The 57,671-nt window shown below is 34.5% G+C and carries 53 protein-coding genes (1 of these 53 running past the window's edge); 25 read left to right on the top strand and 28 right to left on the bottom strand.

Annotation, left to right across the window (positions count from 1 at the left end; genetic code table 11):
- Nucleotides 1-77: 77 nt before the first annotated feature.
- Both DZ60_RS0106275 and DZ60_RS0106280 read right to left on the bottom strand, forming a co-directional pair.
- Complete coding sequence (locus DZ60_RS0106275; RefSeq protein WP_025741240.1) at nt 78-1,616, bottom strand: Rne/Rng family ribonuclease; 1,539 nt, start codon at nt 1,614-1,616, stop codon at nt 78-80.
- Between the two features lie 286 nt (nt 1,617-1,902).
- Nucleotides 1,903-2,193 carry an HU family DNA-binding protein gene (locus DZ60_RS0106280; protein WP_025741241.1) on the bottom strand — a complete coding sequence of 97 codons (291 nt, stop codon included), beginning with the start codon at nt 2,191-2,193 and terminating at the stop codon, nt 1,903-1,905.
- Nucleotides 2,194-2,324: 131 nt separating this feature from the next.
- On the opposite strand from DZ60_RS0106280, the gene mutY reads away from it, so the two are divergent.
- From mutY to DZ60_RS0106375, 19 genes are all read left to right on the top strand, one after another.
- Entirely contained in the window at nt 2,325-3,407 is a 1,083-nt protein-coding gene (mutY, locus tag DZ60_RS0106285) for an A/G-specific adenine glycosylase (protein ID WP_025741242.1), read from the top strand.
- Nucleotides 3,408-3,782: 375 nt separating this feature from the next.
- Nucleotides 3,783-4,247: a single-stranded DNA-binding protein gene (locus DZ60_RS0106290; protein WP_025741243.1), complete on the top strand. Its 465-nt coding sequence runs from the start codon at nt 3,783-3,785 to the stop codon at nt 4,245-4,247.
- Nucleotides 4,248-4,273: 26 nt separating this feature from the next.
- Nucleotides 4,274-5,605, top strand: a complete 1,332-nt coding sequence (locus DZ60_RS0106295; RefSeq protein WP_025741244.1) for a gliding motility-associated protein GldE — start codon at nt 4,274-4,276, stop codon at nt 5,603-5,605.
- Nucleotides 5,586-6,158, top strand: a complete 573-nt coding sequence (gene gldD / locus DZ60_RS0106300; protein WP_025741245.1) for a gliding motility lipoprotein GldD — start codon at nt 5,586-5,588, stop codon at nt 6,156-6,158. Before DZ60_RS0106295 ends, gldD begins: the two co-directional genes overlap by 20 nt.
- Before the next feature lie 88 nt (nt 6,159-6,246).
- Complete coding sequence (locus DZ60_RS0106305; protein ID WP_025741246.1) at nt 6,247-7,143, top strand: DMT family transporter; 897 nt, start codon at nt 6,247-6,249, stop codon at nt 7,141-7,143.
- Nucleotides 7,144-8,087: 944 nt separating this feature from the next.
- Nucleotides 8,088-8,498, top strand: a complete 411-nt coding sequence (locus DZ60_RS0106310) for a prepilin-type N-terminal cleavage/methylation domain-containing protein (protein WP_025741247.1) — start codon at nt 8,088-8,090, stop codon at nt 8,496-8,498.
- Between the two features lie 8 nt (nt 8,499-8,506).
- Nucleotides 8,507-8,980, top strand: a complete 474-nt coding sequence (locus DZ60_RS0106315) for a hypothetical protein (RefSeq protein ID WP_152537375.1) — start codon at nt 8,507-8,509, stop codon at nt 8,978-8,980.
- A complete protein-coding gene (locus DZ60_RS0106320; protein WP_025741249.1) occupies nt 8,977-10,395 on the top strand; it encodes a GspE/PulE family protein in 1,419 nt (472 codons plus the stop codon). Before DZ60_RS0106315 ends, DZ60_RS0106320 begins: the two co-directional genes overlap by 4 nt.
- A gap of 69 nt (nt 10,396-10,464) precedes the next feature.
- Nucleotides 10,465-12,696, top strand: coding sequence for a type II secretion system protein GspD (locus DZ60_RS0106325; protein ID WP_025741250.1), 2,232 nt, complete (start codon nt 10,465-10,467; stop codon nt 12,694-12,696).
- 47 nt (nt 12,697-12,743) lie between these two features.
- Nucleotides 12,744-13,910, top strand: a complete 1,167-nt coding sequence (locus tag DZ60_RS0106330) for a hypothetical protein (protein WP_152537376.1) — start codon at nt 12,744-12,746, stop codon at nt 13,908-13,910.
- Nucleotides 13,894-14,415 carry a hypothetical protein gene (locus tag DZ60_RS0106335; protein WP_025741252.1) on the top strand — a complete coding sequence of 174 codons (522 nt, stop codon included), beginning with the start codon at nt 13,894-13,896 and terminating at the stop codon, nt 14,413-14,415. Before DZ60_RS0106330 ends, DZ60_RS0106335 begins: the two co-directional genes overlap by 17 nt.
- A 40-nt stretch (nt 14,416-14,455) precedes the next feature.
- Nucleotides 14,456-15,193, top strand: coding sequence for a hypothetical protein (locus tag DZ60_RS0106340; RefSeq protein ID WP_025741253.1), 738 nt, complete (start codon nt 14,456-14,458; stop codon nt 15,191-15,193).
- Nucleotides 15,194-15,196: 3 nt separating this feature from the next.
- Entirely contained in the window at nt 15,197-16,126 is a 930-nt protein-coding gene (locus DZ60_RS0106345) for a fibronectin type III domain-containing protein (RefSeq protein ID WP_034228969.1), read from the top strand.
- 6 nt (nt 16,127-16,132) lie between these two features.
- On the top strand, nt 16,133-16,609 hold the full coding sequence (locus DZ60_RS0106350) for a hypothetical protein (RefSeq protein ID WP_025741255.1): 477 nt from the start codon (nt 16,133-16,135) through the stop codon (nt 16,607-16,609).
- 29 nt (nt 16,610-16,638) lie between these two features.
- Nucleotides 16,639-17,874: a bactofilin family protein gene (locus tag DZ60_RS0106355; RefSeq protein ID WP_152537377.1), complete on the top strand. Its 1,236-nt coding sequence runs from the start codon at nt 16,639-16,641 to the stop codon at nt 17,872-17,874.
- On the top strand, nt 17,862-18,179 hold the full coding sequence (locus DZ60_RS22630) for a hypothetical protein (protein WP_025741257.1): 318 nt from the start codon (nt 17,862-17,864) through the stop codon (nt 18,177-18,179). Before DZ60_RS0106355 ends, DZ60_RS22630 begins: the two co-directional genes overlap by 13 nt.
- Entirely contained in the window at nt 18,176-18,637 is a 462-nt protein-coding gene (locus tag DZ60_RS0106365; protein WP_025741258.1) for a PulJ/GspJ family protein, read from the top strand. The genes DZ60_RS22630 and DZ60_RS0106365 overlap by 4 nt, the downstream gene beginning before the upstream one ends.
- 3 nt (nt 18,638-18,640) lie before the next feature.
- Nucleotides 18,641-19,771 carry a type II secretion system F family protein gene (locus tag DZ60_RS0106370; protein WP_025741259.1) on the top strand — a complete coding sequence of 377 codons (1,131 nt, stop codon included), beginning with the start codon at nt 18,641-18,643 and terminating at the stop codon, nt 19,769-19,771.
- Between the two features lie 107 nt (nt 19,772-19,878).
- Nucleotides 19,879-20,310 carry a tellurite resistance TerB family protein gene (locus DZ60_RS0106375; protein WP_025741260.1) on the top strand — a complete coding sequence of 144 codons (432 nt, stop codon included), beginning with the start codon at nt 19,879-19,881 and terminating at the stop codon, nt 20,308-20,310.
- A gap of 81 nt (nt 20,311-20,391) precedes the next feature.
- Here the strand turns inward: DZ60_RS0106375 and DZ60_RS0106380 are convergent, their stop codons facing one another.
- The 5 genes from DZ60_RS0106380 to fbp form a co-directional block, all read right to left on the bottom strand.
- Nucleotides 20,392-21,933, bottom strand: coding sequence for an ATP-binding response regulator (locus DZ60_RS0106380; protein ID WP_025741261.1), 1,542 nt, complete (start codon nt 21,931-21,933; stop codon nt 20,392-20,394).
- Nucleotides 21,934-21,937: 4 nt separating this feature from the next.
- A complete protein-coding gene (locus DZ60_RS0106385) occupies nt 21,938-22,429 on the bottom strand; it encodes a Rab family GTPase (protein ID WP_025741262.1) in 492 nt (163 codons plus the stop codon).
- Nucleotides 22,416-23,240: a hypothetical protein gene (locus DZ60_RS0106390; protein ID WP_025741263.1), complete on the bottom strand. Its 825-nt coding sequence runs from the start codon at nt 23,238-23,240 to the stop codon at nt 22,416-22,418. The genes DZ60_RS0106385 and DZ60_RS0106390 overlap by 14 nt, the downstream gene beginning before the upstream one ends.
- Nucleotides 23,241-23,258: 18 nt before the next feature.
- Nucleotides 23,259-23,612, bottom strand: a complete 354-nt coding sequence (locus tag DZ60_RS0106395) for a hypothetical protein (RefSeq protein WP_025741264.1) — start codon at nt 23,610-23,612, stop codon at nt 23,259-23,261.
- 367 nt (nt 23,613-23,979) lie between these two features.
- Nucleotides 23,980-24,978: a class 1 fructose-bisphosphatase gene (gene fbp, locus DZ60_RS0106400; RefSeq protein WP_025741265.1), complete on the bottom strand. Its 999-nt coding sequence runs from the start codon at nt 24,976-24,978 to the stop codon at nt 23,980-23,982.
- Between the two features lie 168 nt (nt 24,979-25,146).
- Here fbp and DZ60_RS0106405 point away from each other — a divergent pair, with 168 nt between their 5' ends.
- Genes DZ60_RS0106405 through DZ60_RS0106415 form a run of 3 tightly spaced genes read left to right on the top strand, consistent with a single transcriptional unit; the run spans nt 25,147 to nt 28,790 of the window.
- Nucleotides 25,147-25,626 (top strand): GNAT family N-acetyltransferase, encoded by a 480-nt coding sequence (locus DZ60_RS0106405; RefSeq protein ID WP_025741266.1) that lies wholly within the window; start codon nt 25,147-25,149, stop codon nt 25,624-25,626.
- A gap of 53 nt (nt 25,627-25,679) precedes the next feature.
- Nucleotides 25,680-26,930 (top strand): aspartate kinase, encoded by a 1,251-nt coding sequence (locus DZ60_RS0106410; protein WP_025741267.1) that lies wholly within the window; start codon nt 25,680-25,682, stop codon nt 26,928-26,930.
- 54 nt (nt 26,931-26,984) lie between these two features.
- Nucleotides 26,985-28,790, top strand: coding sequence for a GNAT family N-acyltransferase (locus tag DZ60_RS0106415; protein ID WP_025741268.1), 1,806 nt, complete (start codon nt 26,985-26,987; stop codon nt 28,788-28,790).
- A 125-nt stretch (nt 28,791-28,915) separates the two neighbouring features.
- Here DZ60_RS0106415 and DZ60_RS0106420 read toward each other — a convergent pair whose 3' ends face one another.
- The 12 genes from DZ60_RS0106420 to DZ60_RS0106475 form a co-directional block, all read right to left on the bottom strand.
- A complete protein-coding gene (locus DZ60_RS0106420; protein WP_025741269.1) occupies nt 28,916-29,338 on the bottom strand; it encodes an arsenate reductase ArsC in 423 nt (140 codons plus the stop codon).
- 49 nt (nt 29,339-29,387) lie between these two features.
- Entirely contained in the window at nt 29,388-29,885 is a 498-nt protein-coding gene (locus tag DZ60_RS0106425) for a GNAT family N-acetyltransferase (protein ID WP_025741270.1), read from the bottom strand.
- Between the two features lie 44 nt (nt 29,886-29,929).
- Nucleotides 29,930-30,415 carry a DUF6428 family protein gene (locus DZ60_RS0106430; protein ID WP_025741271.1) on the bottom strand — a complete coding sequence of 162 codons (486 nt, stop codon included), beginning with the start codon at nt 30,413-30,415 and terminating at the stop codon, nt 29,930-29,932.
- 30 nt (nt 30,416-30,445) lie between these two features.
- The gene (locus tag DZ60_RS0106435; RefSeq protein ID WP_025741272.1) at nt 30,446-30,769 is read right to left on the bottom strand and encodes an ArsR/SmtB family transcription factor; all 324 of its coding nucleotides are present in this window, start codon (nt 30,767-30,769) and stop codon (nt 30,446-30,448) included.
- A gap of 403 nt (nt 30,770-31,172) precedes the next feature.
- Nucleotides 31,173-31,529: a TM2 domain-containing protein gene (locus tag DZ60_RS0106440; protein ID WP_025741273.1), complete on the bottom strand. Its 357-nt coding sequence runs from the start codon at nt 31,527-31,529 to the stop codon at nt 31,173-31,175.
- Nucleotides 31,530-31,593: 64 nt separating this feature from the next.
- Nucleotides 31,594-31,980, bottom strand: coding sequence for a VOC family protein (locus DZ60_RS0106445; protein WP_025741274.1), 387 nt, complete (start codon nt 31,978-31,980; stop codon nt 31,594-31,596).
- A gap of 2 nt (nt 31,981-31,982) precedes the next feature.
- Nucleotides 31,983-32,441, bottom strand: a complete 459-nt coding sequence (locus DZ60_RS0106450) for a DUF1801 domain-containing protein (RefSeq protein WP_025741275.1) — start codon at nt 32,439-32,441, stop codon at nt 31,983-31,985.
- A gap of 37 nt (nt 32,442-32,478) precedes the next feature.
- Nucleotides 32,479-32,985, bottom strand: a complete 507-nt coding sequence (locus DZ60_RS0106455; RefSeq protein WP_025741276.1) for a DUF4199 domain-containing protein — start codon at nt 32,983-32,985, stop codon at nt 32,479-32,481.
- A gap of 92 nt (nt 32,986-33,077) precedes the next feature.
- Complete coding sequence (locus DZ60_RS0106460; protein WP_025741277.1) at nt 33,078-33,491, bottom strand: response regulator transcription factor; 414 nt, start codon at nt 33,489-33,491, stop codon at nt 33,078-33,080.
- A gap of 18 nt (nt 33,492-33,509) precedes the next feature.
- The gene (locus DZ60_RS0106465; protein WP_051477593.1) at nt 33,510-34,130 is read right to left on the bottom strand and encodes an HD domain-containing protein; all 621 of its coding nucleotides are present in this window, start codon (nt 34,128-34,130) and stop codon (nt 33,510-33,512) included.
- The gene (locus DZ60_RS0106470; RefSeq protein ID WP_025741279.1) at nt 34,124-35,065 is read right to left on the bottom strand and encodes a 2-hydroxyacid dehydrogenase; all 942 of its coding nucleotides are present in this window, start codon (nt 35,063-35,065) and stop codon (nt 34,124-34,126) included. The genes DZ60_RS0106465 and DZ60_RS0106470 overlap by 7 nt, the downstream gene beginning before the upstream one ends.
- Before the next feature lie 173 nt (nt 35,066-35,238).
- Nucleotides 35,239-36,297 carry an alpha/beta fold hydrolase gene (locus tag DZ60_RS0106475; RefSeq protein ID WP_081740411.1) on the bottom strand — a complete coding sequence of 353 codons (1,059 nt, stop codon included), beginning with the start codon at nt 36,295-36,297 and terminating at the stop codon, nt 35,239-35,241.
- 918 nt (nt 36,298-37,215) lie between these two features.
- Here DZ60_RS0106475 and DZ60_RS0106485 point away from each other — a divergent pair.
- From DZ60_RS0106485 to DZ60_RS0106495, 3 genes are all read left to right on the top strand, one after another.
- Nucleotides 37,216-37,461 carry a hypothetical protein gene (locus tag DZ60_RS0106485; RefSeq protein WP_152537378.1) on the top strand — a complete coding sequence of 82 codons (246 nt, stop codon included), beginning with the start codon at nt 37,216-37,218 and terminating at the stop codon, nt 37,459-37,461.
- 299 nt (nt 37,462-37,760) lie between these two features.
- The gene (locus tag DZ60_RS0106490) at nt 37,761-44,408 is read left to right on the top strand and encodes an HYR domain-containing protein (protein WP_025741282.1); all 6,648 of its coding nucleotides are present in this window, start codon (nt 37,761-37,763) and stop codon (nt 44,406-44,408) included.
- 84 nt (nt 44,409-44,492) lie between these two features.
- Nucleotides 44,493-44,849 carry a hypothetical protein gene (locus DZ60_RS0106495; RefSeq protein WP_025741283.1) on the top strand — a complete coding sequence of 119 codons (357 nt, stop codon included), beginning with the start codon at nt 44,493-44,495 and terminating at the stop codon, nt 44,847-44,849.
- Between the two features lie 22 nt (nt 44,850-44,871).
- On the opposite strand, the gene DZ60_RS0106500 is transcribed toward DZ60_RS0106495, so the two are convergent.
- From DZ60_RS0106500 to DZ60_RS0106540, 9 genes are all read right to left on the bottom strand, one after another.
- On the bottom strand, nt 44,872-45,957 hold the full coding sequence (locus DZ60_RS0106500; protein WP_025741284.1) for a Gfo/Idh/MocA family protein: 1,086 nt from the start codon (nt 45,955-45,957) through the stop codon (nt 44,872-44,874).
- Nucleotides 45,958-46,081: 124 nt separating this feature from the next.
- On the bottom strand, nt 46,082-46,477 hold the full coding sequence (locus DZ60_RS0106505) for an acyl-CoA thioesterase (protein ID WP_025741285.1): 396 nt from the start codon (nt 46,475-46,477) through the stop codon (nt 46,082-46,084).
- A 43-nt stretch (nt 46,478-46,520) separates the two neighbouring features.
- The gene (gene mgtE / locus DZ60_RS0106510; protein ID WP_025741286.1) at nt 46,521-47,870 is read right to left on the bottom strand and encodes a magnesium transporter; all 1,350 of its coding nucleotides are present in this window, start codon (nt 47,868-47,870) and stop codon (nt 46,521-46,523) included.
- Nucleotides 47,871-48,008: 138 nt separating this feature from the next.
- Complete coding sequence (rsmA, locus tag DZ60_RS0106515) at nt 48,009-48,875, bottom strand: 16S rRNA (adenine(1518)-N(6)/adenine(1519)-N(6))-dimethyltransferase RsmA (protein WP_025741287.1); 867 nt, start codon at nt 48,873-48,875, stop codon at nt 48,009-48,011.
- Between the two features lie 40 nt (nt 48,876-48,915).
- On the bottom strand, nt 48,916-49,224 hold the full coding sequence (locus DZ60_RS0106520) for a DUF4286 family protein (RefSeq protein ID WP_025741288.1): 309 nt from the start codon (nt 49,222-49,224) through the stop codon (nt 48,916-48,918).
- Nucleotides 49,225-49,404: 180 nt separating this feature from the next.
- Nucleotides 49,405-51,192 carry a tetratricopeptide repeat protein gene (locus tag DZ60_RS0106525; RefSeq protein WP_025741289.1) on the bottom strand — a complete coding sequence of 596 codons (1,788 nt, stop codon included), beginning with the start codon at nt 51,190-51,192 and terminating at the stop codon, nt 49,405-49,407.
- Nucleotides 51,193-51,479: 287 nt separating this feature from the next.
- Nucleotides 51,480-52,751, bottom strand: coding sequence for a serine--tRNA ligase (serS, locus tag DZ60_RS0106530; protein ID WP_025741290.1), 1,272 nt, complete (start codon nt 52,749-52,751; stop codon nt 51,480-51,482).
- Between the two features lie 138 nt (nt 52,752-52,889).
- On the bottom strand, nt 52,890-53,873 hold the full coding sequence (locus DZ60_RS0106535) for a PorP/SprF family type IX secretion system membrane protein (protein ID WP_025741291.1): 984 nt from the start codon (nt 53,871-53,873) through the stop codon (nt 52,890-52,892).
- On the bottom strand, nt 53,874-57,671 hold the 3' portion of the coding sequence (locus DZ60_RS0106540) for a T9SS type B sorting domain-containing protein (RefSeq protein WP_025741292.1). Its footprint extends 6,327 nt past the window's final position; 3,798 of the gene's 10,125 nt are visible here — the last part of the coding sequence; its start codon lies beyond the right edge, outside the window — the gene reads right to left on this strand; the stop codon is at nt 53,874-53,876.

Genomic DNA, 57,671 nt, shown 5'->3' on the forward strand with positions numbered 1-57,671 from the left:
ATTGTAACGCTATTTCAGGACAAGACATAGCAATAAACAAAAAAACCCGACTTTATTTATAAAGTCGGGTTTTATTTTTATTTTATCAAGTCACCATTTTTGTCGTGAAAATGATATTCTAAATACGTGTAAGCGTCTCTAGGTACAATCTTAACCCATCGTTTATGGTTTAAAAACCATTTTGATCGGGTGGATGGAAATCCTTTTGTTAAAAAAGCTGCAATAAAAGGATGCGCACTAAGCGTAATCTTCTTATGATCTTTTTTAATTAATTTTTCTAATTCAACCTGTATTTTTTCTAACAAAACAATTGGTGCCTCAACTTCACCACTATTTCCGTTCGGATTGTCCTCACGGGTTTTGATATTCATTTCTGGTCGCACACGTTGGCGTGTGATCTGAATCAAGCCAAATTTACTTGGCGGTAAAATCTTATGCTTCGCCCTGTCGTCTTTCATCTCTTCTCTTAAATGGTTAAAGAGTGTTCTACGGTTATCCGCATTATTCATATCGATAAAATCGACTACAATAATGCCTCCCATATCTCTTAGACGTAGTTGGCGGGCTACTTCAGCTGCACTGATTAAGTTGACTTCGAGTGCAGTATCTTCTTGGTTTTTGGCTTTATTAGATCGGTTGCCACTATTGACATCGATAACATGCATTGCTTCTGTATGTTCGATAACCAAATAGGCTCCTTTACTCATAGAAACCGTCTTGCCAAAACTCGTTTTGATTTGCCGTTCAATACCATGCTTTTCAAAGATTGGTATTTTAGGATTATGAAGTTTTACGATTGATTCTTTTTTTGGCGCAATTTCTTGCAGATATTCTTTTATTCTTGTGCAGAGCTCTTCATCGTCTGCAATAATAGAAGTAAAGGTGTCATTAAAAACATCTCGTAATATAGAGGATGCTCTATTCATTTCACCCAGTACTTTTGATGGATGGTGAGCTTTGTACATTTTTTTGCACATACCTTGCCATCGTTCGATAAGATTTTGTAAATCTTTGTCTAGTTCTGCTACTTTTTTGCCTTCTGCTACTGTACGAACAATAATTCCAAAACCTTTGGGCTTTATACTTTTTACAAGCCTTTTGAGTCGTTCTTTCTCTTCATTAGATTCTATTTTTTGAGAAATAGAAATTCTATTAGAAAAAGGAACTAATACAATATATCTACCGGCAATCGAAAGCTCTGAGCTAATTCTAGGGCCTTTGGTTGATATAGGTTCCTTAACTATTTGTACTAATAGCGATTGATTTGATTTTAACACATTGGTAATAGTACCGTGTTTATCAATATCGTTCTCTAAAGGAAAATCCTTAAGAGAATAATTCTTTAATTTACCTGTGCTTACACGTTTTATGAATTTTAATAAAGAAGCTACTTGAGGACCAAGATCATGATAATGCAAAAATGCATCTTTTTCGTACCCTACATTAACAAATGCAGCGTTTAGACCTGGGACAGATTTTCTGATTTTGGCAATAAAAATATCGCCCACAGAAAAGTCACTGTCGTCTTCTTCTTTATGTAATTCAATTAGTTTTCCACCCTTTAATAAGGCAAAATCTGTAGAGGAACCTGATCTAATGATCAATTCATTATTCACGTTGTTCACTCTAAATTAGATTTTTATCCCGATCACAATCGGAATGGATTAAACAATTTTTTCACAGGAATTTTTAAATTCCGTTGAAATAAAACATACGTATCGGTAGTAGATAGTGTTTTACTTCGATTTCAAAGAACATAGTTTTTAAATAGAAAAAGTAGTTAGAAACTACTTTTTCTTGTGGCGGTTGGCTCTTCTTCTTTTTTTACGCTTGTGCGTAGCTACCTTGTGTCTTTTTCGTTTTTTACCACTTGGCATAGTGTAATTTTTATTTGTTATTGATCTATTTTACTTCTACGTTTGTTTTTACACCTTCTACAAATATCTTTGCAGGTTTAAACGCTGGTATATTGTGCGCTGGAATTTTAATCGTTGTGTTTTTAGAAATGTTACGACCCGTTTTTTCGGCTCTGGTTTTGATAATAAAACTACCAAATCCTCTAAGGTATACGTTGTCACCACTTTCTAAAGAACTTTTTACTTCTTCCATAAATGTCTCAACGGTTGCTTGAACATCACCTTTTTCTATTCCAAGCTTTTCTGAAATTTTTGCTACAATATCTGCTTTAGTCATTATAATACCTATTTAGGGGGTTTTTAAATTTTCAAGGGGGCAAATATATGAATTTAAAATCCAAAAAATCAATACTTAAGATGATATTTTCATCTTTAAACGTTTAATTTTGTAAAACTTATAATTTCTTTATGATTTTTTCTAAAAAACTCATTACGTGGTACTTACATAATAAAAGAGACATGCCATGGAGACAAACAACAAATCCGTACCATATTTGGTTGAGCGAAATTATTCTTCAACAAACCAGAGTAGCACAAGGATTACCCTATTATAATGCTTTTATAGAAGCATTTCCTGAAGTATCTGATTTGGCAAATGCCAGTGAAGAAGAAGTGCTTAAATTATGGCAAGGATTAGGATATTATTCTAGAGCAAGAAACTTACATTTCTCAGCAAAATATATAGTAAATGATCTAGAAGGGGTTTTTCCTGATACATATAAAGAGCTTATAAAATTAAAAGGAGTAGGGGATTATACGGCAAGTGCAATTGCATCAATATGCTATAATGAACCAACTCCCGTAGTAGATGGAAACGTGTATCGGGTACTGTCAAGATATTTTGGTGTTGATACTCCTATTAATAGTACCAAAGGGATACGTGAATTCAAAGAACTTGCTATTACCTTAATGGACCATGATCAACCTGCAGAATATAATCAGGCAATTATGGAATTTGGCGCCCTACAATGCAAACCACAGAATCCATATTGTATTGTATGTCCTTTACAGGACAGTTGCCAAGCTTTGAAAAATAGTAGTATCAATAGACTACCGGTAAAATTAAAGAAGCAAAAAATAAAAAAGAGGTATTTTAACTATTTGGTTTTTTATGTCAAAGGAGAATATACGGTTATACAACAAAGAGTGCATAGTGGTATTTGGCAAGGATTATACGAATTCCCATTAATCGAAAGTGAAAAAATAAAAGTAGATGATATAAGATCTCATGCAATTCTTAAGGAGCTTATAAATGAGGAAGATGATCATTTTGATATTACACTGTATCAAGAAGAGCCTATCGTTCATAAATTATCCCATCAACATCTATATACCAAATTTTATATCATTACAGCTAAGGTACTACCATATATTAAGGAGACGCAAAAACTGATTTCAGATAAAAATATAAAAAAGTACCCTGTGCCTATTCTTTTAGGGAATTTTATAGATTCTTTTTTTGATAAGAAATTGGTTTCAAAAAGAACATAGAGTGTCTCGGATATCTATGTATTTTGATTGGTAAATAACCGTATACTATTTGTTTTTGTGGTGAGCATGTAGAATCAAAATAGAATATATTTAGATCATTATTAGTTAATTATTGAGAAATTAAGTGATAATTGCAAGTGGTATACGGTTGTTTAAGAATTAAAATGGACAAATTATTTATGAAAAACCTAAAATACTAAAAGCGATTAATAGCTCATATAGAGGTTATTAGTTTGTCAATTTTTTATTACATTTACTATAAATCATAGGTGTTTGGTTGTGTGCTAGAAAATAAGACCAATTGCGGTAGCGTTATTTAGAAAGGTTTATCATTTCTTTGTAGCTATAAAACCAAACCATAAATTAAACTTTTGAATGTCAGGAACACTTAATAAAGTAATGCTTATAGGGCATACAGGAGATGCGGTAAAGATGCATTATTTTGAAGGAGGCAGCTGTATAGGTAGGTTTCCTTTGGCTACTAATGACTCTTATGTTAATAAAAGTACAGGAGAGCGTGTTAATACTACCGAATGGCATAATGTAGTGGTTCGAAATAAGGCTGCCGAAATATGTGAAAAGTACCTTGCCAAAGGAGATAAGGTATACATAGAGGGCCGTCTTAAAACTAGAAAATGGCAAGATGAACAAGGAAAAGATAGGTATAGTACAGAAATTCAATGTACGGATTTTACCTTTCTAACGCCTAAAAATGAGAGCCAGCCATCTGAGCCAAAGCCTGCAAATGCAACTCAAATGACGCCTAATTCTGCTGCAAATAGCTCATCGGCCATTTCATCAGAAATAAATGCTAGCGAAGAAGACGATTTACCGTTCTAATTATGTTTAACTAAAGACCACTAAATTTGGACCCTGATCCCGAATTACTATTCACTTTATTATTTGCTTTTGACCTAATGCCAACCATAAATATGGTTTTCCTTATTGTGCTATTGATTTTTTCGGCACTTATATCAGGAAGTGAAGTGGCTTTATTTTCGCTGACGCCAGCAGATCTCAAAGAAGAAGATAAGCCTGTGTCAAAAAATCTTACCATCATATCAAAGTTGCTAGATAGTCCCAAGAAACTATTGGCAACTATATTGGTTGCAAATAATTTTATCAATATTGCTATTGTACTACTTTTTGATGCATTGGGAGAGGTTTATTTAAGTAATTTAGACTATGTATGGATGCGGATCAATGTGCGATTTGTTGTTGAAGTAGGAGTAGTAACCTTTTTAATTTTATTGTTTGGCGAAATTTTACCTAAAATATATGCCAGTAGAAATAAAGTTAAATTTGCTAAGTTGATGGCACGACCTCTTCAATTTTTAGATTTGATAATTACCCCGGTAAGTATACCTATGCGTAGTGTGACTGTATGGATTCATAATCGATTAGGGAAACAAAAATCTAATTTGAGTGTAAATCAATTGTCACAGGCATTAGAACTTACCTCTGATACAGATACAACTGACGAAGAAAAGAAAATATTAGAAGGTATTGTGTCTTTTGGTAATACAGATACAAAACAGGTGATGCGTCCTAGAATGGATGTTTTTGCATTAAGCAATGCAGCTTCGTTCAAAGAAATTCTACCAGAATTAATAGAAAAAGGATTTTCGCGGATTCCTGTTTATGAGGATAGCATTGACAAAGTGATTGGTATTCTTTATGTAAAAGATCTCCTGCCTTATATAAATAAGTCAGATCTTCAATGGGTAACTTTACTAAGAGAACCGTTTTTTGTGCCAGAAAATAAGAAACTAGATGATTTACTAAATGATTTTAAGAATAAAAAAAATCATTTAGCTATTGTTGTAGATGAGTATGGAGGTACCAGTGGTTTAATTTCGTTAGAAGATATCATTGAAGAGATAGTGGGTGATATAAGTGATGAGTTTGATGATGAAGACTTGGTGTTTTCTAAATTAGATGATCAGAATTACGTTTTTGAGGGAAGAACAGCATTAAAAGACTTTTATAGAGTTCTTAAACTTGAAGACACTATTGTTTTCGAAGAAAAGAAAGGGGATGCAGAAACTCTGGCTGGTCTATTGCTTGAGGTGTCAGGAAGTTTTCCGAAACGAGGAGAAGTGATTAGTTTTGACAACTTTTCTTTTACTGTAGAATCATTAGATAATAAGCGAATCAAACAAGTCAAATTAACGATTAATGAAAAAAGGAGTAGTTAGATTTTTTTTAGTATTTGTGGCCTCATTATTTCTTTCGTGTAAGGGAGAAGTGTTGCCGAAGCCTAAAGCTATGTTGCGATTAAGTTATCCTGATCCAGAGTATAAAGAATTATCGTTGCCTTGTCCATATACTTTTGAGAAAAATGAGTCTTCTGATTTTAAGGAGGCAAGGCAAAACAAAAATTGTTGGTTTAATTTGGAGTATAGAAAGCAAAAGGCAACTATGTATATTTCTTATTTTGAGATTAATAATAATTTAGACTCATTGTTGAGGGATGCTCAAAACCTAACTCAAGAACATGTGGTTAAAGCTGATGGTATTTTGCAGGAACCATATGCTGATCAAGAAAATCAGGTATATGGAATGTTTTATGAGGTGTCTGGCGACGCTGCCTCTCAGTCGCAATTTTATGTTACAGACAGCATCCATCATTTTATAGTAGGTTCTATTTATTTTAAAGTAAAGCCTAACTATGACTCAATACTACCGGCAGCAAATTATTTGCGAAACGATATGAAGCACTTGATGGAAACTATTCGGTGGAAAAAATAAATGCTGGTAAACTAACACTTGTTAATTTTTTACAAAATATAGGAGGTCTCTTTATAATTTTATCACTTTTGCAGCTTAGTTTAAAGCAATGCAGAAAACAAGTTTAAAATGGGTATACCTTGCGGTATTGTCTCTGGTTTGGGGAAGTTCATTTATTCTGATTAAAAAATCTCTAGTAGGACTTACCCCATTGCAGTTAGGTGCATTAAGGACATTATTTGCGGCCATATTTTTATTTTTGATTGGTTATAAAAGCATTAAAACAATTAAAAAATCAGATTGGAAATGGGTGATAATTTCAGGGTTTTTAGGAACATTTATCCCAGCTTTTCTATTTGCATTTGCCGAAACCGAAATTGATAGTGGTGTTGCGTCTGTGCTCAATTCTACAACACCTTTGATTACCTTAATCCTAGGAGTTTTAGTCTTTTCTATACAGTTTAATAAAAATCAGTTTATAGGAGTGCTTATAGGATTGATCGGTTGTATCGCATTAATCATCGAAGGAGCAACGGTTAATCCTGATCAGAATTATTGGTATGCTTTTCTTGTGATTCTAGCATCAATATGCTATGCAATTAATGTAAACATAATTAAGCGATATATGCAAAATATCTCGCCAATGGCAATTGCTAACGGAAATTTTATCGTTTTGGTAATTCCTGCATTGTTTGTTCTTTGGTCTTCTGATTTTTTTAAGGAAGAAGTGTTAGTTGATTCAAAAGTACATGTAAGTCTGCTCTATATCTCTGTCCTTGCGGTTGTGGGAACAGGAATTGCCAAGGTATTATTTAATAAATTAGTTCAAATCAGTACTGCAGTCTTTGCAACTTCGGTAACATATACAATTCCTATAGTAGCTCTATTATGGGGATTGATGGATAATGAGCGCTTTACATTTTATCAATTAGCAGCTTCTTGTATTATTATCCTTGGAGTTTATATCTCGAATATGAACCCTATAAAAAAAGTAAAAGCGAGATAAAATTACCTCGCTTGTTTATGTTCTACACCTGTATCCACTTTGGGATAAATTAATATGAATCTGTATCATGATCTACCTGTGAATTGCATAACTACATGCAGAAGGAAGTTGCTTGATAAATTTCATAAATGGTGTAAAGTTTAATCCGAATATTGAATACAATGTTTTCATGTTTATTAGTTTTAAAAATTAATATTAGGTATTTGTATATAGTGTAAACAATTCTCGTGCCAAAAAATCAAAAAGCTTTGTTAACGCTTTGATAGCAAGGTGTTCGAGAGATTGGTTTTTCGGTTTTTTTGTAAGTCAAGAACTTGATTAGTATTTTTTGATTGTATTTCGATACGTTTTAATCGGTGTTTGATTAAGAAAAAAGAAGGACAGTTACGAAAAACGAAACTAGGATGCTTTATTATTGCAAATAACAAGTAGGTGGTAAGCATAATTGGGGCTGATATATGAAGAGTTTTTGTTGTTTGTTATGATACTATGTGCCTGATAGAAGCTTTATTGTAAAATAATGTAAGGGGTAAATAAGCTATCCCCTGAAAACAAGGTGATATGATAAGGATGATTTTTTTTACATTCGAAAAAATAAAACCAAAAATTGCTGTTATAATTTGATGAAACTGAATCATAAAGTTATAGAATGGATAAAATGTTGAAAAAAAAATGAGTTTGGTGCGTAACATTTTTGATGTTGATGACATTAACATGTAAGAGTCCTAATATCAATAATAATCAATGGGTTAATGTGATAATTGACTGATTTCGATTATATTTGCAGGCTTATTTTTAAGGTCTTTAAGGATGTCCTAAAGGAGATTTTAGAGAAGTAAATGTAATACGCGCCATATGTTTTTGTTACATAAAAAGCGTTTGCCGATAATAAATAAGAAATGTAAATTTTTAGTGTATAACAAGAAAACATGAGTATAAAGTAAATGAAAAGGATAATTCGTAAAAAAGTAAAGGCTTTTAACTTACAAGAGATGCTTCTTGTTTTGGCAATTATTGGAATATTGTTATTAATTGCCTTGCCCAATTTTTTGCCTTTGATTGCGCAAACAAAGGCTCAGGAAGCTAAAATACAGTTAAAAACTATTAGTAATATGCAGACGCAATATAGATATCTCAACTCCAAATATTCTCTGGATTTTAATGAACTTAATTATGAAGCGCCAAGAACTGTTAAAAGTGACGGTACAGCGAATTATGCATATGAGATTTTGCAAGCAACAGAATCTAATTTTAAAGCCAGAGCAACAGCAGTTGTTGATTTTGATGGAGACGGAGTTTTTAATGTTTGGGAAATCGATGAGAACGGAAGCCCAAAGCAAATCATAAAAGACTAATGTTTCTTATGAAAACAGCCCTAGTTCTTATCTTAGGGATCATTACCTATCAAGATCTTAAAGATCGAGAAGTATATGGTTTTGTATTTTTAATACTAATAGGGCTTTTGGGAGTGCTTCATTATAAAAGCGTTATGGATATTCACTTTTTTTATGCAGTAGCGATTAACTTTGGGGTCATCTTTTTGGTACTATTAGGTGCTTATATTTATACCATTTTCAGAATAAAAAAACCTTTTTTTAGTCAAGTGTTTGGACTGGGAGATTTGCTTTTTTTCCTAGCATTGGCTATTGGGTTCCCGACAATTACTTTTACAATACTATTGGTGTTTTCATTACTTTTTTCCCTACTTATTTGGGGGGTGCTCAAAAATAACTCAAAATACAATACAGTGCCTTTAGCGGGATATATGTCGGTATTTATAGGCGTAGTGTTTATAGTAAGTTGTATAACGAATGATCTAACATTATACCTGATATGAGCGAAGTAAAAACTTTTGAAATCCCAATACATTTGAAGCAGCTGATTACTTCGAATCAGGCATTCCATTACAGGGTCATTCCTATAGCCAAAGAAGAAGGTGTTATACACTTAAAAACAGATAGCCCAGATCCTCAAGGTCTTCAGAAAGAACTTTCAATTATTTTGGGGTACGAGGTGCTAGCAATTTCTGAAATTGCCGAAAATATACAGTCATACTTGACATTTAATTATAGAAAAACTACCAATTCCTCGAATGAAAAGTTACAATATGAGGACCAGTTTTTACAAAAGCTAATTGCCACAGCCAAGGATTTCGGGAGTAGTGATATTCATATGGAACCCTATGAGAAACAATGTCGAGTACGTTTCCGTTTAGACGGAAAATTAAAAGAACAATATACCATTTCTAATACAGAATATCCTCAATTGATTAATCAGATCAAAATTCAATCGGGTCTTGATATTTCTCAAAAACGACTAGCTCAGGATGGTAGAATTACGTTCAAAGAAGGAGCTGATGAGTTTGATATTCGTGTATCTACAATGCCAACTTTATACGGTGAGAAAATAGTATTGAGGTTGTTAAATCGTAATACGCAGGATGTTTCATTAGAAGATTTAGGGTTTACAGAAGAAGAATTAAAAAACTACAGAGAGGCAGTCAAAAACCCACAAGGTATAGTGTTGATTTCTGGACCAACAGGATCAGGAAAAACAACTACTTTGTATGCAACATTAAAAGAACTCAACAAAGAAACAACCAACATTTTAACAATAGAAGATCCTATTGAATATACCCTAGAGGGGATTAATCAAGTACAATTAAGAGAAGATATAGAGTTTGATTTTCCAGCCGCATTACGTGCCTTTTTACGTCAGGATCCAGATATTATTATGGTAGGAGAGATTCGAGATGATCGAACGGCCGGAATGACTATAAAAGCTGCATTAACTGGACACCTAGTACTATCAACAATACATACTAATTCTGCTTGGGCAACAATTTCTAGGTTGATTGATATGAATGTACCATCATTCTTGTTGGCAAGTACAATTACCATGAGCATAGCACAACGTTTGGTCAGGAAATTATGTCCACACTGTAAACAGCCAACAACAGTAGATAGTAAGGATTTTCCTCAAAGTTTTGAAATTCCGGAAGAATTAACAAAGCATTATATGGCAGTAGGCTGTAATCAATGTTATCATACAGGCTATATGGGGCGTAAAGCAATTTATGAAATATTACCGGTAACAAAAGAGTTAGAAAAAGCAATTCGGCATAATGAATTAGAGATAGACATGTATATCGAACAAAATAATATAAAAACATTACAGCATAATGCAACAAGAATGGTAATAGACGGGGATACCTCTGTTGAAGAAGTGTATGCGTTATTGGCTGATAATTAATATAAAAAAATAATCAGATCTTAGTTTGTTTGATGTGAGATCAGGAATTAGGAAAAGCAAAATAGATAGATGAAACAAAAAATATATATACTTGGATTTGTTCTGGCCCTAGGGATACAGGTTTTTGGGCAGGAAGATTTCCAGAGGCAGGGGCAGGATAATACGCGAGTCTCTAGTATAGAAAATAAATTAGAATTACTTAATGTAGATATTCCAGGATTAACAGAAAAAGTGAATGTCAATATTTCTAATACCTCTTTACTAAATTTTTTGAGAGCTGTCTCTCAGGTTCATAAAATTAATATCAATCTTGCAGAAGAACTTAATAGCATTAAAATAGTAAATGGTTTTAATGATGTTACAGTAGAAGATTTATTGGTGTTTTTAGTAAAAGAATATAATCTAGATATTGTTTTTACTGGAAATATTTTATCCGTTAAGCAATATGTAGCACCTGTAATTGCTCCTGTCGAGAAAGAGATTATAGTATCTTATGATGCTCTGGCAAAAACACTCTCAACTGATGTTAGTAATGATCCATTGCCAAAGGTGTTTAGAAAGATTACCGAGGTTTCTGGTAAGAATTTACTATTTACACCAGACTTGAATACTAAAAACCTGAATTTATATCTTAGTAATGTGTCATTTGATATTGCGATGGAAAAGCTTGCTGCTGCAAATGATATGGAACTTACCAAAACAAAAGATGGGTTTTATGAGTTTGAAGGTTTTCCTCAATCTGGAGATTCTAGCAAAGGTACACGCCGTCGATCGCGTCGTCGACCCGATTTTAATTATAAAGTCATTGATACACTCAATAAAATTGTAGCTATTGATGTCAAGGATACTCCTATTGCCGAAGTAATTAATACGTTCTCTGAGGATCTGAATTTAGAAATTTTTACTGCTTCTCCTTTAGAAAATGCAGGCAAAGTAACAGTTCATACAGAATCTATTCATTTTGATGCGTTGCTATCCAAAATGTTTGAAAGCAGAAGTGCTTCGGGCTCCCAAAACTCTGCAATAAGTTCGGGTAGAGGTAACCAGAATAATAATAGAGGAGAGGCAGCCCAAAGACAACAAAATACACCACAAAGTACGTCTTCCTCGAGTGTCTTTACATTCAAAAAAGAAGGAAATGTATACTATTTTGGTACAGAGAATCAATTATCTGTAAAGAAAATTGAATTAGTACAAATGATGCATCGATCTATAGTAACATTAGGAGATGCAAATAATTCTGTCGGAGGATTTGGTAGTAATTCTAATTTTGTAACTGGCGGAACTAGTTTTTTTGGTGGGGGAAACTCTACGGCAATAAATCAAACTGGGATTAATAATAGAAACCAGCAAGGCAACTCATTTTCTCGTAATACTTCGTCAAATTCCTCATCTGGTAGCTCATCAAAAGTAGGATCAATTTTAGATGTTTTTCCTGCAACTGTATTAGATGGATTAGACGTAAAAGTAGATGCCGAACTTAATAGTTTTGTAGTAAGTGGATCAGGTACACGAGTAGAAAAATTTAAGGATTTTATCAAATTTATAGATAAACCGATACCGCTTATATTAATAGAAGTGATGATATTAGAAGTAAATCGTTCGGCAACGGTAGAAACAGGAGTCGAGCTTGGACTCGGTTCTGAACCTACAACCACAGAAGGAGTAGCATTTCCTAGCGGTAGTATGACATTGGGTGCAGAGACTATTAACAGAGTAATAGGCGGTTTTGATGGTTTTGGATCTTTAAACTTAGGAAATGTAGTGCCGAATTTTTATATGGATATCAAGGCCATGGAAACTAATGGGAATGTAAAAATCCTATCGACACCAAAACTAAGTACCCTAAATGGCCATAAGGCTTACCTTTCTAGTGGGCAAACGACGTATTATGCCGTTACAAATCAAAGCTTTTTTGGTTCGCAAATTCCGCAGACATCAGAAGTAGTTAATTATCAACCTATCGATGCAGAACTGGCCTTAGAGTTTAAACCATTTGTTTCTGGGGACGGACAAATAACACTCGATATTCAAGTAGTGCAATCAAGTTTTAGCGGAGAGCGTATTGCCGAAGATGCACCACCAGACATTAGTAGTCGTAAGTTTTCTTCAATCATGCGTATGAGGGCGAATGATGTTGCTATTTTAGGAGGTATCGAACAAAAAGTAAAGAACGACTCGGGTTCCGGTGTTCCTCTATTGTCGCGTATCCCGATTATCAAATGGCTATTTAGTCAAAGAGTAAGAGAAGACTCAAGAAAAAAACTAAATGTAATTATAAAACCCACTGTGTTTTATTAATGTTAGAGAAATTATTATCATATAAACCTTTGGGTAAAACCCTGACAATGCTCGAATACTCTCAGCAATCAGGGAAACCGGTTCTTATTGGTGTTGAGTTAGAACAGAAAAGCGGAGAACTCAATATCAAAGAGATGCAAACTGCTGAAGAAATTGGTGAACTATCACAGTTTCTAAAAGGTAAAAGTATACGCTTGGTGATTACTAGTGATCAGGTATTGTCTAAAAAGGTTTCTCACACGGGCAGTGATGCAGAAATTATTGCAGAGGCTTTTCCGAATTTTAATGGAAATGAGTTCTACTATCAAATCCTAAGATCAGCAGAAACATCTTTTATAGCTGTATGTAGAAAAGAATATGTTGACAAGCAGGTACAAAAATTTAAGAATGATGGGGTGTTGATTACTGAAATTTCGCTTGGTGCTCTGAAAATGGTAGCATTGTCAGGGTACGTTGGTGATGTAGATGTGTATAGTAATACCAGTAAAGTTACTTTCTATACTGATGAAATAGTATCCATACTATCCAAAAATGAGAATGAACCTGAAGAAGAATATGATATTGAAGGTCTTATTTTTTCTTCAAGATATACATTACCTATTTCTTTGGGGTTAACATCAGTATTACAAAATGATCTTATTTCTGGTAATATAGATGATGAGAACAGTATTTTAAAAAAAAGGTATTCAGAAGTACGGTTTTTTAAGAGTGGTTTACAGCTAGGGCTTGGTTTTCTATTGATTGCTTTATTGGTTAATTTTTTTATTTTTAATGGGAAGTACAAAAAGTGGCAAAGCTTACAGGAAGAGCTTCAGGTATATACTAGTCAAAAACAATTAATTGATAAGAAAGTAAAAGAAGTGGGCTCAAAAGAAGCTTTGGTCAAAAGTATACAAACTACTGGGTTTTCAAAAAGTTCAAATTATATTAACCAAATTACACAAATACAACCAAAAACGGTTCTATTAAATGTATTTACCTACCAGCCTTTAAAAAAACCAATCCGAAAAGATAAGCTAGTTGACTTACAGAAGGATATTATCTCAATTGCAGGTCAGTCTACTGATAAAGTAGATTTTACAAATTGGTTGAGAGCAATAGAGGCGCTTTCTTTTGTTGAGTCTGTGACTATAGTGCAATATGGATTGCATAAAAAACAAACCTCAGATTTTGAATTAACACTTATAATCAAGACAGATGGAACAACGGACTAAAAATATACTATTAGTTGTGGGACTGCTCTGTATATTGTTTATAGCTTATCAATATAGTTTTGCTAAGACTTTTGCTATAAGTAAACAAGTGTCTAAGCTCGAATATGAAAAAGAGAAGTATTTGGCAGCGCCAGTGCAATTGGCTGCACTAACAAAAAAAGAATTACAACTAGACGAAATATTGGCAAAGAATAATGTAGAGGGAAATTCGTTGCAACGTAACCTTCTTAAGACATTAAACGAACTATCAAGTACTTCAAAAATCAAGGTTATTGCATTCGAAGAACCTCACGTCTATACTGATGAGATAACAAAAGAAGTTACTACCACCTATGATTTTGTATTACAAGGAGATTATAAATCCTTGATAGGAGTATTATATGCGTTAGAACAACAATACAGTTTTGGGAATCTTGCGCGTGTACATTTTGAGAAAAAGAAAAATTATAGAACAAGAGCAACTTATTTGCAATGTGGTGTGCTGTTGCAACGGCTTAATAATTAGAAAAAATAACAAGACAAAATAAAGGGAGATAACAAATAATATGATACATAATAAAATAGTTAGTTTGGTACTTGTCATGGCATTTTTATTTGTGGGTTGCCACAGTATAAAGATTGACAAAAGTACAATGCAAACCGCTGCCAAAAACCCTGTGGCATTAGGTGTTGTCGGGATACAGAAAGAACATATTACTAGCGCATCATTTAACGGAGCGGCTATACCAGAATATAAGGAACGTATACGTGTAAAGGGTATGGTTACAGATTTTAACCAAACAACATTTAAGACGTATCTAAAAGTCTCTCAGGAGAATACTTATCAAATAAAATATATAGATTCAGTAAAGAAAAAACCACAGTTTGTTACTTTAGAAGTGTTAGATAGAGTTGCTTTGATTGAAGATTTAAAAAATGAACATAATAAAGAGACATTAAGTTATATCGAAAATCAAAAAAAAGCAGCGATGGTTACTTCGGTTTCAATGGCAGTGTCAGAACCCCTTTTGCAAGAAATAGAGAAAGCAGAAGCTATTTTCTTAAGCAGTGGTATGTATAAACAATATCAATTATCATTGATAAAAGATGGACAGAAATATAAAACTGTTGATTTCGGAGAAGCTGTGATTTTTGCATATGACCTCTCATTTTTCTGTTGGGGAGAAAATGACAAAAAGCAGCTAGAGTTAAAAGATATTATAGATAATAAATACTCGTGTTCAGGAAAAACATCACGAGATGCAGTAAAAGTGAAAAAGAAAATAAACTATTTTAAACTATAAATGATGAGTAGATTTTTGATTGGTGCATTGCTTTTGCTTGCACTTTTAGTTGGATGTGAAGAAGTTTTTATAGAAGAAGATCTTTCAGAAAAAGAAATTGTAATATTAGCGCCTACAGAAGGAGCAGCAGTAGAGAATACATCAACAACCTTTAGTTGGGAGGAAGTAGATCAAGCCACTGAGTATAGACTTCAGCTTGCACAACCAAATTTCGAAAATGCATCTCAGATTTTGGTAGATACAACAATGGCGGTTAGTAATTTTTCTATGGAGCTTTTAAAAAATACATATCAATGGAGGATTCGTGCTCAAAATGGGAGTTCGGCTACACCATATGCTTTGGCTAACTTTAGTGTTATTGAAATAGAAGATTTTTCTGCCAGAGAAGTTATACTAACAACTCCAGAGGACGACTTGATTACTAGTACAAGCGAGCAAACATTAGAATGGCAATCTGTTGCTGATGCTTTGCTATATCGAGTGCAATTGTTAGACGAGGATGAGGCGGTGATTACCGAAGAAACAACAACTAGCACAGAGATATCAGCTACTTTCTCTGAAGGAGTTACGCAATGGCAGGTACGTGCCGAACGCGATACGCAGAGTACCCTCTATACAACAAGAACAGTGACATTAGATACAGAAGTGCCAAATACACCTGAAAGTATTGCTCCGATAGACGGGGCTACCCAAACAGGAACTACCGTTACTTTTAGCTGGACCAGAGAAGCGTTAGATGGCACCGAGGAATTTGATAGCATATATATATACAGTGATCAAGCATTAACACAATTAGTGTCTAAGGATGAGATAACCTCCCCAACGGATATTGAACTTACTGCTAGTGCTACGTATTATTGGTATTTACAATCATTTGATCGGGCAGGAAATGAAAGTGAGTTAAGTGATACACTAAGCTTTACTATAAACTAAGAGAGGATGTTAAAGGGAAAAAAAGGACTATATATTTTATTGCCAATTGTTGCCCTCGTGTGGGGGGCAATTATTATGCAAGTTGTAGGAGCTTTTTCTGATCAGGATCCTGTACTTGTAGACAGTAATATTGATATGACTGTCGTGCCTATAAAAACCAAAGAGCGAGATACATTTACGCTAAGCGTGATAGAACGGGATCCTTTTTTAGGAACTCTATATCAACCAAAAAAGAAGATTGTTGCCGCAATATCTAAACCTAAAGTAAAAAAACCTGCATTGGTTTGGCCTTCAATAACCTATAAAGGAGTGGTGTCGGGACAAAATACCGGCCAAGCAATTTATCTAATAGAAATTAATGGTAATGATGAGCTTATGAGAGTAAAGCAGACATTATCAGATGTAAGGTTGGTAAAAGGGTTTTCGAATTCGGTACGATTACAGTATAAGGGAAAAACAAAAGATTTTAAAATTGTTAATTGAAACTATTTTACAAAATAAAGGCGCAGGCTATGCAATTTGCTATACTGATTTCGGTATTAGTTGCATTGGTCCTAGGCGCTTTTTTACTTCTTACACATGTTCATTCTTTTTTCAAAATTAAAACCAAAGAATTAGTACTGGCAATTGAAGATTCGAATACTAAAATATTCGAGTCTATGGATCAAAACACAAAATCAATTGATACTATTGAAACATTATTAGGTACTGATAAAATAATAAAAGAAACTGCAGATTATCATGGAGCATGGTTTAAGAGGTATGTGCAAGTTGATGTACATAACCGAAAAGTAACCAGAACAGCTTATACAGGTTCTAAGCGCTCTTTAAAAACTCCTAATCTGTATTTAGAGAATACAAATTCACCTTTGGTAGTTGTTGGTAATACCCGTTTAGAAGGGAATAGTTATCTTCCGAAACAAGGGCTCAAGGCAGGCAATATTTCAGGAACGTATTATCAAGGTAGCGCACTTTATTATGGTAATGTTTTAGAAAGCAAATCATCATTGCCAGATCTAGAGCCAGAATGGGTTAGGTATATAGAAAATATTTGTAATGGAGGCTTACTTGAAGCTACAGGGTCAATTCCTTTAGAAAAAGAACTAAAAAACTCATTTTATAATCCACCGAAAATCATATATAATGACGCGGCCATTTATCTAGAAGATCAAAAGATTAGTGGTAATATCATACTTCAATCTAGATCCAAAATAGTGGTAGGTAATCAAGCACAGTTGACAGATGTTATTTTGATCGCTCCAGAAATTAGTGTCGAAGGTCAGGTAAGAGGCAGTTTTCAAGCTATTGCAACAAAAAAAATTAAGTTGGGTAAAAATGCGCATTTACAATACCCTTCATCGGTGATTCTTTTGGATAAAAATATAGATCAAGCTGCTAAAGGAAATAGTTTTAAAACGGAAGTTAACTTTATCATAGAAACAGGTGTAATTGTTGAAGGTACTGTTGTGTATCTCAAAGAAGAGAAATCGAAAGTTCATCGCACCAAAACTCAATTAGCAATTGCTCCCGATGTTGAGGTAATTGGTGAACTTTATTGCCAGGGCAATCTGGATTTTCAGGGAGTAGTTAGAGGATCCCTTTATACACATCAGTTTATTGCACGTCAAAAAGGTTCTGTATATCTTAATCACATGTATAATGGTAAGGTGTTAATAAATCCCGTAACCAATTTTGCGGGGTTACCATTTAAAGATTCTAAAAACGCGATAGCAAAATGGTTGTACTAAAGAAAATAAGAGGGGCTACGTTGGTAGAAGTTCTTACGGCTTCTGTACTGATAATTATTGTTTTTATGATTGCTAGTTTGAGTTTTAATAATGTATTCGGAAATCAAATACAGAGAGGCCAAAGTGCAATAGAGAATAGAATAAAAGAATTACAATACCTATACAGGCATGAGGTTCTAAAATTGCCGTATGCCGAAGATTTTGATGGCTGGGAGATTATTGTTACGATTCAAGGAGCTTATGCTGTGTTTTCATATAGTAAAGAAGAGGTAGAAATAGAGAAAAAAGAGCTGGTACAAGAATGAAAAGTGGGGTCAAAATAAAGGCATTTACATTAACAGAGATCAGTGTCGTTATTGTGATTTCTGCAATTGTTGCAGGATTGGCTTTTTCAGTACTCAATATCGTGCAAAGAAATATGCAAACGATTGGGGCAAATTATGAATACCAGGAGCAAATACAAGGATTAGAGGTAGCTTTAACCATTGATTTTAATGATTTTACTTCTGTAAAATGGAACCCCGTTGAGAATCAATTGATAATGTCATCACCTATAAATCAGCGTGTATATTTGTTTACAAATGATAGTATATCAACTGAGATTAATACATTCGATGTGCGGATCAAAGAAAAGGTGTTTTATTTTGAAGGCAAATCAGTAAACTCGGGTGATATTGATGCTGTTAAACTAATATTTGATAATACCAGAGAGGCACATCGTGTATTTGTGTCTAAACATAATGACCCGACGATACATTTCTAGACTATGGGAATTAAAATAGAAAAAGCAAAAAAAAGAGAAAAAGAAGAACATTCTTTTGACCTCTCTGCAATATTAACTAAAGAGATTACACTTTTTGGCAGTGCATTTAATAGTAAAAAGAAAGAACAATGGTATGCTGAATTGAGTGTGCTATTAAAATCAGGGATAGATCTTAGAAGTGGGTTGAGTCTGTTATCAGAAACCCAGAAAAAGGAAAAAGATCAAAAGCTTATGGCGTCTATGGTGGATAAGTTAATCGCAGGAAGTTCTTTCTCAGAGATAATAAAATCGGATAAGAATTTTACCGACTACGAATATTATGCAATAAAAATAGGAGAACAGACAGGAGAGCTAGCAAAGATTGCTGTAGAACTTAGTGAATTTTATAAGCGAAAGAATGAGTTGCGAAGAGAAATTGTTTCGGCACTTACTTATCCTATTATTGTGCTATGTACGGCAATGATTGTTATTATTTTTATGCTTAGATATGTGGTTCCTATGTTTGTAGATATTTTTAAGCAAAATCAAGTAGAACTACCCAAAATTACCAAAGGGATTATTAATTTTTCTAATTTTATGGGTGATAATGGTTTGTTGTTACTTCTATTAGGTCTTATCATGATAGGAGGGGTGTTTTTTGTTTCAAAAAAAGTCTGGTTTCGTAAAATATTAGGGAACGTTCAGCTAAAGCTACCTATTTTGGGTAATTACTTTAATAGGATCTATATGGCACAATTTACACAAGCAATAGCCTTATTAACTTCTGCAAAGGTTCCTATGGTAGAAAGTATGGATTTGGTTAAAAATATGATAGATTTCTATCCGTTGCAAGAGGGGTTACGTACAGCAAAAAAAATGGTGTTAGCCGGAGACTCCTTGAGTAAATCATTTTCTCAAAGCCCAATTTTTGATAAAAAAATGATTGCCATGATGCGTGTGGCAGAAGAGACTAATCAGACAGAATTTATTTTTCAGAAATTAAGTGAGCAATATAATCAACAGGTAAAGTATCAATCTCAAGTTATATCTAATGTGCTCAATCCTTTACTAACTATATTCGTTGGGATTATTGTTGGTGTTATTTTGATTGCCATGTATTTACCTATGTTTAGGTTATCTAGTGTGATGGGGTGATTTTTGGACTTGAATTGTGATAAAAAAATGATGCCTAATAAATTTTAAAAGGAGAATAGTTTATTCGGGATTAGTTATATTTGCGGCAAATTAAACAAAAGAACATGATATCAATATCTGATTTATTTGATAGTGGATTTCAGAAGAGAAATCAGGACCATTTTGCTGCAATTGTAAAAGTTGCTATGAGTGACGGAATTATCACAGAAGAAGAAAAAGCTTTTTTAGATAGATTAGCCAGAAGGCTAGATATTTCTGAGAATGATTATAAAGAGATTTTAAAAGATTATAATTCTCATCCTATTAACCCTCCTAGTAGCTATGAGAAGCGCTTAGAGAGATTATTTGATTTGTCTAGAATGGTATATGCAGATAATATTAAAGGAGATGAACAAGTAGTTTTATTACAAAAGCTTAGTATTGGTTTAGGGTTTAGTACAGAAAATGCAAAGTACATCGTTGATAAAGCACTAAGTCTAGTGGATCAAGGTGTAGATAGTGAAGAGTTTGCAGAAGAAATTAAAAACATGAACAGATAAAATATAATTATCTGTTACATAGTAATCCATTACGCTTTTTCAGTAGAATTAAAGTTTTGGAAAAAGTTTATAAAAAGCTGCCTATTCGGCAGCTTTTTTTGCTATTTGTTTTATTATTTTATACAATAATTCTTCCTGCTCAAATGGTTTTGCGATAAAATCATCCATACCAGACTTTAGACATTTATCTTTTGTGGCATCATCTGATTTTCCAGAGAATCCTATAATGGGTAGTCCAGAAATAAATTTATCTCCGTAATTGTTTCTTATCATTTTAGTAACTTGATAGCCGTCGAGTTGAGAGATGTTAAGGTCCATCAATATTAGATCATATTTACGACGTTCGATGTAGGTGATAGCATCCTGTCCGTTGATCGCAATATCTATAAAGAAATTCCCGGTAGCAATTAATATTTTCATAATTAAAAACTGAGTAATTTCCTCGTCTTCTACAACCAATATTCTATACTTATTAGAGCTTTCAGGAAGTGAATAGTTTTTCTTTTTTCTTTTGGGGGTAGTTTTTGTGATTTCAAATTTGAAAGGGAGCTTGATATTAAAAGTGGTGCCTTTATCAGGTTTACTTTCCACTTTTATTTCTCCATTTAATAGGTCGACAAGATTTTTTACAATTGCTAACCCTAATCCAGTTCCCGTAATTCGTTTATCAAGATTAAAACGTGTAAACCTATCAAAAAGATGAGGAATATCCTCCTCTAGTATTCCTAGACCTGTATCTTCAATCTTAAAATTAAGGCTCAGTTTATTAGTTCGCTGATAGTTTTTTGTTACCGAAAGCGTAATTTTTCCCTCTTCTGTAAATTTGAAGGCATTGTTTAAAATATTATTAATTATCTGATAGGTACGTGTGCGATCCCCGATCAAATATTCCTGAATTCCTGGTTCAATATTTGTCTCAAATATCAATCCTTTTTCTTCTGCAATTTTAGAATACGATTCATCAAAACCATCAACTAGGTTGAGAAAGGCGAATCGCTCTTCTACTACCCTTAAGGTGCCAGATTCTATTTTAGATATATCTATCATATCATCTATTAACGCATTAAGGTGACGACTTTCTCTTTTTATTATCCTAGCGAGTTCTTCTTGTTCGAAAGTTAGATGTGTTTTCTCTAAAATTTCTACAAACCCCATGATAGCGGTAAGCGGTGTTCGAATTTCATGATTAATATTCGCTATAAAACTATTCTTGAATTCTTCTTTCTCAAGGAGATATTTGTTTTTCAGTTCTAATTCGCGAGCGATAAGAATAGATTCATTTTTTTGTTGTGCAATTTGATTTAATTCCTTGTATTTTAAGGTGTAATCAAACAGTATAATTTTTATTTCTGATGGGTTGAATGTAATGGAAATATCACATATTCTATCAGTTACTAAGTCAGTTAGATGAATACACGGAAAATTAAGACCATCTTGTATTGTTGGGTCATTCTTCTCGAATCCTTGTAGTACCTGAAAAAATGGGTGAGCATCAAAAATCGAAGTGCCTTTAGTCCAATTAAAAAGAGTTTGCGTAGTTTCTATAATCTCATAGTCATAAGAAATTTCTAGCGTCTGCAATTGTGGGTTAAAATGTAAATGGTCAATTTGCTGGATAGTCATTCGATTAAGTAGTTATTTCTATGGATAAGTCAGAAAAGAATTGCTGAACATTTTTGTTCGTTTTTGCACTAGTTAAACAATCAAAAGGAATGTCTTTGGATTTTAAGGCAGCAATCATCTCCTTCTCATTTACCAAATCCAATTTATTACCTAATACTTTTGTAGGAACCTTGTAGTTTTCTTTTAAGTAGGTAAGATCTTTATTTAGATGTATATACGTGTCTTCTCTAGTTAAATCAAAAACATAAATAAAGGCGTGTGATCCCAAAAGGTATGATTTTCGGGTATCTTCAACGCTATTAGAATGTCCCTCTGCATCCCAAATGATCATAGATAATTCTCGGCCATCGGGTAATATTACTACTTTCTTTTTTATCTGGACTCCTAGAGTAACTTTATACTCCTCAGAAAATTCGTTATCAATAAAACGCTTAAAGAGCGAAGTTTTTCCGACACCGAAGTGCCCCAGGAGTACTACTTTCTTAGACAATTTCATCTGCAAAATGTTTTTTTAATTTTTGTGTAAAAAGGGTACTGTTTTCTAAATCTTTGCTAGAGATATTATGTGTTGCAAAATCGATGATTTGATCTTCTAGTACTTCTTTAAACATCATAGTATATGCTCCGGATATTACCGCAGCTACATAGTATGAGTAAAAGTTTTGGATATGTATGGTAAATAATTCGTATTCGATTAACTCTAAATTTTGATCTCCTCCTTCAAAAGCGTCTTCTACAAAACTCTTAATAGCCGTAAGCATACCTGCAACCATTTCTTTGTCAATTGTATTGTCTGATAGAGGGCTGTAATCTGCGATTAATATACCAGAATTTTTTTCTATGACAAACATTTGAACCAATCGGGGTTTATTATAATCACTAATGGCCAGATCTCCTTCAGTAATCCCTTGCGCCTTAGCAGCAGTTCTTCTAAACCAGTTCTTGAATGAAAAAGCTTTTCGAGTATTTCTACTGATGTTTTCACTAAGAAGTCTCATTTCCTGAGCAATATACTTTTTGATCATCTTTCCGATAATAGGAAATAATGCTTCTACTACGGCGTCCTGAGAGTTCTTTATTTCTTCTTTTAATGCCTCTGTAATAGTTGGGCCTAGTGTTTTTGGGATTTCACGAACAAAGTCATCTAATTTGTCATCAATAATAGGATCTACTTTATAAGAAAGTTCCTTTTTCTGATGAACAATTTTGGTTAACTCTTCAACTTTTTCGGCAAGAGAATCAGTAAATTCTTTTTCTTCGGTAAGAAGAAGTTCTTTAAGAATTTTAAGTTTATCCTGCTCTTCCATAATTTTTGAAGATTTGGATTACTTTTGACTTATTTTTTCACCTAGAGAAATAAGAAGATTTCCCAATGTTTTTTTGTCAACTTTATTAGCATCTAATTGTTCTGCTTTTTCGGTAAGCTGATCTTCTAATTCGGTAATTCTAATGTTGATGTCTGTACTTAGATTATCAATTGCAAGATTTAATTCTTTGCGTGAATCCTCTATAAAATCTTCTAGTTCTTTCTTCTTAGAATCAATATCTTTTTTTACTTTTTCAAATTCTGAATTATAAGCAGCAATATTGTCCCCAAAAATTAAGTTTTTGATTGCCTCTATTTTTGAAGAAGGATCAATAGATTTATTTTCTTCAACAGCTTGAGTTTCTTTAGCCATTTTTGGTTTGAGTATTAAGTTGTTATTTTGGTATTACGTAAAATTAACATAAAAACGCTAAAACATACTGATATTCATCAATAATGTTATGCGTAATGATAGTAAAGTATCAGTTTTTATGAAAATATTCATCGCTTTTATAAGTATAGAGGCAAAATGTATGCCATTATAGCTTGCTTTGCTGCTGAAAATTCTAAATCGAGTATAAAAACAAAGTAAGTTCTTATTCTTTTTTTAATGATTTTGATGTAAAGTTACTGTTATCAAATTCACAGAAGCACAAATAAATCTGCAAAGGTGTTTCTAAAAAGTAATCCTAATTTATTTTAATGTGTAAAAAATTGCGTTATTTTCCTTTTCTAACAGGTTATTTCATAAACGATTCTGCCTTGTCGACCATGTTTTTACTACCACAGATAAAAGGAGTTCGCTCATGTAACTCAGTTGGTTTTAGGTCCATAATACGTCGGTGTCCATCACTGGCTTTGCCTCCTGCTTGTTCAGCAATAAATGCCATAGGGTTACATTCGTATAATAAACGAAGTTTTCCATTAGGAGAGGTAGAGGTGCTAGGGTACATATAAATACCACCTTTGATCATGTTACGATGAATATCACTTACTAACGAACCAATATACCTAGAAGTGTAAGGGCGATCATCTTCTTCTTTTTGACAATATTTTATGTAGTTTTTTATTCCCTGAGGAAAATGAACATAATTTCCTTCATTTACAGAATAGATATGCCCATCTTCTGGAAAACGCATGTTTGGGTGTGATAAATAATAGGTTCCTAATGCAGGGTTTAATGTGAAACCATTAACACCGTGTCCTGTAGTGTATACAAGCATTGTAGATGTTCCATAGATAATATATCCAGCGGCAACTTGTAAGTTACCCGGTTGTAAAAAATCATCTATTGTTACAGGTGTTCCTGGTGGTGTAATTCTTCGATAGACCGAGAATATAGTACCAACAGATACATTTACATCAATATTAGAACTTCCGTCCAAAGGATCCATTAATACAACATAATTATTGCGATGATCATTATTTTGCCCTTTGATTGTGATAAACTCATCATTTTCTTCTGAGGCAATACCACATACAATTTCTCTGTTTGTTAGCGTATTGATAAAGGTTTCATTGGCAAGTACATCAAGCTTTTGTTGGTCTTCTCCTTGTATGTTTGTTTGCCCAACTGCACCAGTAATGTCTACAAGACCAGCTTTGTTTACTTCGTGATTCACCATTTTTGCAGCTAGTCTGATTGAATTAATCAAACGAGAAAGCTCTCCGCTTGCAAACGGAAAATCTTTTTGGTTCTCAATAATAAACTCTCCTAAGGTTTGATTTTCTCTTGACATGTATGATGCGTTTTGTTTTGTTGCAAAAGTATTGTTTTTAAATAAACTATAAGTGAACTCATCTTGACTTTTTATAATTTACTATAAAAAAATAATTTTAGGAAATATTGATTGAGAAAATTCTCTTTTTTGCGACTCATTTTTATAGTTTTGATAAACTTTTCTTTTATGGACTATATAATTAGAGATGCAACCGAGAAAGATATGCCTCAGGTTTTAGCATTAATTCAAGAATTAGCAACTTTTGAGAAAGAGCCAGAAGCTGTTGAGATAAATGTAGAAGAGTTGTGCCGAGAAGGTTTTGGTAGCCATCCTCTTTTTCATTGTTTTGTTGCAGAAGTTAGTAACAAAATTGTAGGAATCGCTTTGGTATATTATCGTTTTTCTACCTGGAAAGGCAGGTCTATTCATCTAGAAGATCTTATTGTAAATGAATCAATGAGAGGAACAGGAATAGGTAATGCATTATATAGCGAAGTCCTTAAATATGCCAAGTCAAAGGGAGTGCGAAGAGTAGAATGGGTAGTGTTGGACTGGAATAAAAATGCCATAGATTTCTATGAAAAAAGTGGAGCCCGATTACTCAAAGACTGGTATCTCGTACAAATGGATCAGGAAGGAATTCAGGCATTTGTTTCTAAGTTGTAGCCTTTTGACTGGGTATGATAATTTTGTTAAGATTAATGATTAAATGCATATAAATGAGGGTTTTTAAATTCGGTGGGGCATCAGTAAAAGATGCCGATGGTGTAAAAAATGTAATAAAGGTCTTGCATCAAACCGGTTTTGATAAACTTGTTATTGTGGTTTCTGCGATGGGTAAAACAACCAATGCACTAGAAAAGATTGTGACGTCATATCTTAATAATGATCCAATATGTTCACAACAAGTACAGGATTTAAAAACCTATCATATATCTATTATAACGCAGCTTTTCAGAAGTCCACAACATCCGATTTTTGAACATATAAATGATTGGTTTTTTGATCTGGAAACTTTTTTTAGTAAAAATGAATCGAAACAATACGAATATGTTTATGATCAGATTGTACCATATGGCGAACTTATCTCGACGACCATAGTTAGTACATACCTTAATTACAAAGGATACAAAAATGAATGGGTAGATGCACGTCACATAATCAAAACGGATATCGGATATAGAGATGCAGAGATTTTATGGAAGGAGACGCAGGATCATATTAATTCAAAAATCAACAAAAATGGACTTAGTGTTACTCAGGGTTTTATAGGTGGTTATGGGGATAGTACTACAACCTTGGGTAGAGAAGGAAGTGATTATACTGCAGGTATTTTGGGGTATTGTCTAGATGCTACTAGTGTAAGTATTTGGAAAGATGTTCCTGGGATTCTTAATGCAGATCCACGGACTTTTAAAAACACACAATTACTCTCTCATATTTCTTATAGCGAAGCTATAGAGCTTGCATTTTACGGAGCATCAATAATTCATCCTAAGACAATTCAGCCATTACAGAGAAAAGAAATACCATTGTATGTTAAATCATTTCTTAATCCTAATGAATCCGGAACTTCTGTAAAAAAAGGGCAGCCTTTGGACCCACATCTCCCTTGCTATATTGTGAAAAAGAACCAAATATTGCTGTCTCTTTCTTCGTTAGATTTTTCGTTTATCGTTGAAGAAAATATCAGCCAAATTTTCAGCCTTTTTCATGAATATCATATAAAAGTAACATTAATCCAAAATTCTGCAATTAGTTTTTCTGTATGTCTTGATGACCCATTTAGTCATTTTGAACAGTTGTTAAATATTCTAAGCAAAAGATATAGGGTCGTCTATAATACAAATGTCTCTTTGTTTACAATCAGACATTTTACAAGTCAAGCGATTAAGCAACTTGAGAAGGATAAGACTATTTTGGTAAAGCAAACAACCAGAGAGACCTATCAGATCGTTAGTAAGGATTAGTAATAAAGATTCGTGTAATTTGGTTATATTTGTCGTTAGCGTAAATTGTATTGAATGCCTGTAGTAACAGCTAGAACAGTAGCCTCAGGGCTAAAATTGGATAAACTTGGTTTTATAGGTACCTTTTTTGGTTGGATAATTCTTAAGATCACCCGATTATCTAAAATTAATCGTCAATACGATACACTTAGTCATTTAAAAGGTGTAGAGTATCTTAATAAGACTCTTGATATGTATGGTGTTACTTTTGAAATTCCTGAAGAGGATTTTCGAAGATTACCAAAAGATGGAGCATTTATTACCTTGTCTAACCATCCACTAGGTGGGCTAGATGGAGGGTTGTTACTTAAGTTAATGCTTGAGCGCCGTCCAGATTTTAAGGTGATTGCCAATTTTTTACTCCACAATTTTGTGCCATTACAACCCTATCTAATGCCGGTAAACCCTTTTGAGGACAGGAAAGAAGTCAAGTCAAGTCATAAGGGTATAAAAGATGCTATTTTACATTTGCGTGACGGTAAGCCTTTGGGTATTTTTCCTGCGGGAGAAGTATCTACCATTAAAGAAGGTAAGAAATATGTTGATAAATCTTGGGAGCCTAGTGCAATGCGATTGGTGCAGAAAGCTAAGGTGCCTGTAATCCCTATATATTTTCATGCCCGTAATAGTAGCTTGTTTTATAAATTATCATCTATAAGTAGTTTACTACGGACCGCAAAATTACCTAGCGAACTCTTCTCTCAAGAAAATAGAGTGATCAAAGTAAGGATTGGTAATCCAGTTTCTGTAAAAGATCAACAAGAGCATACTAATCTCGAAGATTTTACCAATTTCTTGCGTAAGAAGACATATATGTTGGCAAATCCTTATGAGAAAAAAACTTTAAGAGAATCAATACCTCAAAATTTAAAAATTCCTAAATCTCCTAAGCAAATTGCTTTGGGTGGAAATATTAATGCCATAGAATCAGAATTGCAATATTGTAGAGATCATGATATGCGACTGCTGATGAGTAAAAATTACGAAGTTTTTCTTGCAAAAAAGGAGCATATTCCGAACGTAGTTCATGAAATAGGAAGATTGCGAGAGATTACTTTTAGAGCTATTGGTGAGGGGACTAATAATTCATTAGATCTGGACCCTTTTGATGAATATTATCACCATATGTTTCTATGGGATAATCGTGCGCAAAAAATGGTTGGAGCTTATCGTATGGGTATGGGATCAGAGATTTATACTGATAAAGGAATCGATGGATTTTATCTTCAGGACTTGTTTAGATTTGAACCTGAATTGCATAAAATGATGAGTGAATCTATTGAGATGGGTAGAGCATTTATTATAAAAGAATATCAACAACGACCGATGCCATTATTCTTGCTCTGGAAAGGAATTGTACATTGTACATTGCGATTTTCTGAGCATAAGTATCTGATCGGTGGGGTGAGTATAAGTAATAAGTTTAGCAATTTTACAAAGTCATTGATGATCGAATTCATGAAATCTCATTATTATGATCCTTATGTAGCTCAATATGTTAGACCCAAAAAAGAATTTAAGGTCAAATTAAAGGATGCAGATAAAGATTTTGTTTTTGACGAAAGTAAGAGTGACTTAAATAAATTTGATAAAATTATTGATGAAGTAGAGCCGGGGAGCCTTAGAATTCCTGTTCTTATCAAAAAATATATAAAGCAGAATGCTAGAGTAGTTGCTTTTAATGTAGATCCACTGTTTAATAATGCAGTAGATGGTTTGATGTACATTCGTATTGCTGATTTGCCTGATAGTACTGTAAAACCAGTTATGGAAGAATTTCAGGCAGAATTAGAACAGAAATATAAAAACGGTGATAAATAATAGTTAGATGTTAGCTCACCACTTTCTGAAGATTTAATATATAATCAAAAACTCTATAGTATCGTAAGGTGTTTTTAGAAAATTTACCTATACCATAGAGTTTTTGATCGTACAGCATTTTAGTATTATACTGCGGCTGCTATGTTCTTTTCAACAAAGTTTTTACAATATTCTTTGATTTGATTTCTTGTCTTGGTAAAAGCAGCATGAATTTCTTCATCGGTACCTTTTACTTTTGACGGATCAAAGAAGTTGTAATGCAATCGCTCTGCTTTTCCTGGGAAAAAAGGACATCTTTCTTTTGCATTGTCACATACAGTGATGATATAATCGAAGGCAATGTCTATATATTCATCAAGATTATTAGAGGTATGGTTTGTGATGTCAATACCATCTTCTTTCATTATTGCAATGGCTCCAGGATTAAGGCCATGAGTTTCTACGCCTGCACTATAAATAGTTGCTTTTCCTTCTGCAAAAAGTTTTAAGTACCCTTCTGCCATTTGACTTCTACATGAGTTACCGGTGCATAATACTAAAATATTCATTTGTTTTTTAAGTTTTTGAGATCCCATAAAAGGGATTGTGGTGTTGTGGTTATACTATTAATTTACTTCTTCTTTCTAAAATGGTGTTGTCATACCATGTGTTATTGAGTTTTGCTATCTTTTCTTTGTATCCAATTTCTCTAAATCCTAAAGATTTATGTAGCGCAATACTCACTTTATTTTGGCTAAAAATACTTGCCTGCAAGCTCCAGAAACCTTCTTGTTCACTTTTTTTTATTAATGTGCTCAAAAGTAGTTTACCAATACCAAACCCCCTAAGTTTTGATGTTATGTAAATGCTAACTTCGGCCACGCCATGATACACTTCTCGCTTTGATACGGGTGATAAAGCGGCCCAGCCTACTGTATTATTATTGAGCGTAGCTTTGAGTCTGCATGATGTAAGATGGGTTGTGTTCCATAGTTTCCAAGTAGGTACCTTTGTCTCAAAAGTGGCTTGCCCCGTAGTAATACCTTCTTTATAGATAGCAGAAATTACAGGCCAATCTTGCTCAGAAAAAGTCGCTATGTCTAAAGTTTGAGTCATACGAGTATTTGTATTTTTTATAGAGTTACTGCTATTTGTTTTTATTAACAGCAACCGCTACCCGGAGCGCAAGAAGCACTAGCTGCTTCGGTTTCTTGAGGAACTCCGCAAGTTTCTTTGGCTTTGCAGTCTGTAGGAGATACAGCAAGTTTTATGAGCAATTGATTTTCTTTAATTTCGAAATCTGTAATATGCAATTGTGCTGTATGAAACATGTTGTTTCCATATTCAATTTTTATCATCGAATCCATTTCATAAGGTCTCATAATTCCGACTTTTTTTAGAATTCCTAACGCCTTATAAGTGCTTAAATAATCTAATTTCCCTAATTCACTTGGGCTTTCCCAAAGTTGTATGATTGTCTCTTTCCAAGAATCCATACCAGAACCACAATCAACAGAATCAATGTTGATATGCTTAACCTCTGTGATATGATAATTTGTTCCCACCAACATGCCAGGAGCGTATTCGAACAAAAGTGATTTATCTTGGTGTTCTGCCAATAATGTTATAAAATCTGATGTTTTCATTTGTATATAGTTTGGGTTACCAGCCATTGGCTAGCAACAGTTATATTTTGTGGTATCAAAAAATGAGTTTAGTAATTGTTGCAGTTCATTCCATCGATCGAGATTAATGCAATAGCACATGCTTTTGCCTTCTATCTCACCTTTTAACAGTCCTATACTTTTTAGTTCTTTAAGATGTTGGGATATGGTTGCTTGGGCCAATCCTATTTCTTCTACGAGGTCATTGCAAATACATGCATTCTGTTTGCTGATATATTGCAGAATAGCAATGCGCGCCGGATGCCCTAGAATTTTAAAAAACTGTGCCAATTCATTTTGTGGTTGATCGAATATCTGTGTTTTGGTTACACCCATGAATAATATTTTAATATCGCAATATTACGATATTAAAATAGAATAAAAAAGCCAAAAACAAAATTTCTGACTTTTTATAGGAATAGCTTTTCTATTACTTGATACTTAATTTTGATCTTATAGCTTTATTACTGATCTTTCTAATGATCGGTATTATCTGAAGTCCCGAAAGTATATGCAATATCATAATTGGCTGCACTAACTTCTTTAATATCAAAAGTAAAAGCTGTATTAGTATTGAGGTATTAAAAGAGTGATGAGATCACATAAGAGCTTTTTAAAAAATATGATTGTTTTAAACAAAAACTTGTTTTGAGTTGTTTTACAATAGATTTACTGCAAAAAAGAAAGGGTGCTTGACTTTGCAGTCTACACCCTTTTTTTAATATTATGGATCTGAATTTTAGAACCAAGGTTTTTTGCCTACCTGATAAGTTTGGTAGAATTCTTCATCAGATTTTGTTAGGTAGATGATTCCTTCTATAAGTCCTACAATACCTGCAGCACCACATGTAACAAATGTAATTACAATCTGTATAATCCCTTCTTTGGTATATCCTAAAATAAATTTATGGATTCCAAAACTTCCAAGTAGTATACCTAGAATTCCGGCTAACATTTTTTTGTTTTCTCCAGAAACATCGTTTAGGACTTCTTTTGCACCATCTGCAAAATCGTTTGCTGCATCTTTTACGGTTTCTGCAGCTTCTTCTGCACCTTTTTTAATGTCGTCTCCCAGGTTGTTGTTTTCTTCACTCATATTGTATGGATAATTTATTAGTTTGTAGAAAAGTACAAAAAAAAATGGATCTAAATAAGCTCAGTTATAAAAAAGCCGAGTCAATTGGTTCCCAAAGCTCAATTTTGTTGCCTTCAGGGTCAATAATCCATCCAAATTTACCATACTCGTATTCTTCTATTTTGTCAATAACAGTTACGCCTTCGTTTTTTAGAGTTTCTAACAATTCTACGAGATTTTCTACTCTAAAATTCATCATAAACTCTTTTGTGCTGGGAGTAAAATATGTAGTATCCTCCTTAAAAGGGCTCCATTGGGTAGAGCAATCATTTCCGTCAGTATCTTTCCACCAGAAGGTGCACCCATATTCATCTACCGGTAACCCTAGGTGTTTGCCATACCATTCTTTAGTGCCTTTAGGATCTTTTGTCTTAAAAAATATACCACCTAATCCTGTAACTCGTTTTTTCATGTTTATTTATTTTTTGTAACAGACTCATATATATCAATCCATTGTTGAGGTGTCATTTTGCTGGCTAATTCTCCTATAAGTCGAAGGGGAATTTGGTCTATTTTCTTAAATCGAATACAACTTTTGCCCATATCAAGTTTTGTTTGTGTATGTTTAGGATACTCACCAACAAACCAATTCATTAATTCTTTTTGAGCATATATTCCGTTATGATATACGGCTATAAAGTTTTTTTGTGAAGCAATATTCATAAAAGGTAAAGGTAATTTTGGGTCACAATGGTATCCGCTGGGGTAGAGCGTATGAGGAACTACATATCCTATCATCTTATAGTTAATTTCCTCAGAAAAACCTTTGGGAAGATTATCCTTTATTACGTGTCTCAATTGTTGCATTACTTCTCTTCGTTCTTCAGGAATTGCCTCAATATATTCATCTGTCGTTTTGACTTCGTATTGCATATTGTGATTTTTTTTAATTCGTCTTTTCTTTATTGCCTTATTTACGCTGAAGTGCTAATGCTGAAAGTAAGGAAATTATCAATCCAATGCTCATGACCGTCGCAAACATGATAAAGAAGCTCATAAATACATTTGAGAACAATTCTTTTTGAGCGTTTAGCTCTTTTAACTTAATCTGAAATTCTTCATCAGTTAGTGAACTACGTAATTGCTCTACATAATATGTGTAATAATCGTTCATAAAATCTGGGTTAATGTAGGTAACGTAGATAGAGTCTAGTATGCCAAATGCTAGTGCTGCCATAAAAGAGATAAGTGTACCAATCCAAAGTGCTTTACCAAAGGAAACTTTACCGCTATTTTCTTGGTCTCTATAATATTTAATTCCAAAAAACACAAAAGCTAAGGATACGATCATGCCAGCATATCCTATAATTTCCTGAATAGAGTAGTCAAGATTTTTACCAAAGATCCAACCAATGAGTGCTAGTATGCATATGGTAATGGCACTTTTAATTCCGTAACGTAGTATTGTATTTTTCATATCGAATAAAGATTTAATTCAAAAGTCGATGAGAACCTCAAAAAAACACTCATACTAAAGTACTAAATTTTATTTTTCAGTAATATTTAGGGCTATAAGATGCATAGCTTTTTAGCAATTTGGATCGCTTGGGTTCTTCTTTTTGCATCTAACTTTATTAGCAAACTAGAAACATGACTCTTTATAGTGCTTTCTGAGACAAATAAGGTGTCAGCGATTTCTTTGTTGGATAAACCTGATTCAATAGCTTGCAAAACTTCATATTCTCGCTTACTTATACCCAGTTCTTTAATTTTTTGATGATCTATTTTTAAGAGGGCTTTTTCTGAGTTTCTATTTGATACTTTTTTGTTAAGTATAACACCAATACCAAAAAATAGAACCGCTATACATGCAAGTATTATTTCTATTGCCAAATCTCCTTTAATAAGTTGATATTTGCTAAGTTTAAAAAGAACAAGCAACGAAATACTAAGAATCGAAAAAATTAGAATTGTTTTCTTCACCTTATAAATGTATAAAAACTAAGCAGATAGTATCTTTATTTCTTGCCTTAGGTTGTTTTTTGCATTGTTTTCATAGTGCTCATAAAAAAAAGAAGTTTTAAAGATTTTGGGCATCGCAATAAAATGGTTTAGTACTTTAATTCTACCTTTATTATACATGAAATCTGGATAGTATTTATATTCTTTACGCACATTAGTAAAGTATGTTTTATAGGTTAGCCAATCGCTACCAAGAATAGACAAGTCTGCATCTGTAAAGTAATTTATATCGTTATTTTCAGAAATTTGATGACCTTTTGTTGCCAATATGAGGTCTTTGCAATGCATAATTCTTCTGTCTGTCACCTGTAGAGAATACAATACTTTTACAGCTTTTTTTGCACTTTGTTCTTCATTGTCTTGTTTTAGCGCATTATAAATATAATCATGATAGAATAAAGCAAATAGTACCATGTCCCAATCAATAATTTTATTTTGTACTTTGCTTAGGTTCTTATAAAGATGTTCTAGATGAGCAAGGGTATGATAAAATCTTTTCTTTTTACTATGTTGCCGAGCAATATCCTTCCACAAGGATGCTGTGTATTCTAAATCCTGCGTATATCCAGCTAGTAACGATATGCCTATGTTTTTTAACAAAATTCGGCTTTAATTTTATCTACTATGGTTTGTGCTAACTTTTCTTTGGACTCTATTGTCCAACCTGCTACATGTGGACTTAGAATTACATTATCTAAGGTAAGAAGAGTTTGTAATGCATCGGGCATTTCTTTTGTATTGGTAAACAAATTTTCGAAGGATGATTTTTCGTATTCTAAAACGTCAAGTCCCGCTCCGAGTATTTTGCCTTTTTTGAGGTTGTAAACCAAATCTGCAGTTACAACACTTTTACCACGAGCAGTGTTAATGAGCCAAAAAGGTTTTTTGAACTTTTGTATAAATTCAGAATTGATCATTCCTATCGTTAATGGGGTTTCTGGAGTATGTAGGCTTAGGATATCTGTTTTTTCAAAAAATTCGCTAAGTTCTACCTGAGTTGCATCACTATTTTCGACGTCCTCTTTGATGTCGTAACAAATTACTTCTACTGCAAACCCTCGCAGTTTTTTGGCAAAGGCACGTCCCATGTTACCATATCCTATAATACCTACAGTTTTACCATCGAGTTCGATACCTCTGTGCTCTTCGCGTAGCCACTTTCCGTTTCGAATGCTCTGATTACCCATATTTAGTTTATTAAACAGAGAAAGGAGCATCCCAAGAGCATGTTCTCCTACGGCATTGCAGTTTCCTTCTGGAGCATTAAAAAGTTTGATTCCTAATGAGGCTGCATATTCGATGTCGATATTTTCTAATCCGGCTCCAACTCGACCGATGAATTTTAGGTTTTTCGCTTTTTCTAAGAAGGTATTATCTATTTTAAAACGACTTCTAATAACAATACCATCATATGTTTCGATTTTGGCTTCAATTTCTGTTTTTGTTGAGGTATAGTCTTCATGATTAGTAAAGCCTAGTTGCTTGAGTTGTTCAATTAGTATGGGGTGGTTGGTGTCTAGGTGAAGAATTTTCATGTTAAATATTAGTTGACTACCAAAAATAGGAATTAAAAATGGTTTGCTTTTTCTGTTTTATTTTTAATTAACGTAGTCATACTATTTTTACCACCCTAAAATGTATTGTATAAATGAAATAACCACAACTATTATAGTTGTGGTTATTATGAACATGTACTAATTCTATTAGATTATTTGCAATCCTCGTTTTGATTACATTGTATAAATTCGATTATCATATTATTAATAAGATGTGGTTTTTCTAACATCAACCAATGTCCAGCATTTTGTATTTTTTCGAAAGTAAACGTATTGTCGACAACGTCTCTTGATTGAACCATTTGTGCTTTTCGTAAAAATGCGTCTTGCTGTCCCCATATCCCTAATACAGGAATGTTTACGTTTGGAGAAGGCCCTGGCTCATCTATTAGTGGTCCATCGCATGGAGTAAGAAGGTATTGAAGATTTCCTCGGTACCAGTTAAATGCTGTAGTAAGCGCCGTTGCTTCTGATAGTTGGTTAATAGTGTTTTCGAGATCAGGATGACTTTTTGCAAAATCTCTAAAAAATGCCCAATCATTGTCTGTAAATGTTTTTTCAGCTAGTTCTTCTTGAAGAGCGAGGTAGAAGTACCATGATTTTTGCCGCTGACGTATGGTGTCATATCCAGGATTTCCTGGTGCTCCATTTGATAATACGGTTAATGATTTAAAACGGCCAGGAACAAATCGTGCCAATGACCATGCCAATGCGGCTCCCCAATCATGTCCTACTAAGTCTACAGGTTCTGATATCTCAAGTGCGGCTAATATGCCTAAAACATCTCCTATTAGTGCTCCCAGTGCATATCGCTCTTTTTCTAACGATCTGGGAGAACCTCCATATCCTCGCATGTCTGGTGCAATTACGCGATATCCTGCATTGACCAACGCAGGAACTTGATAGCGCCAAACTTCCTTAGAATCAGGAAAACCATGTATTAGTAAGACCACTGGTCCGGTACCATAATCAATAACCGAAAAATTTTCTCCATTTACATTTACTATTTTTTCTTTTGAAGAAGTATCAAAATCTAGTTTCTGTAATGGGTAAGGTTCATAGTCAACTGTCGATGAGAAATCTTCTTCATTATTTATTACATCTTTTGATAGTTGACTATTTTGTTCTGGTTCAGAGAACTCATCTTTAGAGCAAGATGAGAACATTAGAATGCTCAAGAGCATTGATAAATAAGAGATTTTTGACATCATAATTTCAAATACTTTAAGTTGATAATTTTTGTATAAATTTTGATGTAAAATTCTACTATTCTTATGGTGAAAAGAACACTGTTAATTGGGTTTTTTTTTAACCCAAAACAGGGTTGAAAACGGAAGATTTTTTAATTACATATAAAAAACTACAACCTGATTAGATGTGGTGTTTGGATTTACAAAGACTTTTGTCTTTTTACTGAGAATGTTTAAAAAGATAAGAGCCCGTTTTCTTCTTTAATATTCATAGTCATCACCTTTTGCTGCATCATCGGTATTTTGCTCCGTAAAAGCTCCTCCATAAATTGTATGCATATTCATGATTGCGAATTCAAAATCTTCTAGTTTTATGTTTTACCAATATGCTGTAAGATGTAGAAAACATAACAAAAAAAACAGGATTAGTCTAAATAGTTTGATAAATTTATTCGAAATGTATCAATTAGAATCCGAAAAAACCATGGTCAATCTGGATTAGGCCTATCTACTGAGTAAAAAATAGAATAACACTACAGAAAGAATATAAACGTTGAGTCGATGCAGAACGCTTTATCTCAATACAAAGGAATATAATAAAGCAGAGGAGTTTCATAGTAAGGTTGTGAAATTAATACGCCGTCGTATTCGTGAAAAAATGAGTGTCCCGCAAAACGTAAAACCCGAGTACTATATCCAATTTTTGATATAATTTGAAGCTTGATTTTTTCCTCTTAAGTATCCATCATCTTGTTTTTAAAGAGGTTTGGTGCAATATGTTTTTAAGGTTTTACACTATTTACCTGTTCTCGATATCTCTACGTAGCCTTACGTATTTTGTCGTCAAAAATGGATTTGACACCCTTTTGACACCGTTAATTATATGTTAAAATCAATTATTTAGAATAAATTTGCTGGCACATTCATAAATCCCAATATATGAGAAAAAAACTACTTTGCTTCTATTTGATGTTGTCAACAACTTTCTTTATTTCTAGTGCCCAAAATTTTATAAACGGTGATTTTGACAACAGTGATTATAAGGGTTGGACACCTTTGCAGCTAGATCCTCAAGCGACTGTGGTTCGTTTTGGTATTCTGGCAATAGATACAGTGTGCTATTGGCGTGTTATAGCCAAGGATGATAATCAGGCGAGTTGCTACAGGGCAAGTATTTACATTTAGAAAAGAAGAATAAACGAAATTTTTTAAACTATACTATAAGTTCGATATAAGATGAAATATTGCAAGGGCTTAAAAAGAAATAAATTTGCAATATAATCTTAGGATAAGAACGATATTTTGAAAGTTTTATAAGCTATAGTTTTTACAAACAGATTTATTAAAAAACTTCACACACTTCATACACACTTATACAATTAAATCATTGTCATTAAAGAATGATGATGGTATGATCATGCTTTTAAAATTGTAATAAGATAAATTTTGAATATAAAAAATATTAAACTCCAAAAGGATCAAGTATGTTAAAAAACTACGTTCGACCCAAGACATATAGTATACTATATTATTGTTTAATTTTTTTCATTTCTCAATCGAGTATTGCAGAAAATAAAACAAGCTTAACTAAGGATGCTTATCTAGAAAGGGAATCTTCTTTTGATGATGGAGATGCAATTGTGCCAGTAACATCTGTACTATTTGATACTACAAATCCAACAGCGATCTGCCAAGATATTACGATTCAATTAGACGCCGCTAATAGTGCAACCATTATCGCTTCTGATATTGATAATGGTTCTTTCGATACAGAGAGTAGTTTTACGTTATCAATAGATCTTGACACTTTTGATTGTTCGCATATTGGAGATAATACCGTAACACTTACAGTTACAGATACAAGTAATAATAGTGCCACTTGCACCGCTACGGTTACGGTACAAGAGACAACAATACCTACGGCGATTTGTAAAGATATTACAGTAAGCTTAGGGGATTCTGGTACGGCTAGTATATCTCCATCAGATCTTGATGGGGGTAGTAGTGATAATTGTGGAGGGGTCACTTTAACTGCTGATAAAACAGGGTTTACCTGTGATGATTTGGGAGCAGTAACAGTAACACTTACCGCTACAGATGGCAGTGGGAATACAAATTCTTGTGTCGCAACAGTCACCGTTATTGATACTGTTGCTCCAGTAATAGTTTGCCCGGATAATATTACCGTGAATCAAGATACAGGTATATGTGGGGCTGCAGTAACTTTTACGACTCCAGTAGATGGAAGTTTGCGAATTAATACGGGAACACTTACGGCAGGTCCAACACTAACAACAAGTGGAGGAACTACCAACTGGACCAGCGTGGCATTTAATCCCAATCTAAATTTGTACTATTCTTTAAGAGCAGGAAATACAGGTATGCCATTTAGAACTTATGATGATCAGGGTAATACTTTGGTAACTAATACAACAGGGTTGGATTTTAGAGGACTCTGGTGGAACCCCAATACCAATGAATTGCAGGGCAACGGTGCAGGAACTAGTGGATATAGAACCATCGCATTGGATGGGAGTGGATATGCGACCAATGGTGGCAATACTTTTGTAACGGGACTGAATCAGCCTAACAATCAGTCTAACGGAACGTATGATTATCATGCTAATGAAATTATTTTTTATCATTCAGAGGTATTATATAGATATGATATGGAAGGAAATCAATTGGGAAGCACTACTATTGTTAATTTTCCGGAGGTTTCTAATGGGGATATCACCACACGTTCTATCGGATATACCGGAGTTCCGGGTGCAGAAATTGTAATTTATAGTGAACTAAATGCAAGGGTCTATTTTATTGATAAAGCAACAGCTACATATAATGGTGACTTCTTAGATATGCCTGCGGGAGCTCCCACACCAAATAATTACGGTTTTACTTATGCTAATGGATATGTGTTTTTGCGAGAAGATTCTTCTGCCGATTCTTGGGTGTCTTATCAAATTGTCATTGATGACCGATTAGATAACTGTAATGGAACAACAATAACACAAACTGCTGGGTTGACCAGTGGATCTCTATTTCCTGTAGGAACATCTACAGTAGAGTTTACAGCAACTGATGCTGCTGGTAATACTTCTATATGTTCTTTTGATATTACAGTTAATGACATGACTTCACCTACACCAGTATGTCAAGATATTACAGTTCAATTAGATGCCTCAGGGAATGTTACAATTACTGATGCACAAATCGATAATGGATCTGCAGATGCTTGTGGTCTTGATACTATGGTATTGGATATTAATACATTTGATTGTACTAATATAGGAACTAATACTGTTGAGCTTACAGTCACTGATGTAAATGGTAATAGTGATAATTGTACAGCCACAGTCACAGTAGAAGATAATATTGCACCTATAGTCGTTTGTCAGGATGTTACGGTTCAATTAGATGCTACAGGAAATGTAACGATTGCAGCAACGGATATCGATAATGGTTCTAGTGATGCCTGTGGTATTAATACCATGGTATTGGATATCACTGATTTTGATTGTACAGATATCGGAGACAATACCGTAGAACTTACGGTTACTGATGTCAATGGAAATACCAATACATGTATGGCAACGGTTACCATAGAAAGTCCAATAGAAATTGATATACAAGGTAACGGAATTTCTATTGCTAATGGAGATGCAACTCCTGATACTATTGATGATACAAAATTTGCCTCTGTTCTTTCTGGAGGAAGCACTACCAATACATTTACTATAGACAATTCTACAGGTACCGTAGCACTAGATATTACCAATGTTGTGCTAAGCGGAGCACAGGCGGGATCATTTGCTTTGGGGGCTACGCCGACGACTGTAGCCGCAGGAGCAAGTACTACTTTTGATATCACATTTACCCCGGCCTCTGCAGGAGATCATACAGCTACCGTTACCATTCTTAATAATGATTGTGATGAAGCTACCTATACATTTGACATTACAGGATATTTAGGAGATAGAGGAGAGACCCTAAATTTAGATGGTATTGACGATTATGCGTTTACAAACATTAATTCGAGTACCGATGATTTTACCCTAGAAGCTTGGTTCAAGGCCGATAGTGGAGCTAATGGATATCGTGCTATTATGGTATGGCAAACAACAGGGCCTAATAAAGAAACATCTATAGAAGTACGAGGTACAGGAGTAATTCGTTTGGGGCAATATGATTATACTGTGAATAGGTGGCAACAAGTATATAGTACAACCAATGTAAAAGATGATCAATGGCATCACGTAGCTGCAGTAAAAATAGGGTCTGAATGGACATTGTATATTGATGGTGTGGCAGAAGGTACATTAACCTTAGCTTCTAATAATTCTGCATATACCGGACTTACTGATTTCAGAATCGGAAATATACAATTTAACGATGGAACCCTAGGAGAACATTTTAGAGGAGAAATCGATGAGGTTCGTATTTGGGATCATAGTCGTTCTTGTTATGAAATTAAAAATACCAAAGATTGCGAACTTTCTGGTACCGAAACAGGATTGGTAGCATACTATGACTTTAATCAGGGCGTTGCCGGGGGATATAATCCGTCAGAAACTGTTTTATTGGATCAAACTGCTAATAATTATGATGCTACTTTGAGCAATTTTGCACTAGATGCCAATTCATCAAATTGGATAGCACCAGGAAGTGGTATCAGTACGACAGCATGTATAGAAGTAGCTCCAAAAATTAGTGTATCAGGTAATGCAACGGTAATTAGTGATGGTGATACAACACCAGATTCTACCGATGGCACTGCATTTGGCACCATCTCTACACAAGCTACCGCAACGCAAACTTTTACAATTACCAATGATGGAGGTGGAGATTTAGAAATTGATGGAATTTCAGTTTCGGGAACATCATTCTCGTTAGGAGGATCCCTTACATTTCCAATTACACTGTCTGCAGGAATGACTCAGGATTTTGATGTTTCTTTCTTGTCTAATTCATGCACAGATACCGATTATAATGGATCAGTACAGGTCGATACAAATGATTGCGCAATAGGGTCATTGACCTACGCGGTTTCTGCATCGGTTACTGATGATGTAAACCCTACAATGGTTTGCCAGGATATTACGGTTCAATTAGATACTACTGGGAATGTAACCATTGCAGCAACAGATATCGATAATGGATCAAGTGATGCCTGTGGTATTGATACGATGGTCTTAGATATCACTGATTTCGATTGTACAATGGTGGGTAATCATACGGTTGAGCTTACCGTTACTGATATGAATGGTAATAGTAATACCTGTACAGCGACAGTGACTGTCCAGGATACTGTAGACCCTACTGCAGTTTGTCAGGATATTACGGTACAATTAGATGATGTTGGTGATGCTACTATATATGCATCTGATATTGACGGAGGAAGTTCTGATAATTGTGAAGTACTTGTTTCTTTTACTGGGACCCCTTTTATTTCTCAAACATCATTTAATAATGCCAATAATAGCCGTGGACACGGGCAATCTTTTACGGCTACAGTTACGGGAGTACTCACCAAGGTTCGTGTTATGTTAGATAGAGATTATAGCGGTAGGAATATTTATTTTTACAATGGCGCTGGTAGTGGAGTTTCTAATGGCATTGGTACACCCGATTATACAGAACCAAGTGTTCCTTTGGTAAATAGTAATGGAGGACAGGTATGGTCAGAAATTGTATTAACAGAACCTTTTTCAGTAGTTGCAGGAAATACCTATGCTTTTGTAATTCATGGAAATACAGATATTTATTATGCATGGAGTAACGCATATACCGGAGGATCCTTTATATGGCGATATGATACAGCTTCGGGATGTTGTACTTGGGGCGATTTGGCCTTTGAGTTAGAGTTTGATGAAGCCATGGATTTTAGCTGTGCCGAGACTGGTGATAATACTATACCACTATTGGTAACGGATTTATCAGGAAACACGGATACTTGTAATGCTACGGTAACTGTAGAAGATTCTGTACTACCTGATGTAATTTGTCAGAATATCACGATACAATTAGATGCTTCGGGTAATGCGAGTATAGTGGCATCAGATATTGATAATGGATCAAGTGATGCCTGTGGTATTGATACTATGGTGCTAGATGTAACTGCATTTGATTGTACGATGGTAGGAGCTAATACAGTTGAGCTTACTGTTACTGATGTCAATGGTAATAGTGATAGTTGTATAGCTATCGTAACCGTTGAAGATAATATTGTTCCAACGGTTGTTTGTCAGGATATCACGGTTCAGTTAGATGCTTCGGGTAATGCAAGTATTGTGGCATCAGATATTAATAATGGTTCGAGTGATGTCTGTGGTATTGATACGATGGTGCTAGATGTAACCGCATTTGATTGTACGATGGTAGGAGCTAATAAAGTTGAGCTTATTGTTACTGATGTCAATGGTAATAGTGATAGTTGTAATGCTACGGTAACTGTCGAAGATAATATTGTTCCAACGGTTGTTTGTCAGGATATCACGGTTCAGTTAGATGCTTCGGGTAATGCAAGTATAGTGGCATCAGATATTGATAATGGATCAAGTGATGCCTGTGGTATTGATACGATGGTGCTAGATATAACTGCATTTGATTGTACGATGGTAGGAGCTAATACAGTTGAGCTTACTGTTACTGATGTCAATGGTAATAGTGATAGTTGTATAGCTATCGTAACCGTTGAAGATAATATTGTTCCAACGGTTGTTTGTCAGGATATCACGGTTCAGTTAGATGCTTCGGGTAATGCAAGTATATTGGCATCAGATATTGATAATGGATCAAGTGATGCCTGTGGTATTGATACGATGGTGCTAGATATAACTGCATTTGATTGTACGATGGTAGGAGCTAATACAGTTGAGCTTACTGTTACTGATATCTATGGTAATAGTGATAGTTGTAATGCTACGGTAACTGTCGAAGATAATATTGTTCCAACGGTTGTTTGTCAGGATATCACGGTTCAATTAGATGCTTCGGGTAATGCAAGTATATTGGCATCAGATATTGATAATGGATCAAGTGATGCCTGTGGTATTGATACTATGGTGCTAGATATAACTGCATTTGATTGTACGATGGTAGGAGCTAATACAGTTGAGCTTACTGTTACTGATGTCAATGGTAATAGTGATAGTTGTAATGCTACGGTAACTGTCGAAGATAATATTGTTCCAACGGTTGTTTGTCAGGATATCACGGTTCAATTAGATGCTTCGGGTAATGCGAGTATAGTGGCATCAGATATTGATAATGGATCAAGTGATGCCTGTGGTATTGATACTATGGTGCTAGATATAACTGCATTTGATTGTACGATGGTAGGAGCTAATACAGTAGAGCTTACCGTAACCGATATTAACGGAAATAGCAATACATGTATGGCAACTATTACTGTAGAAGATTCTGTATTGCCAACAGTTGTTTGCCAGGATATCACAGTACAATTAGATGATACCGGTAATATAAGTATTACTGCATCAGATATTGATAATGGATCAAGCGATGCCTGTGGAGTGATACTTAGTTTGGATACTACGGACTTTACACTTACAGACGTAGGTACAAATGATGTAGTACTCACGGCAACAGACCCTCAAGGAAATAGAGTGCAATGTACTGCCATTGTAACTGTAGAAGATGTAACGCCACCGATTATTACTTTATTGGGAGACGATCCTCAAATAATTAGTTACGGAGATAGTTATCAGGAATCAGGAGCAATAACCAATGAACCAGCAGAATTAGTGATTGGTGATTTAGAGTATGTAGAAGGTACGGGAGATTATATAGTTCGCTATAATGCTACCGATGCTTCAGGAAATCAAGCGATAGAAGTAATACGAGAAGTACTGGTTGCAGCAAAGGAAGCGCCAGAATTTAATATACAGGTGTATCAAAGTGCTACAAGGAATGAATTTTATATTACTGGTTTTGATGGGGAACTATTGTATGAAATATATGATATAAATGGTAGGAGAGTGAGAATACAAAATTCTGTGACTGCAGGAGAGGCAATTTCTGTGGCGAACTATTCTGTGGGGTATTATTTCTTAAAAATGTATCATTGGGGGTATGGATTAGACAGTAGTTTCGAAATGATATATGTGCGATGATTTAAAAACTTTTAGAAGCAAGGATCAAACATATTATTATAGAGATAAATAGTACTGAAACGAAAAGTTCATAGTTGGGGTGGTATGCAGGGAGTACCCCTTATCAGTAAAGGGAGTACCCCCTTACGGATGAGGGGTCTATGCCATGCAGAGGTGTTTCGGGTTGATTATATATCGCATCGATATGATCTTGGATCACTTCAATGTGATTATAGGAACCTAATAATTGATATGATATCGCTTAGATCCGATACAAAGACCCAACAAACCGATTCGTTTTGGGGTCATGACCCTAAAGATGGTGGTTCGAACCACCTCAAGATCACTTCGAAGGATCTCAGGATCACTTTGAGTCAACTTGCAATGGTCTTAAACTATGATGCAATTACTTTGAAGGACTTCAATGATCCTTTTGTCAATACTGTTTCATTAAGTGCGTAACTTAAAATATGCACCCTCTTTATTATAACTTGATAAGACTACCATCAGTTTTTGCCGATTTGTAAATGGCCTCTACAATTCTAATATCCTTCATGCCTTCTTCGCCGGGAACAATAATAGGAGTATTATTTAATATAGAAAGGGCATCATCATCCATCTGCTTGGCTTGTTGGTTTTCTATATATTGATTTAATAATTTTCCATCGCTTGTTTTTCCTTGTACACCAGAATACATAGAAAAAGGTTGTAATGTATACCATCCTTTTTCGCAGTCGGCATAGAGTCTATGCATAGATTTTCCAACACTTGTTTTACCATAAGCCATAGCGCCAGAGGGAAATTCTAAGGTAAAATGAGTAGTTTCGTCGGTTTCACTAAAAATTTCAGGTCTAGTAGTCATTTGTTGTGCTGATACAGATATAGGTTCTTCTGCAGTGGTATAACGAGCTGCATTAAGGGCATATACTCCGAGATCATACATAGTGCCCCCACCTAATTCAGAATTTAATCTCCAGCTGCGTTCAGGGTTAGATACATTGTATCCGATTTCAGCTTTAACGGTTTTAATTTTTCCGAAGGGTTTTGATGTACCCCAAGCTATCACGGTTCGGGTATTAGGTTCGTGTTGCATACGATACCCAATGGTAAGTTGTACCTTATTCTTTTTACATGCAGTTATTATGGATTGGCATTCTGCTACTGTTTTTGCCATTGGTTTTTCGCACCATACATGTTTGCCAGTGTTTGCTGCTTCGATAGCGTATTTTGCATGTAATCCTGTAGGTACTACAATATATACAACATCTATATCTGGGTTATTTGCGATACGATTCATTGTTTGATAATTGTATACATTTTTATCTGGAATTTGATACCGTTCTTGCCAAATAGGAATTTTCCATGGGCTACCAGTTACAATACCTGTTAGTTTGCAGTGTTTTGTTAGTTTAAGAGCAGGTGCCAATACAGCCGTGCTATAATTTCCTAAACCAACGAGACAAACACCTATTTTTTTTTGATTGGAGTTTGTATATAAGGTCGAAAGAGGTAGGAGACTACCAGCTACTACAATACTCGTATTACGGATAAATTTCCTTCTGTCTAACATCTTAAAAAGAGATTAATGAAACTCTTATAAGGTACGTTTTAATACAATATCATTATGTTGTCACTTTGTTAAAGCTTGTGGGTTAACTCATTAATTTTCCCATTCAACCGGATCAAAGATGGTGTTAGATGAATAGGTTACTTATTTCTTTTGTAATTCTGGCGGGTTTTAGTGTTTCCTTGCGTAGAAAACACCAGGTAGTTTTTGCAGAAACCAATGTTTTTTCAGTTGTTGTATTGATAATTTGAGTTCTACGCTCACTTTTTGCCCCACGAGAATGATGTATCCAAGTTTTTATTGTGATAGGGTCATTTTTATACGCAGGATGATGATAATCAATATTATGGTTCAGTACCACCCAAACAAATGAGCTTCGAGTAGCCTCATTTGTTTTGGATTCCCAATGTTTTTTTGCAATATCTTGTATCCACTGCAAGTAAACAACATTGTTTACATGTCCCATCTCATCTATTGCAGTTTCAGGTACTGTAAACTGTTGTAAGAATATTCGAGATTCCATAAAAGGGTAGATTATATTTAAAATTTAGAATTTGAAATGTAAATTAGAACCCCAAAACAAGTTTTGCAATATAAAAGAAAAGGTAGATACCAAAAATATCATTACTTGTTGTTATAAAAGGCCCCGTCGCAATGGCTGGATCAATTCCTCTTTTGTCTAATATAATGGGTACAAAAGTTCCTACAAGAGCAGCAACAATAATAACCAGAATAAGAGCAGCTGCTACGGTAATATTAAATAGTAAATCATATTGACGAATCATTCCGTAGAGAATGAGTAACACTGCTAATGCTACTCCATTTATTAAGCTAAGTCCGATTTCTTTAAGTAATCGATTTACAAGACTGCCTTTTACATTATCATTGGCCAACCCTTGAACAATGATTGCAGAGGATTGTACACCTACATTTCCTGCCATTGCTGCAATTAAAGGAGTGAAGAAGAACAGATCGGGATATTTTTCTAGTGCTTCATGAAAACCACCCATTATAGAAACACTTCCTAATCCCCCAAAAAGTCCCAAAACTAGCCACGGTAATCGCGCTCTAGTAAGCTCCCAGACATTATCATCTGCTTCTACATCTTGAGAAATACCTGCCGCTAGTTGGTAATCTTTTTCTGCCTCGTCTACTATAAAATCGACCATATCATCTATGGTTACACGACCAACTAATACTCCGTTATGGTCTACAACAGGAATAGCTTCGAGATCATACTTTTGCATAATCCGAGAGACTTCTTCGCCATCAGTATCAACATCTACAGAATCAACTTTTGGGATATATATATCGCTAATATGTGTTTTTGTAGATGCGGTTAATAAATCTTTAAGAGATAATCTGCCTTTTAACTTTTCTTCCTTATCTACCACATAAATTGAATGTACACGTGTCACCTTCTCAGCCTGTCGTCTCATTTCTCGAACACAACCGGCAACGGTCCAGGTCTCCTTTACTTTAACCAATTCTTTTGCCATTAAACCACCTGCAGTATCTTCATCATAGGAGAGAAGTTCTTTTATATCCTCTGCACGTTTCTCATCTTCTATTTGAGCGATTACCTTTTCTGCACGACCTTCTGGGAGTTCTGCAATAATATCTGCAGCATCATCACTATCCATTTCTTCTAATTCTTCTGCAATTTCTTTTGCAGAAAGTTTTTCAAGAATACGTTCACGAAAATCATCTTCAAGTTCTGTAAGAGCCTCCGAAGTTTTTTCGCTATCTAATAGTTTGATAATGTATGTGGCCTGTGATAAAGAGAGAGCACTAATAATTTCTGCAACATCAGCAAAATGGATCTCGCTGAGCATCTTACGCAAGTTAGTATCACCTTCTACTTCTATAAGGTGTTTTACTTGTTTGATAAGTTCATCAGAAGCATGAAATTGCATATATAAAGTGCGTATTTAGGTGATCTTTTATGCCAACGTTTGTTTATTACGATCTATAAAATGATTATTTATTATTATACAAACGCCCACAAAGATAACCAAAGAATTTAATTGAGCTTTATGGTTGTATTAAATCACTTAATCAATTGATTTTTCGATTACCTGGGTTAGTTCTATAAACTGTTTTACATTTAATTGCTCAGGTCGTTTAGATAAAATTTCGAGATCTTTTATAGTTTCAGGAAGTTGAAAGGTTTTTAAGCTATTTCTCAAGGTTTTTCGGCGTTGACCAAAAGAAGTTTTTACAACTCTAAAGAACAATTTTTCATCACAGGGTAAGGAATAATCATTTTTTCTGATCAATCGTAAGACACCACTTTCTACTTTGGGCGGAGGGTCAAAAACATCTGGAGGAACAGTAAATAAATATTCAGCATCATAAAATGCCTGAGTAAGTACAGATAAAATACCATATGTTTTACTGCCCGATGATTCGCAAATACGTTGAGCAACCTCTTTTTGAAACATCCCTGTAAATTCAGGAATTCGTTCTTTATTTTCTAAAGTTTTAAATACTATTTGTGTTGAGATATTATAGGGGAAATTGCCCGTAATTGCAAATTGCTCTTTATTAAATAGGGTGTCTAGGTTATATTTCAGGAAATCACCTTCTAAAACCTGAAAGGATTTATTTCCTGAAAGTATATTAGTGTGTTCTAGTCTAAAATTTGTATTCAAATAATCAATAGATTCGTTGTCTAAATCCATTGCAATAAGAGCAATGTTTTTTTGTAGAATGTATTTTGTTAAAACACCCATTCCAGGTCCAATTTCAATAGTGTTTTTATATCCATTGAGAGTCAGAGTGTCTGCAATTTTTTGAGCAATCTTTTCATCTTTCAGAAAATGTTGACCAAGATGTTTTTTGGCTTTTACAGCTCCGGCTTCGAACAATTTCTTTGCTTGAGGAAAAGACTTCTCGTATTTTTTCTTTTTTTTACTCATTTTAGAATGTTCATTGCATGGTACTGCAAGTTTATGAATATTATTGTTGGCTAATGATTTCTAACTCGGTTCTAAAAGCCACAAATTTACCTGCAAAAATATTGGATTTGGCACGAAGCTGCTCTGCATCCTGAGTATAATATTGCTGTAAGGTTTCTTTGCTATCGGTTGTATATTGTACAGAATATGTAACACCACCCATTTCTTCTTCTACAAGTACTTTGGTCATAAGTGCATTGCTGAATTTTCCGGTAGCTAGCATATCAGGGATGTGTTCTTCTTTCATCCAAACTAACCATTTCTCATGGATAGTTTCCTCTACATTGATAGTGACATTATATATGTACATGAGTATCTTTTATTTTTATGGAAAGCTATATTTACTAAAGGAAGCAAAGTTACGTACTTAAAATTGAATACAATTCGTATTAGAGCGAGGAACAAATATTTATTTAAAAAAATGGTTCTAATGGTCTAATAGCTGTTTCATAATTAGACTTAATAATAAATTAAACTCTCTTTGATGGATTTAATTAATGGCGTCTCCTCTTAGGGTTCTGTATTTTTTTCGTGCGTCTACGAAGTAAATACTGTCGGCATGATTAAAGATAATCTTTTCATAAAGCTCCTTTGCTTTTTCTGGTTCACCTAATTGATTACTATAGAGTTCAGCTAACCAATAATAAGCATCGTCAGCTAGAATGTCATCATTATAAAACTCTATAATTTTTAGATAATTAACTTTTGCTTTTTCAAACTGTTTTTCTTTTTCATACAATTTTGCCTGTCGTAAAAAAGCTTCATCTTCTATTTTTTCTCCTTTGTGTTGCGTTAGAATTTTTTCATACATTATTATGGCTTCATCATTTTTATTCTGGAAAGCCAGTAAATCTGCTTTAGCAAAAATCTTAAGAGCTGTTTGCGTAGAGTCCTCATGAGAGTTATCATTAATTATAAGACTGAGCTCCATGGCATCATTTGCGATTAATTGAGAGGTAGAGGATTTTAAAACATCTAGTTGAGTCTGGGCCCAAGCAAAATCACCTTTGTAATAACTTGTTTTAGCTACTTTGAAACGTGCATCCTGAGCAAGGAAGTTATTTTTTAGAGCGTTTTGTACTTGAGTATAGTAAATTAAGGCTTGGTTAAATTTTTGATCTAAAACCAGAATATCAGCAATTTCCATTTTTATTCTAGAAGATTGAAATCTGGACAAATGTTCTCGCGTAATTATTTTTTTTAGAAAATCCAGTCCCTCTTGTTTTTTATCTAGACTGAACGCTAGAAAGTGCGCATAATCTACTTGTAACCCTATTGTTTCGTGAGATTTTCCGTATTCATCGAATACATTTTCATATTGCGTTGCAATGGTCGGGTATTCTTTTTCGGTAGCATTATCGACCTTTGCTTTAAGAATGATTTTATGAGCAGTAAGTTTCATGTCCTTAGAAACAGGAGTCTCGAGAACATAATTGAGAATCTCTGAAGCAGACTTAATATCTTTTTCTGCAATAGCAATTCTGGCAAGATCAATGATGCCATCGGGCCCTTCTGCTTTACGTTTATAAATTGCCTTTTCTTGTGTAAATGCCTTTTTAAATTCTTTTTGTTGAACAAATAACCAACTCAACATCTCATTGTAGACAATGTTAGGCTGTTGTTGTAGTTTTTTAATTAGTAATTTTCTAAAAATAACATTGGCCTCGTTAATAGGGTCTTCTGTAATGTATTCTGAAAAATTACGTTGCACTACACTTAGGTAATTAGGTTGCGATTGTACAAGTGTTAAATAGCTATTAAACATTTTTTCAAGCTTTCCTTGTTCCCCATAAATTTTGGCTAACTGAACACTGTAATTTGTTCTAGGGTTATCTTTCATTCCTTTTTCGTAAATGATAGCCGCTTGATCTAATAAACTGTATTTTTCAAAAGTTTGTGCCAAAGAATAGGCGTGATTTTTACTGTTTTTTCCATAAGCGGCAATAGCTTTGTCATAATAAGAAGTGGCTTGATCATGTTTACCTTGTACATCAAAGTGGTGACCAAGTTCTACTAGCATTTGCGCATTATCAGGATTTTCTTTGATTCTTTTTGTAAGAATAGTTTCTGCCTCGGCAAATTGCTCGAGTTGTTGGTGCGATTCGACTAATCCTAGAATATATGTGGTACGACTAGGGTTTTTTGCATATAATTTCTTAAAAACAGAAAGAGCCTTTTCATATTGTCCCTGTCTTATATAATTTTTTGCCAACTGTTCTGATTGAGAATAGGTCAAAAAAGAAAGCAATAAAGTGATATATAAAAAGATAGGGCGCATTACAGATGTTTTTTGTAAATATAGCGGTTAACTAACAAAGTAGCAAGATCATATTGCTATCAATAGTACAGGTACATTGATTTATTGCAAATTAAGCATTGTATCTTATGAATGAAACGCAGAATTACATTTTGGGTGGTCGCATTAGAGAGTCAGTGTAATTCTATAGAAAAGTATGATCTCGAAAAGAGACTAATGATTACTTATATATTCGAGTATTGAGAAGCAAAGTTTATGGTATTTTCTTTTACTCCCTCATATGTCTAAGGGAGTAAAAGAAGGATGTTTTAATCAATATATTCGAATCCGCAGTATGGTACGAGTACCTTTGGGATTTTTATGCCTTTTGGGGTCTGATAATTTTCTAAAATACCCGCTAGTACTCTTGGCAATGCTAATGAACTTCCGTTGAGTGTATGTGCTAATTGATTTTTACCATTAGAGTCCTTGAAACGTAATTTGAGACGATTTGCTTGATAAGATTCAAAATTAGATACCGAGCTTATTTCTAACCAACGATCCTGAGCCGTAGAAAACACCTCAAAATCATAAGTCAAAGCAGCTGTAAAACCAATATCTCCTCCACAAAGACGTAGTATTCTATAAGGTAATTCTAGTTCTCTAAGAATGTCTTTAACGTGCGCTACCATCCCATCTAGTGCTTGATAGGAGTTCTCGGGTTTTTCTACACGCACAATTTCTACTTTGTCAAATTGATGTAATCGGTTTAAACCACGAACATGTGCCCCGTATGAACCTGCTTCTCTTCTAAAACAGGGTGTATATCCTGTGCAACAAATAGGAAGTTCTTTTTCGGTAACTAATTCATCTCTAAAAAGATTTGTTACAGGAACTTCTGCAGTAGGGATGAGGTATAAATCATCGCCGGTTACGTGATACATTTGTCCTTCTTTATCGGGTAGTTGTCCTGTACCATATCCAGAGGTTTCATTTACAAGATGCGGAACCTGAAATTCTTTGTATCCAGCTTCGGTGTTTTTGTCTAAAAAATAATTAATTAAAGCACGTTGCAACCGTGCTCCTTTTCCTTTATATACAGGAAAACCTGCCCCTGTTATTTTTACACCTAACTCAAAATCAATAATATCGTATTTTTTTGCAAGCTCCCAATGTGGTAACGCACCCTCTTCGAGCGTTGGGATATCCCCTTCTTTGTATACTTCTTCATTATCTTCTTCACTCTGACCATTAGCAACTGAGGTGTGCGGGATATTAGGAATTGTATAGAGTAATTGGGTTAGTTCTTCCTGAATTTGGGTGAGTTTTGTACCAAGCTCTTTAGAATTTTCTTTTAACTGTGCTGTTTTTTCCTTGAGCAAGTTTGCCTTTTGTTGTTCTCCGTTTTTAAAAAGCATACCGATTTGCTTAGAAAAAGTATTCGAATCGGCTAACGTATGGTCGAGTTTTGCTTGTGTCGCACGGCGATCTTCATCTAATGCGATCACTTTTTCTAAAATAGGTGCTCCGTCAAAATTACGTTTTGCAAGAGATTTAATATATTCCTCTTTGTTTGCTATGATGTTTGTTACTAATAACATGGTATCTTTTTTGGGCGATTCCCGGGCTATCCGTTGTATCTTCGAAACAAGTTCGAAGGATGCCACTACTATCCCTATCGCAATGAGGAAACAAATGTAAAGAAAAGATGGGTTTTAGGAAACGTGACCTTAAGAAAATTAATAGGTACATCCGCATTTACTTCTTCTACATCCGAAATCAATTCCTAGAGTAATTAAGTGAGATCCCAATGCGCTGCTAGCTTCAAAAGACTCATTAAGATTAACCAGGTATCCATAGGCAACATAGAAATTAGATTTTTTAATACCGATCATGGGTGATACAGACAGAGGTTTCATATCCTGATCTATAAGTGATCGCATACTTGCCCCGATCCAGTAATAGTCTCCTCGATTCATTTTTCTAACTTTTAGGTTAAAATCCGCTGTACTTCTTCCGTCACCAGCAAAACCTTGATACAAGACAGAAGGTTCTATTTCTAGGTCATATTGTCGATTATCAAATGTATATCCTGCATACACCTGATAATTTTGTAGTTTAGAAGGTTCGGCAGCGCTAAACTCATCGATCTCTTTTTGAATAAGATTGACTGCATTTGCACTTAGAAAGAATCTGCCTAATCTATAAAGCATACCTATATCAAAATTAGAATTGTTTACTTCAATACTTTCTAAGCTTGGATTGATGGGATTGTCTGGATTTCCGTTAGAAAATCCAGAGGAATTGATGAAGAATTGAGTAAATCTATAGCTTAAGCCAAAAGATAGATAATGTTCTTCACCACTCAATGTAAGGTGATGCGCAAATGATACTTGTAATCCTTTTTGCGAGGTAAATCCGTTTTTGTCATTGAACAATATTGCACCAACTCCCGAACGATCAGAAATTCTACCGTCTATCGATAGGGACTGAGTAGAAGGAGCATCAGGAATGTTGACCCATTGCTCGAATCCTGATGCACGAATTTGCCAACAATCCCCTATACCCGAATAAGCACTGGATATGAGGTAAGGGTTATCGGCGATATACTGATTTTGTATAGGAGCAAGAAACTCTTGACTGTAGTTCTTATGAGGTATCACAATACATACTATAAACATTATTATGATACGTTTTCCGAAGTATTTTAGTAGTGCTATCATCTATCTATGTAATGTAAAGTGACCAACAAATTCTGTGTTTTCTGCATCATTAAGCAGTATCAAGTACCAGTAATCACCCGACGGAAGATCTTTTCCTTTAAGTATACCTTGCCAACCGTTATTTCTTTGATCTCCCTGAAGTTCTGATAATAGCCTACCATATCGATCAAATATTTTTACTTCCAAAGAGCTAAAGTAAAATGGGTCATCTTCATTTTCAGAGACTTGATCCGGATACCATCCATTTGGATCAGTAGCATCATAGTAATTAGGAATAATAAGATTGATGTAGGTAAGTTTTTTGGTCAATTGTGCTTCACAACCAGTTTCGTTGATAACTCTTATCATATAATCGCCCGTTTTGCGAATTACGAAACGATTAGACTCTAGTTGTATCTCCACATCGCTTTCATCAATAAAAGTTAGGAAGTAGGTGTATCCTGCAACAGGATTTGTAGCAGCTCCGTCAAGTATGATTTCATACTCATTTACATCAGCAGTACTTCCTGTAAGTTGTACTGAAGGAGATAGAATATTAGTATATTCTTCGATAAGTATAGTACCAATATTTACTTCGCACCCATTACTAGAGGTCATGGTTCCCATATATTCTCCAGGGGTTACTACGAATGTACCATCCATATTAAAATTGTTACTCGGATCAGGAGTACCATTAACTCCCGTAATTGTATATATAATATCGGTGGTTGCCGAATTCGTCGTGGGGACAAAGTTGATGTATTGTATCGCTTCCTTAAGTATTTCGCCTGTCTCAAAGTCAATAATAGCACAATCTGCAGTTTCTTCAAGCGTAGCATCTAATATAACTCCTGGGTCAACATCGAGATTGATAGGTAATGTACAATCTTCGTTATTACTATAATCTCTTATAAATAACGTTGTGATTCCGCCAGGTAAATCCTGAAGTACTAAGTTTGTAGGGTCAGAAACCAATTGAAAACTAGAATCTACTCCTGTGAGACTCCAGTAATATACTGGATTTAGAGGATCTGGTCCTATTGTTCCTCCTGATATAGAGACGACTGCTTCACCATTAGAATATCCAGCACACGACTCTGGAGTAATAGAGATAATGTTTGCAGTTATGGCAACAGGTTCATTAATTGTGATATCCTCGATTCTGATTACACATCCTTTGGTATCAGAGATTTCTACTGAGTATATCCCGGCAAAAAGTTCATCAAAAGTATGTTCTCCTAGAATACCATCACTATCATCCTCAATAAATCTAAAAAGAATAGCTCCTGTATTATCATATAAGGTATAGTTGTAGTCTGGTGTTCCTCCTGATAATGTGATGGTTATGGTTCCGTCAATATTACCATTGCAACTAATATCTGTATGTATTTCTGTTGCTGTAAGTGCAGCATCAGGTTGGGTAATAGTAAAAGTACGGGTTTCTGGTCCACAATCTTCACTAGTTACACTATAAGTGTAGCTACCTGCATATAAGTCTCCGAAGAAACTAGAGCTCTGTGCAGGAATACTTACCGGGTTTCCTTGTTCTGTAGTTCCTGTTAATGAATACATATAATTACCAAGACCACCTGTTACTACACCATCAATGGATGCTGTATTTTCATCAAAACAAACAATAGAAGTGTTATCTGTATCCAAAGTAATGTTTACGTTTTCTATAGTACTTATGGTTACTGTATTTGAACCTATAGATTCGCAACCTGCAGCATCTTTTACAAAGAATGTATAATCTCCCGGAGTAAGGTTATTAAATGTGTAAGGGTTTGCTCCAGAGACATAGGTGACTCCATCGTTACTATATTCATAAGGAGCAGTTCCTCCTGATCCTGTGACCATAACATCCGCCGTAGGGTTTGCGCATGTAGGAGTTCGAGTTGTATTTATAGTAATTGTTGTTTCTGGGAGTGTATCAATAATCACATTTTGAGAAGCTGAGCAATTGAGGTTGTCAAAAACAGTAACGCTATAATTTCCTGCTGGTAGATTGGTAAATGAATAGGCATCTGTGGCGCTACTAACCTCTGACCCTTGAGACCCATCAGGATATGTAAGTACAAATAAATAACTTCCTATTCCTTGACCTCCGGTAGCAGTTACTGTAATGACACCATCTTGACTGTCGATACAATCTAGCGTGCTTCCTGGAGCAGAAGCTATTGTAATAGGGTCTGGAGAAGTGAGAGTTAGTGACTCTACCTCTTCGCAACCTTCACTATCCTGTACCCTTATCTGATAGGTTGTTCCGGATATAGAATGGCTTAGGTTTTCAAAAAGTGTAGTAGTGCCAAAAGTATCATAAGGAGGTAAAGGGGTACCTGTTGCATTTTCTAATCGGTAGGTTAGGGTTCCTGTTCCTCCGCGACCACTAGCTTCTATAACTGCATTATCATTTGAGTCGCAGTATCCAGAAATTATGGTATTTACGGTTAACTCTAATACAGGGGGTGAAATTATTGTGTAGGTATTAGAAATAGCCGTACAGCCTGTTACAGGATCTGTAACGGTTACTTCGATAGTGCCTGGTTCTAAATCAGTTATGGTAATTGGATTCATAGTAGTTGTATTACCAGATCCAGTTACAATGGTAGTGGTATTGAGGTTTTCTGCACTATAGTTATATGTTCCATTATGACCAGTTACTGTTAATTCAACTGTTCCGTCTTGAGGAGAAGTGTTAAAACAGCTTATGTTCGTTCCTGAGTCTATAGAACTGCCAATGGTGTCATAGGTAGCTACCGAATAACTATCAGTTCTAATAGAACATCCGGTTCCTTGATCATAAATTTCGAATATATAATTGCCTGGAGCTAGTAGAGAAAATGATGCACTTGTTGTAGCGCCACCACTGGCTATGGTTTTCGTTGCTACGGCAGCATTGATTTCTGAAAAGTCAAAAGGTCCTGTTCCTCCTGTTATTGTTACGGTAACATCCTCTTGTGGAGTTACACAGCTAATTGTTGAGTTCTGAGCTACCACAGGGGCACTCATCTCTGGTATTTGGATATTTACCGGTGAGGTTAGACTAAAGCTACAGTTGTTGAAATCAGTTATAGAGATATTATAGCCCCCCGACATATAACTATCAATAGTAAAACTGCTTCCTGTTACTGCAATATCGGTTCCAGAGAGAGGTCCTGTATAGGTAATTTTGTATGGTGATGTTCCTCCCGAAATAGTTACTTCTATCGATGGGAATATTTTGTCATTGCTTGCATTACAAGAATAATTAGTTGGTGTTGCCGTTGCGCTAAGAATTCCTGGTTCACTAATGCTAATAGGGTCTAACATGTTTTGGCATCCAAATGTAGAGGTTACAATGACTCTGTATTCTCCTTCAGAGATATTTTCAAAAAGAGGATTATCTATTTGATCTGTTCCTACTTGAAGACCTTGTGTGCCTCCAGAAAAATCAAATAATTGATATGTAAATGGATTGTCGATGTTTGTACCTGTAGATAATTCTACCAAGATGAAGCCATCATTACCGAGGTTACAAGTAACATTTCCACTATCCTTTAGGGTTACTATAGGTTGTGTATACACTCGGTTGACATTTGTATTTGCAGAACATGCTGTGGCTGTAGCGCCATTATCTGTTACTTGTATGTTATATTGACCAGCAAGAATACCAGTAAATGTATTATTTCCTGTCTGTGTGACTAATACGGGATTAGTGTTAATATCTGTTCCTGATAAAGTAAAATCAAAATTACTAGGGTTAATTAAAAAGTCAGAACCCCCGTTTACAGTAACAATAATATCTTCTCCAGAACTACATGTGGGTTCGGTGTTAAAATC

It is taken from the genome of Aquimarina pacifica (assembly GCF_000520955.1).
GTDB lineage: Bacteria > Bacteroidota > Bacteroidia > Flavobacteriales > Flavobacteriaceae > Aquimarina > Aquimarina pacifica.

Bases quoted from the DNA above. Each gene is read 5' to 3' on its own strand.
- DZ60_RS0106380 (WP_025741261.1), bottom strand. From the start codon at position 21,933: ATGACTATCCAGCAAATTGACCATTTACATTTTAACCCACAATTGCAG.
- DZ60_RS0106370 (WP_025741259.1), top strand. From the start codon at position 18,641: ATGGGAATTAAAATAGAAAAAGCAAAAAAAAGAGAAAAAGAAGAACAT.
- DZ60_RS0106320 (WP_025741249.1), top strand. From the start codon at position 8,977: ATGAGCGAAGTAAAAACTTTTGAAATCCCAATACATTTGAAGCAGCTG.
- DZ60_RS0106410 (WP_025741267.1), top strand. From the start codon at position 25,680: ATGAGGGTTTTTAAATTCGGTGGGGCATCAGTAAAAGATGCCGATGGT.
- gldD (WP_025741245.1), top strand. From the start codon at position 5,586: ATGAAAAAAGGAGTAGTTAGATTTTTTTTAGTATTTGTGGCCTCATTA.
- DZ60_RS0106535 (WP_025741291.1), bottom strand. From the start codon at position 53,873: ATGATAGCACTACTAAAATACTTCGGAAAACGTATCATAATAATGTTT.
- DZ60_RS0106325 (WP_025741250.1), top strand. From the start codon at position 10,465: ATGAAACAAAAAATATATATACTTGGATTTGTTCTGGCCCTAGGGATA.
- DZ60_RS22630 (WP_025741257.1), top strand. From the start codon at position 17,862: ATGGTTGTACTAAAGAAAATAAGAGGGGCTACGTTGGTAGAAGTTCTT.
- DZ60_RS0106390 (WP_025741263.1), bottom strand. From the start codon at position 23,240: ATGGAAGAGCAGGATAAACTTAAAATTCTTAAAGAACTTCTTCTTACC.
- DZ60_RS0106340 (WP_025741253.1), top strand. From the start codon at position 14,456: ATGATACATAATAAAATAGTTAGTTTGGTACTTGTCATGGCATTTTTA.
- DZ60_RS0106425 (WP_025741270.1), bottom strand. From the start codon at position 29,885: ATGACTCAAACTTTAGACATAGCGACTTTTTCTGAGCAAGATTGGCCT.
- DZ60_RS0106395 (WP_025741264.1), bottom strand. From the start codon at position 23,612: ATGGCTAAAGAAACTCAAGCTGTTGAAGAAAATAAATCTATTGATCCT.
- DZ60_RS0106525 (WP_025741289.1), bottom strand. From the start codon at position 51,192: ATGCGCCCTATCTTTTTATATATCACTTTATTGCTTTCTTTTTTGACC.
- DZ60_RS0106455 (WP_025741276.1), bottom strand. From the start codon at position 32,985: ATGAAAAATACAATACTACGTTACGGAATTAAAAGTGCCATTACCATA.
- DZ60_RS0106305 (WP_025741246.1), top strand. From the start codon at position 6,247: ATGCAGAAAACAAGTTTAAAATGGGTATACCTTGCGGTATTGTCTCTG.
- mutY (WP_025741242.1), top strand. From the start codon at position 2,325: ATGATTTTTTCTAAAAAACTCATTACGTGGTACTTACATAATAAAAGA.
- DZ60_RS0106350 (WP_025741255.1), top strand. From the start codon at position 16,133: ATGTTAAAGGGAAAAAAAGGACTATATATTTTATTGCCAATTGTTGCC.
- DZ60_RS0106435 (WP_025741272.1), bottom strand. From the start codon at position 30,769: ATGGGTGTAACCAAAACACAGATATTCGATCAACCACAAAATGAATTG.
- DZ60_RS0106415 (WP_025741268.1), top strand. From the start codon at position 26,985: ATGCCTGTAGTAACAGCTAGAACAGTAGCCTCAGGGCTAAAATTGGAT.
- fbp (WP_025741265.1), bottom strand. From the start codon at position 24,978: ATGTCAAGAGAAAATCAAACCTTAGGAGAGTTTATTATTGAGAACCAA.
- DZ60_RS0106365 (WP_025741258.1), top strand. From the start codon at position 18,176: ATGAAAAGTGGGGTCAAAATAAAGGCATTTACATTAACAGAGATCAGT.
- DZ60_RS0106420 (WP_025741269.1), bottom strand. From the start codon at position 29,338: ATGAATATTTTAGTATTATGCACCGGTAACTCATGTAGAAGTCAAATG.
- DZ60_RS0106470 (WP_025741279.1), bottom strand. From the start codon at position 35,065: ATGAAAATTCTTCACCTAGACACCAACCACCCCATACTAATTGAACAA.
- DZ60_RS0106330 (WP_152537376.1), top strand. From the start codon at position 12,744: ATGCTCGAATACTCTCAGCAATCAGGGAAACCGGTTCTTATTGGTGTT.
- DZ60_RS0106445 (WP_025741274.1), bottom strand. From the start codon at position 31,980: ATGAAAAAACGAGTTACAGGATTAGGTGGTATATTTTTTAAGACAAAA.
- DZ60_RS0106495 (WP_025741283.1), top strand. From the start codon at position 44,493: ATGCAGGGAGTACCCCTTATCAGTAAAGGGAGTACCCCCTTACGGATG.
- DZ60_RS0106450 (WP_025741275.1), bottom strand. From the start codon at position 32,441: ATGCAATACGAAGTCAAAACGACAGATGAATATATTGAGGCAATTCCT.
- DZ60_RS0106345 (WP_034228969.1), top strand. From the start codon at position 15,197: ATGAGTAGATTTTTGATTGGTGCATTGCTTTTGCTTGCACTTTTAGTT.
- DZ60_RS0106385 (WP_025741262.1), bottom strand. From the start codon at position 22,429: ATGAAATTGTCTAAGAAAGTAGTACTCCTGGGGCACTTCGGTGTCGGA.
- DZ60_RS0106290 (WP_025741243.1), top strand. From the start codon at position 3,783: ATGTCAGGAACACTTAATAAAGTAATGCTTATAGGGCATACAGGAGAT.
- DZ60_RS0106430 (WP_025741271.1), bottom strand. From the start codon at position 30,415: ATGAAAACATCAGATTTTATAACATTATTGGCAGAACACCAAGATAAA.
- DZ60_RS0106490 (WP_025741282.1), top strand. From the start codon at position 37,761: ATGTTAAAAAACTACGTTCGACCCAAGACATATAGTATACTATATTAT.
- DZ60_RS0106475 (WP_081740411.1), bottom strand. From the start codon at position 36,297: ATGATGTCAAAAATCTCTTATTTATCAATGCTCTTGAGCATTCTAATG.
- DZ60_RS0106335 (WP_025741252.1), top strand. From the start codon at position 13,894: ATGGAACAACGGACTAAAAATATACTATTAGTTGTGGGACTGCTCTGT.
- serS (WP_025741290.1), bottom strand. From the start codon at position 52,751: ATGTTATTAGTAACAAACATCATAGCAAACAAAGAGGAATATATTAAA.
- DZ60_RS0106520 (WP_025741288.1), bottom strand. From the start codon at position 49,224: ATGTACATATATAATGTCACTATCAATGTAGAGGAAACTATCCATGAG.
- DZ60_RS0106315 (WP_152537375.1), top strand. From the start codon at position 8,507: ATGAAAACAGCCCTAGTTCTTATCTTAGGGATCATTACCTATCAAGAT.
- DZ60_RS0106440 (WP_025741273.1), bottom strand. From the start codon at position 31,529: ATGAGTGAAGAAAACAACAACCTGGGAGACGACATTAAAAAAGGTGCA.
- DZ60_RS0106310 (WP_025741247.1), top strand. From the start codon at position 8,088: ATGAAAAGGATAATTCGTAAAAAAGTAAAGGCTTTTAACTTACAAGAG.
- DZ60_RS0106485 (WP_152537378.1), top strand. From the start codon at position 37,216: ATGAGAAAAAAACTACTTTGCTTCTATTTGATGTTGTCAACAACTTTC.
- DZ60_RS0106280 (WP_025741241.1), bottom strand. From the start codon at position 2,193: ATGACTAAAGCAGATATTGTAGCAAAAATTTCAGAAAAGCTTGGAATA.
- DZ60_RS0106500 (WP_025741284.1), bottom strand. From the start codon at position 45,957: ATGTTAGACAGAAGGAAATTTATCCGTAATACGAGTATTGTAGTAGCT.
- mgtE (WP_025741286.1), bottom strand. From the start codon at position 47,870: ATGCAATTTCATGCTTCTGATGAACTTATCAAACAAGTAAAACACCTT.
- DZ60_RS0106405 (WP_025741266.1), top strand. From the start codon at position 25,147: ATGGACTATATAATTAGAGATGCAACCGAGAAAGATATGCCTCAGGTT.
- DZ60_RS0106505 (WP_025741285.1), bottom strand. From the start codon at position 46,477: ATGGAATCTCGAATATTCTTACAACAGTTTACAGTACCTGAAACTGCA.
- rsmA (WP_025741287.1), bottom strand. From the start codon at position 48,875: ATGAGTAAAAAAAAGAAAAAATACGAGAAGTCTTTTCCTCAAGCAAAG.
- DZ60_RS0106355 (WP_152537377.1), top strand. From the start codon at position 16,639: ATGCAATTTGCTATACTGATTTCGGTATTAGTTGCATTGGTCCTAGGC.